Annotated in this window: 55 protein-coding genes and 1 pseudogene (1 of these 56 running past the window's edge); 30 read left to right on the top strand and 26 right to left on the bottom strand. The window is 69.7% G+C overall.

Going from position 1 to position 55,874, the window contains the following annotated elements:
* Positions 1-408, top strand: partial view of a type VI secretion system Vgr family protein gene (locus H7965_RS00280; RefSeq protein ID WP_186768520.1) — the 3' portion only. Its footprint begins 1,551 nt before the window's first position; only the last 408 of its 1,959 coding nucleotides appear in the window; its start codon lies off the left edge, out of view; its stop codon occupies positions 406-408.
* Between the two features lie 19 nt (positions 409-427).
* On the opposite strand, the gene H7965_RS00275 is transcribed toward H7965_RS00280, so the two are convergent.
* Positions 428-1,498, bottom strand: coding sequence for a hypothetical protein (locus tag H7965_RS00275; RefSeq protein ID WP_186768519.1), 1,071 nt, complete (start codon positions 1,496-1,498; stop codon positions 428-430).
* 221 nt (positions 1,499-1,719) lie between these two features.
* On the opposite strand from H7965_RS00275, the gene H7965_RS00270 reads away from it, so the two are divergent.
* The 6 genes from H7965_RS00270 (at position 1,720) to H7965_RS00245 (ending at position 8,743) form a co-directional block, all read left to right on the top strand.
* Complete coding sequence (locus H7965_RS00270) at positions 1,720-2,103, top strand: PAAR domain-containing protein (RefSeq protein ID WP_186768518.1); 384 nt, start codon at positions 1,720-1,722, stop codon at positions 2,101-2,103.
* A gap of 7 nt (positions 2,104-2,110) precedes the next feature.
* The gene (locus tag H7965_RS31650; RefSeq protein ID WP_186768517.1) at positions 2,111-3,193 is read left to right on the top strand and encodes a methyltransferase domain-containing protein; all 1,083 of its coding nucleotides are present in this window, start codon (positions 2,111-2,113) and stop codon (positions 3,191-3,193) included.
* A gap of 109 nt (positions 3,194-3,302) precedes the next feature.
* Entirely contained in the window at positions 3,303-4,358 is a 1,056-nt protein-coding gene (locus tag H7965_RS00260; protein ID WP_186768516.1) for an ABC transporter ATP-binding protein, read from the top strand.
* Positions 4,355-5,362 (top strand): ABC transporter ATP-binding protein, encoded by a 1,008-nt coding sequence (locus H7965_RS00255; RefSeq protein WP_229682421.1) that lies wholly within the window; start codon positions 4,355-4,357, stop codon positions 5,360-5,362. The genes H7965_RS00260 and H7965_RS00255 overlap by 4 nt, the downstream gene beginning before the upstream one ends.
* Positions 5,363-5,431: 69 nt before the next feature.
* Positions 5,432-7,003, top strand: a complete 1,572-nt coding sequence (locus H7965_RS00250; protein WP_186768515.1) for a fatty acyl-CoA synthetase — start codon at positions 5,432-5,434, stop codon at positions 7,001-7,003.
* Positions 7,004-7,060: 57 nt separating this feature from the next.
* Complete coding sequence (locus H7965_RS00245; protein WP_186768514.1) at positions 7,061-8,743, top strand: thiamine pyrophosphate-dependent enzyme; 1,683 nt, start codon at positions 7,061-7,063, stop codon at positions 8,741-8,743.
* Between the two features lie 303 nt (positions 8,744-9,046).
* On the opposite strand, the gene H7965_RS00240 is transcribed toward H7965_RS00245, so the two are convergent.
* Together H7965_RS00240 and H7965_RS00235 are read right to left on the bottom strand one after the other, a co-directional pair.
* A complete protein-coding gene (locus H7965_RS00240) occupies positions 9,047-9,415 on the bottom strand; it encodes a hypothetical protein (protein ID WP_186768513.1) in 369 nt (122 codons plus the stop codon).
* The gene (locus H7965_RS00235) at positions 9,412-11,193 is read right to left on the bottom strand and encodes a gamma-glutamyltransferase family protein (RefSeq protein ID WP_186768512.1); all 1,782 of its coding nucleotides are present in this window, start codon (positions 11,191-11,193) and stop codon (positions 9,412-9,414) included. The genes H7965_RS00240 and H7965_RS00235 overlap by 4 nt, the downstream gene beginning before the upstream one ends.
* A gap of 81 nt (positions 11,194-11,274) precedes the next feature.
* Here H7965_RS00235 and phnN point away from each other — a divergent pair, with 81 nt between their 5' ends.
* Positions 11,275-11,823, top strand: a complete 549-nt coding sequence (gene phnN, locus H7965_RS00230; protein WP_222440407.1) for a phosphonate metabolism protein/1,5-bisphosphokinase (PRPP-forming) PhnN — start codon at positions 11,275-11,277, stop codon at positions 11,821-11,823.
* Here phnN and H7965_RS00225 read toward each other — a convergent pair.
* The 9 genes from H7965_RS00225 to phnG are packed head-to-tail and all read right to left on the bottom strand — an operon-like array spanning position 11,808 to position 18,667.
* On the bottom strand, positions 11,808-12,230 hold the full coding sequence (locus H7965_RS00225) for a DUF3024 domain-containing protein (protein WP_229682419.1): 423 nt from the start codon (positions 12,228-12,230) through the stop codon (positions 11,808-11,810). The genes phnN and H7965_RS00225 overlap by 16 nt on opposite strands.
* Complete coding sequence (locus H7965_RS00220) at positions 12,230-12,925, bottom strand: DUF1045 domain-containing protein (RefSeq protein ID WP_186768511.1); 696 nt, start codon at positions 12,923-12,925, stop codon at positions 12,230-12,232. Before H7965_RS00220 ends, H7965_RS00225 begins: the two co-directional genes overlap by 1 nt.
* Positions 12,922-14,061, bottom strand: coding sequence for an alpha-D-ribose 1-methylphosphonate 5-triphosphate diphosphatase (locus H7965_RS00215; RefSeq protein ID WP_186768510.1), 1,140 nt, complete (start codon positions 14,059-14,061; stop codon positions 12,922-12,924). The genes H7965_RS00220 and H7965_RS00215 overlap by 4 nt, the downstream gene beginning before the upstream one ends.
* Entirely contained in the window at positions 14,058-14,843 is a 786-nt protein-coding gene (phnL, locus tag H7965_RS00210) for a phosphonate C-P lyase system protein PhnL (RefSeq protein ID WP_186768509.1), read from the bottom strand. Before phnL ends, H7965_RS00215 begins: the two co-directional genes overlap by 4 nt.
* Positions 14,843-15,619, bottom strand: a complete 777-nt coding sequence (phnK, locus tag H7965_RS00205; protein WP_186768508.1) for a phosphonate C-P lyase system protein PhnK — start codon at positions 15,617-15,619, stop codon at positions 14,843-14,845. The genes phnL and phnK overlap by 1 nt, the downstream gene beginning before the upstream one ends.
* Positions 15,616-16,473 (bottom strand): alpha-D-ribose 1-methylphosphonate 5-phosphate C-P-lyase PhnJ, encoded by an 858-nt coding sequence (locus H7965_RS00200; protein WP_186768507.1) that lies wholly within the window; start codon positions 16,471-16,473, stop codon positions 15,616-15,618. Before H7965_RS00200 ends, phnK begins: the two co-directional genes overlap by 4 nt.
* Entirely contained in the window at positions 16,470-17,597 is a 1,128-nt protein-coding gene (locus tag H7965_RS00195; protein ID WP_186768506.1) for a carbon-phosphorus lyase complex subunit PhnI, read from the bottom strand. The genes H7965_RS00200 and H7965_RS00195 overlap by 4 nt, the downstream gene beginning before the upstream one ends.
* Positions 17,598-18,191, bottom strand: a complete 594-nt coding sequence (phnH, locus tag H7965_RS00190; protein WP_186768505.1) for a phosphonate C-P lyase system protein PhnH — start codon at positions 18,189-18,191, stop codon at positions 17,598-17,600.
* Positions 18,192-18,193: 2 nt separating this feature from the next.
* The gene (gene phnG, locus H7965_RS00185) at positions 18,194-18,667 is read right to left on the bottom strand and encodes a phosphonate C-P lyase system protein PhnG (protein WP_186768504.1); all 474 of its coding nucleotides are present in this window, start codon (positions 18,665-18,667) and stop codon (positions 18,194-18,196) included.
* Positions 18,668-18,761: 94 nt separating this feature from the next.
* Between phnG and phnF the strand changes: the two genes are divergently transcribed.
* Both phnF and H7965_RS00175 read left to right on the top strand, forming a co-directional pair.
* A complete protein-coding gene (phnF, locus tag H7965_RS00180) occupies positions 18,762-19,505 on the top strand; it encodes a phosphonate metabolism transcriptional regulator PhnF (protein ID WP_186768503.1) in 744 nt (247 codons plus the stop codon).
* A gap of 1 nt (position 19,506) precedes the next feature.
* Complete coding sequence (locus tag H7965_RS00175; protein WP_186768502.1) at positions 19,507-20,637, top strand: alpha-D-ribose 1-methylphosphonate 5-triphosphate diphosphatase; 1,131 nt, start codon at positions 19,507-19,509, stop codon at positions 20,635-20,637.
* A gap of 158 nt (positions 20,638-20,795) precedes the next feature.
* Here H7965_RS00175 and H7965_RS00170 read toward each other — a convergent pair whose 3' ends face one another.
* On the bottom strand, positions 20,796-22,448 hold the full coding sequence (locus H7965_RS00170; protein WP_186768501.1) for a hypothetical protein: 1,653 nt from the start codon (positions 22,446-22,448) through the stop codon (positions 20,796-20,798).
* Between the two features lie 482 nt (positions 22,449-22,930).
* Here H7965_RS00170 and H7965_RS00165 point away from each other — a divergent pair, with 482 nt between their 5' ends.
* Positions 22,931-24,112: an acyltransferase family protein gene (locus tag H7965_RS00165; protein WP_186768500.1), complete on the top strand. Its 1,182-nt coding sequence runs from the start codon at positions 22,931-22,933 to the stop codon at positions 24,110-24,112.
* A gap of 194 nt (positions 24,113-24,306) precedes the next feature.
* Positions 24,307-28,485: an EAL domain-containing protein gene (locus H7965_RS00160; protein WP_186768499.1), complete on the top strand. Its 4,179-nt coding sequence runs from the start codon at positions 24,307-24,309 to the stop codon at positions 28,483-28,485.
* A gap of 81 nt (positions 28,486-28,566) precedes the next feature.
* Here H7965_RS00160 and H7965_RS00155 read toward each other — a convergent pair whose 3' ends face one another.
* Entirely contained in the window at positions 28,567-29,010 is a 444-nt protein-coding gene (locus H7965_RS00155) for a hypothetical protein (RefSeq protein ID WP_186768498.1), read from the bottom strand.
* A 343-nt stretch (positions 29,011-29,353) separates the two neighbouring features.
* Here H7965_RS00155 and H7965_RS00150 point away from each other — a divergent pair, with 343 nt between their 5' ends.
* Positions 29,354-30,193: an amidohydrolase family protein gene (locus H7965_RS00150; protein WP_186768497.1), complete on the top strand. Its 840-nt coding sequence runs from the start codon at positions 29,354-29,356 to the stop codon at positions 30,191-30,193.
* A gap of 302 nt (positions 30,194-30,495) precedes the next feature.
* Here the strand turns inward: H7965_RS00150 and H7965_RS00145 are convergent, their stop codons facing one another.
* Positions 30,496-30,831, bottom strand: coding sequence for a hypothetical protein (locus tag H7965_RS00145; RefSeq protein ID WP_186768496.1), 336 nt, complete (start codon positions 30,829-30,831; stop codon positions 30,496-30,498).
* Between the two features lie 188 nt (positions 30,832-31,019).
* Between H7965_RS00145 and H7965_RS00140 the strand changes: the two genes are divergently transcribed.
* Complete coding sequence (locus H7965_RS00140) at positions 31,020-31,244, top strand: hypothetical protein (RefSeq protein WP_186768495.1); 225 nt, start codon at positions 31,020-31,022, stop codon at positions 31,242-31,244.
* Between the two features lie 10 nt (positions 31,245-31,254).
* Here the strand turns inward: H7965_RS00140 and H7965_RS00135 are convergent, their stop codons facing one another.
* From H7965_RS00135 to H7965_RS00100, 8 genes are all read right to left on the bottom strand, one after another.
* Complete coding sequence (locus H7965_RS00135; RefSeq protein WP_186768494.1) at positions 31,255-32,181, bottom strand: LysR family transcriptional regulator; 927 nt, start codon at positions 32,179-32,181, stop codon at positions 31,255-31,257.
* A gap of 117 nt (positions 32,182-32,298) precedes the next feature.
* Positions 32,299-32,448 (bottom strand): hypothetical protein, encoded by a 150-nt coding sequence (locus H7965_RS00130; protein ID WP_186768493.1) that lies wholly within the window; start codon positions 32,446-32,448, stop codon positions 32,299-32,301.
* Entirely contained in the window at positions 32,432-32,770 is a 339-nt protein-coding gene (locus H7965_RS00125) for a cytochrome C oxidase subunit IV family protein (protein WP_186768492.1), read from the bottom strand. Before H7965_RS00125 ends, H7965_RS00130 begins: the two co-directional genes overlap by 17 nt.
* 9 nt (positions 32,771-32,779) lie before the next feature.
* A complete protein-coding gene (locus tag H7965_RS00120; RefSeq protein WP_186768491.1) occupies positions 32,780-33,502 on the bottom strand; it encodes a heme-copper oxidase subunit III family protein in 723 nt (240 codons plus the stop codon).
* A 10-nt stretch (positions 33,503-33,512) separates the two neighbouring features.
* Positions 33,513-34,223, bottom strand: coding sequence for a cytochrome c oxidase subunit 3 (locus H7965_RS00115; RefSeq protein ID WP_186768490.1), 711 nt, complete (start codon positions 34,221-34,223; stop codon positions 33,513-33,515).
* Entirely contained in the window at positions 34,220-35,995 is a 1,776-nt protein-coding gene (ctaD, locus tag H7965_RS00110) for a cytochrome c oxidase subunit I (RefSeq protein ID WP_186768489.1), read from the bottom strand. The genes H7965_RS00115 and ctaD overlap by 4 nt, the downstream gene beginning before the upstream one ends.
* Positions 35,996-36,105: 110 nt before the next feature.
* Positions 36,106-36,903, bottom strand: a complete 798-nt coding sequence (gene coxB / locus H7965_RS00105; protein WP_186768488.1) for a cytochrome c oxidase subunit II — start codon at positions 36,901-36,903, stop codon at positions 36,106-36,108.
* Between the two features lie 453 nt (positions 36,904-37,356).
* On the bottom strand, positions 37,357-39,060 hold the full coding sequence (locus H7965_RS00100; RefSeq protein WP_229682418.1) for a dihydroxy-acid dehydratase: 1,704 nt from the start codon (positions 39,058-39,060) through the stop codon (positions 37,357-37,359).
* Between the two features lie 266 nt (positions 39,061-39,326).
* Here H7965_RS00100 and rplM point away from each other — a divergent pair, with 266 nt between their 5' ends.
* From rplM to H7965_RS00050, 10 genes are all read left to right on the top strand, one after another.
* Positions 39,327-39,833 (top strand): 50S ribosomal protein L13, encoded by a 507-nt coding sequence (gene rplM / locus H7965_RS00095; RefSeq protein ID WP_186768486.1) that lies wholly within the window; start codon positions 39,327-39,329, stop codon positions 39,831-39,833.
* A 4-nt stretch (positions 39,834-39,837) separates the two neighbouring features.
* The gene (rpsI, locus tag H7965_RS00090; protein WP_186768485.1) at positions 39,838-40,347 is read left to right on the top strand and encodes a 30S ribosomal protein S9; all 510 of its coding nucleotides are present in this window, start codon (positions 39,838-39,840) and stop codon (positions 40,345-40,347) included.
* 180 nt (positions 40,348-40,527) lie between these two features.
* Complete coding sequence (gene argC / locus H7965_RS00085) at positions 40,528-41,481, top strand: N-acetyl-gamma-glutamyl-phosphate reductase (RefSeq protein ID WP_186768484.1); 954 nt, start codon at positions 40,528-40,530, stop codon at positions 41,479-41,481.
* 82 nt (positions 41,482-41,563) lie between these two features.
* Positions 41,564-42,112 (top strand): gamma carbonic anhydrase family protein, encoded by a 549-nt coding sequence (locus H7965_RS00080; protein ID WP_186768483.1) that lies wholly within the window; start codon positions 41,564-41,566, stop codon positions 42,110-42,112.
* 106 nt (positions 42,113-42,218) lie between these two features.
* On the top strand, positions 42,219-42,659 hold the full coding sequence (locus tag H7965_RS00075; RefSeq protein ID WP_186768482.1) for a nuclear transport factor 2 family protein: 441 nt from the start codon (positions 42,219-42,221) through the stop codon (positions 42,657-42,659).
* 124 nt (positions 42,660-42,783) lie between these two features.
* Positions 42,784-43,995, top strand: coding sequence for an ABC transporter substrate-binding protein (locus H7965_RS00070; RefSeq protein ID WP_222440406.1), 1,212 nt, complete (start codon positions 42,784-42,786; stop codon positions 43,993-43,995).
* Positions 43,996-44,023: 28 nt separating this feature from the next.
* On the top strand, positions 44,024-44,890 hold the full coding sequence (locus tag H7965_RS00065; RefSeq protein WP_186768481.1) for a branched-chain amino acid ABC transporter permease: 867 nt from the start codon (positions 44,024-44,026) through the stop codon (positions 44,888-44,890).
* Positions 44,880-45,872 carry a branched-chain amino acid ABC transporter permease gene (locus H7965_RS00060; protein WP_222440405.1) on the top strand — a complete coding sequence of 331 codons (993 nt, stop codon included), beginning with the start codon at positions 44,880-44,882 and terminating at the stop codon, positions 45,870-45,872. The genes H7965_RS00065 and H7965_RS00060 overlap by 11 nt, the downstream gene beginning before the upstream one ends.
* Positions 45,869-46,606 (top strand): ABC transporter ATP-binding protein, encoded by a 738-nt coding sequence (locus H7965_RS00055; RefSeq protein ID WP_186768480.1) that lies wholly within the window; start codon positions 45,869-45,871, stop codon positions 46,604-46,606. The genes H7965_RS00060 and H7965_RS00055 overlap by 4 nt, the downstream gene beginning before the upstream one ends.
* Positions 46,606-47,298 (top strand): ABC transporter ATP-binding protein, encoded by a 693-nt coding sequence (locus tag H7965_RS00050; RefSeq protein WP_186768479.1) that lies wholly within the window; start codon positions 46,606-46,608, stop codon positions 47,296-47,298. Before H7965_RS00055 ends, H7965_RS00050 begins: the two co-directional genes overlap by 1 nt.
* Before the next feature lie 118 nt (positions 47,299-47,416).
* Here H7965_RS00050 and H7965_RS00045 read toward each other — a convergent pair whose 3' ends face one another.
* A complete protein-coding gene (locus H7965_RS00045) occupies positions 47,417-48,625 on the bottom strand; it encodes an MFS transporter (protein WP_186768478.1) in 1,209 nt (402 codons plus the stop codon).
* 128 nt (positions 48,626-48,753) lie between these two features.
* On the opposite strand from H7965_RS00045, the gene H7965_RS00040 reads away from it, so the two are divergent.
* The 6 genes from H7965_RS00040 to H7965_RS00015 all read left to right on the top strand — a co-directional run bounded on the left by H7965_RS00040 (position 48,754) and on the right by H7965_RS00015 (position 53,462).
* The gene (locus tag H7965_RS00040) at positions 48,754-49,146 is read left to right on the top strand and encodes a carboxymuconolactone decarboxylase family protein (RefSeq protein ID WP_186768477.1); all 393 of its coding nucleotides are present in this window, start codon (positions 48,754-48,756) and stop codon (positions 49,144-49,146) included.
* A 211-nt stretch (positions 49,147-49,357) separates the two neighbouring features.
* Entirely contained in the window at positions 49,358-49,789 is a 432-nt protein-coding gene (locus H7965_RS00035; protein WP_186768476.1) for a GtrA family protein, read from the top strand.
* Positions 49,790-49,937: 148 nt separating this feature from the next.
* Positions 49,938-51,029: a TRAP transporter substrate-binding protein gene (locus H7965_RS00030; protein WP_186768475.1), complete on the top strand. Its 1,092-nt coding sequence runs from the start codon at positions 49,938-49,940 to the stop codon at positions 51,027-51,029.
* Between the two features lie 99 nt (positions 51,030-51,128).
* Entirely contained in the window at positions 51,129-51,869 is a 741-nt protein-coding gene (locus tag H7965_RS00025; protein WP_229682417.1) for a methanogen output domain 1-containing protein, read from the top strand.
* Between the two features lie 67 nt (positions 51,870-51,936).
* Positions 51,937-52,944: a sensor histidine kinase gene (locus H7965_RS31645; protein WP_186768474.1), complete on the top strand. Its 1,008-nt coding sequence runs from the start codon at positions 51,937-51,939 to the stop codon at positions 52,942-52,944.
* On the top strand, positions 52,941-53,462 hold the full coding sequence (locus H7965_RS00015; protein WP_186768473.1) for a response regulator: 522 nt from the start codon (positions 52,941-52,943) through the stop codon (positions 53,460-53,462). The genes H7965_RS31645 and H7965_RS00015 overlap by 4 nt, the downstream gene beginning before the upstream one ends.
* A 173-nt stretch (positions 53,463-53,635) precedes the next feature.
* On the opposite strand, the pseudogene H7965_RS31875 reads toward H7965_RS00015, so the two are convergent.
* Positions 53,636-53,869: pseudogene (locus tag H7965_RS31875) on the bottom strand (transposase); the annotation flags it as partial.
* Positions 53,870-53,987: 118 nt separating this feature from the next.
* On the bottom strand, positions 53,988-55,394 hold the full coding sequence (locus tag H7965_RS00005) for a hypothetical protein (protein WP_186768471.1): 1,407 nt from the start codon (positions 55,392-55,394) through the stop codon (positions 53,988-53,990).
* Between the last annotated feature and the right edge of the window lie 480 nt (positions 55,395-55,874).

Raw genomic sequence — 55,874 nt, 5'->3', positions numbered from 1 at the left:
ACCACCACCATCAAGAAGAACCGCACCACCACTATCGAGGAGGTCGACGACACGCTGACGGTCAAGGCGGGCAAGCAGACGATCAAGGTGAAGGGCGACCAGGCCACCACCATCGAGAGCGGCAACCAGACGATCAGCGTCGATACCGGCAACCAAACCACCACGGTGAAGACCGGCAACCACGAGCTGAAGGTCTCGGCCGGCACCTCGAAGATCGATGCGGCGCAGAGCATCACCCTCGTGGTCGGCGGCAGCAAGATCGAGGTCAGCACCAGCGCCATCAAGCTGTCGCTCGGCCCGAGCTCGATCGAGCTGACGCCGGCCGGGGTGAAGATCGCGGGGGTCCAGGCGGAACTCGCCGGCTCGGCCATGACCACCATCTCGGGCGGGATCGTGAAGATCAACTGAAGCGGGCGGCCGCCTCTGGCTACGGCTTCGGCACCAGCACCGGCCCCATCTCCTGCAGCAGCGCCAGCGCGTTGAGACCGGGGATGGCCTCGGCCACCGGCACGGTGTCGGGGATCTTCCAGTTCACCTTGGCAAGCTCGGTCAGGTCGGTGCCGAGCATCGCCTCCACCGTCTCCGCGGTCGGCAGCGGCGGCGGCATCTTCGCCGGGTCTAGCGGCACCATGGGGCCGAGGCAGCTTGGCATCGGCGGCACGCCAAGCTTCAGGATCGCCGCGATATGCGCGCGGAATTGCGGGATGCTCAGCGTCGCCAGCGGCCAGACCGCGTTGATCCGGGCCAGCAGGTAGAGGTTGGGCAGCAGCGAGGGCATCACCCGCAGCACCGGCAGCCGCACCGCCATTAGCATCCGCAGCTGCGCTGCCAGATGCGGGATGCCGCCCGGGCCGCCGAGCCGCACGCCCATCATCTCGCAGAGCGAGAACAGCATCCGCAGTTGCAGCAGGTAGCGCAGGGTCACGGTGAGCTGCGGCGAAGGCGGCAGCGCCGGCAGCGGCGCGCCGAAGGCCGGGACCCGCAGCGGCAGCGTCTCCTGAATGCGCAGGCTCGCATCCAGCTGGGCGGGGTTGATGCCGAGCCGCAGCCTGAGCAGCGCGCCGATGTTCACCAGCATCGCCAGCCCGTTGAGCGGCCCCCAGGGCATCTGGGCTATGACCGAGAGCGACCGCAGGTCGAGGGTCTGCATCAGATTGGCCAGCAGTTGCAGCGAATTCGGCAGAGGGAAGCCGAGCCGGACCGCCACCAGGACGTGCAGGTTCGCCAGCGTCCCGAGGGTCGGCAGGCCGGCGACCAGCGCCACCCGCGGCACCACTGTGCCGAGCAGCCGCTTCAGCAGATCGGGTGGCAGGGTGGTGTGGCAGCCCGCCGGCACGCCCAGCGCCTCCGCCGCCGCTGGCAGCGACAGCCGCTGCTCCAACGCCGCCAGCGCCGGCGGGATAGGGGCGTGCAGGGTCGGCAGCTTGCTGGCCATGTCGGCGATGGTGCCGATAGCCTGCTGGTCGATGCGGTAATCCATCGCGCCTGGTTCGCCCAATCCGTGCCGCCGTTGCGGCAGCATACCGGCAACAACCATCGGTGTCAGCGAATCGCGGCCAGTTCCCTTCAACAGGATATCGGCGGTAGGATGGCGCATGGCAGCGGAGCGGCGTTCAGACCTGAACACCGCTCCGCTGTCGCCTGTTGTTTTCAGAGCCGGGTCACGCTCCGGGGCGGCCGTGCCCCTTGGCGAACCGCTCTGGCTTCAAGGAGCCGAGGATGCCGCCAGCGGCCCGGTTGGGCGACATGGTCCTGCAGGATGCGCCGCATTGCCATGCGCCGATCCACCCTCCGGCGCCGGTGCCAACGCCGGTGCCGCATCCGCCGATGCCGCTGGCGATCATCGTCGGGGTGCCGACGGTGCTGATCGGCGGCCAGCCCGCGGCTACCGTCACCAGCACCACCGCGCCCTGCACTCTGGCGGCCTGCGTACCGGGTGGGCCGGGGATGGTCTTGCTGGGATCGATGACGGTGCTGATCGGCGGCATGCCGGCGGCGCGAGTCGGCGACATGACCATGCATGCCACCTGCGTCGCGCCGATCCCGTCGCCGACCGGCAAGATCATCCCGCCCGGCTGCCCGACCGTCATGATCGGCGGCTGACCCCCCGGTGCGCCGCCGCCATTTCGAGGCTTTCCGCCCGCTCTGCCCGCACTGCCTGCGGACCGGCGCCGGGCCGCAGCCGCTGGTCATCGCCCGCGTCGCGGCGGAACGCGACGGCGATATCCTCACCGGCGTGCTGCATTGCCCCAACCAGGCCTGCCAGCACGAATACCCGATCCTCGACGGGCTGCCGCTGATCGTCCCGGAGCTGCGCCGGCTGCTCTCTGAGCGCGGCATCGAGCTGCTGCTGCGGGACGACCTCGACCCTGGCCTCGAAAGCCTGTTCGGCGACGGCATCGGCCCGGACAGCTGGTTCGACAGCCTGCGCCAGACGGTGTCCACCTACGGCTGGGACGGCTATGCCGACCTCGACCCGGAGGAGGCCCCCGACCCCGGTGGGCCGCAGCCCGGCGCGGCGCGGCGCTGCCTGGAACGGCTGCTGGAGCTGGGCGGCGCACCGCCGGCCGGGCCGATGCCCCCCAGGATGATCGACGCCGGCTGCGGCGCCGGGCGGTCGAGCTTCGCGCTGGCCGCGCGCCACCCAGATGCGCTGGTGCTCGGCTGCGACCTGAACCTGGCGCTGCTGCGTCTGGCACGGCGGGTCGCGGCGGAGGGCTGGGTGCGCTACGCCCGCCGGCGGATCGGCCTCGCCTATGACCGGCGCGACTTCGCCGCGGCGCTGCCGGGCGCCGAGCGGGTGGATTACTGGGCCTGCGACGCCACCTGCCTGCCCTTCGCGCCAGGCGGGGCGGCGGTGGTCTCGGCGCTGAACCTGTTCGACTGCGTGCCCGACCCGCCCGCCCTGCTGGCCGCCCTGGCGGCGCAGCTGGCGCCGGGCGGGCGGCTGCTGCTCGCCACCCCCTATGACTGGTCGACCCGGGCGACGGCGGTGCAGGGCTGGGTCGGCGGCCATTCCCAGCGCGGGCTGCATGGCGGGGCGGCGGAGCCGCAGATGCGGACGCTGCTCGCCGCCGTGCCGGGGCTGCGGCTGGTGGCGGAGCAGGCGGAGTTCCCCTGGCACACCCGCCTGCATAACCGATCCTGCGTCAGCTACCGGGGACATCTGATCGCGGCGGCGCGCGACGGCTGACCGGTGCCGCGTGGCGGGGCAGCCTGCTGCCCAAGGATGCGGCATCCCGCGCTGCACCGCAGCGCCAGCGCCCGTGGTTGCGTGGCACGGGGTTTGCCTCTCCCACGGCATGAACACGCCCCTGACCACTCCCAAGGATCGCGGCGGCCCGGCCCAGCCGCTGCTGCTGCTCAACGGCCTGAAGAAGCATTTCCCCATCCGCGGCGGCATGTTCGGCGGCACGGTGGCGACGGTGCGCGCGGTGGACGGCGTCTCCTTCGCCGTCCGCAAGGGCGAGACGCTCGGCATCGTCGGCGAGAGCGGCTGCGGCAAATCCACCACCGCCCGGTTGCTGATGCGGCTGATGGACCCCGATGCCGGGGACATGGTGTTCGACGGCGAGGCGGTCGGCGTCAATGTCCAGGCCGGCGGCATCACGCTGAAGGAATACCGTCGCCAGGTGCAGATGGTGTTCCAGGACAGCTATGCCTCGCTCAACCCGCGGCTGCCGATCGAGGACAGCATCGCCTTCGCCCCCAAGGTGCATGGCGTGTCCGGCGCGGAGGCGCGGGAGCGGGCGCGCGAGCTGCTGGCGGCCGTCGGCCTAGCGCCCACGCAATTCGCCCGGCGCTACCCGCATGAGCTCTCCGGCGGCCAGCGCCAGCGGGTGAATATCGCGAGGGCCCTGGCGCTGCATCCGCGCCTCGTGCTGCTGGATGAGCCGGTCTCGGCGCTCGACAAGAGCGTGGAGGCGCAGGTGCTGAACCTGCTGATGGACCTCAAGGAGAAATTCGGTCTCACCTATGTCTTCATCAGCCATGACCTGAACGTGGTGCAGTACATCTCGGACCGGGTGCTGGTGATGTACCTGGGCCAGGTGGCGGAGCAGGGGCCGGTGGAGGCGATCTACAACCGTCCGGCGCATCCCTACACCCAGGCGCTGCTGGCCAGCCGCCCCTCGATGGACCCGGCGCGGCGGCGGACCGAGCCGCCGCTGACCGGCGACCCGCCGAACCCGATCAACCCGCCCTCCGGCTGCCGCTTCCGCACCCGCTGCCCCCATGCCGAGGCGGTCTGCGCCGATCGCGCACCGGTGGCGGCCGAGCTCGGCGGCGGGCATGAGGCGGCCTGCCACATGGCGGCGCCGGGCAGTGGACACAGCAAGGCGGGGAGGCTGGCGGCATGAGCGAGGTTATGGAGCGACCGGCGGTGGGCACGACCCAGGCGGCCCCGCTGGTGCGGATGCGCGACGTGCATGTGCGCTTCGTCACCCGTGATCGCACCGTGCATGCGGTGAACGGCGTCGATATCGACCTCGCCGCCGGCGAGGTGCTCTGCATCCTCGGTGAAAGCGGCTCCGGCAAATCCGTCACCATGCGGGCGCTGATGAAGCTGCTGCCGCGCTTTGCCCAGGTATCCGGCAGCATCGCGGTCGGCGGCCGCGACGTGACCGCGATGAGCGAGGGCGAGCTGCAGGATTTTCGCGGCAGCGAGGTGGCGATGATCTTCCAGGAGCCGATGACGGCGCTGGACCCGGTCTTCACCATCGGCCGGCAGATCGCCGAGACGGTGCAGCGGCATGAGGGCGTCTCCCGCTCCGCCGCCATGGCGCGGGCGCTGGAGCTGTTCGAGCTGGTGCAGATCCCTTCCGCCAAGCGGCGGCTCGAAGCCTATCCGCATGAGCTGTCCGGCGGCCTCCGGCAGCGGGCGATGATCGCGGTCGCCCTGGCCTGCCGGCCGAAGCTGCTGCTGGCCGATGAGCCGACCACCGCGCTCGACGCCACGGTGCAGATCCAAGTGTTGCTACTGCTGCGGCAGTTGCAGGAACAGCTCGGCATGGGGGTGATCTTCGTCACCCATGACCTGGGCGTGGCCGGCGAGATCGCCGATCGTGTGGCGGTCATGTACGCCGGGAAGGTGGTGGAGGAAGGCCCGGTCGGCGCGCTGATGGCCGGGCCGCTGCACCCCTACCCGCGCGGGCTGCTGGGCGCCACGGTGCAGGCGGGGATGCGCGGCAAGCGCCTCACCACCATCCCCGGTGCGCCGCCCTCGCTTGAGACCGTGCCGACCGGCTGCGCCTTCGCCCCGCGCTGTGCCGAGGCGGAGCCGGCCTGCTCGGACGCCGTGCCGGCGCCGCGCGCCCCGGTGGCGGGGCGGATGGCGCGCTGCATCCACGTGGCGGGCGGCTGAACCGCTGCTGATTCCCTGCCCGCCCGGCCGCCGCTACACTGGCGGCAAAGCAAGGGCGGGGAGGGCCGAATGGCCGAGATCGGCGGGCGCGCCAGGCGCAACACCATCGGCGATGCGTTGCGCCGCGCCGGGGCGCGGTTCCGCGACCGTCCGGCACTGCGCTTCGGCGAAAGCCTCTGGAGCTTCGCCGCGCTCGACCGCGCCGCCGACCGCGTCGCCCGGATGCTGCTGGTGGAAGGGCTGCGGCCGGGCGACCGGGTATGCGCCTTCGGCCGCAATTCGGATGGCTATTTGCTGCTCTGGCTCGGCTGCGCCCGGGCCGGGCTGGTGCATGTCCCGGCCAATTACGCGCTGACCGGCGCGGAACTGGACTACATCCTGCGCCAATCCGGCGCCGCCGCGGTCTTCACCCAGCCGGCGCTGCGCGCGACGGCCGATGCCGCCGGCGGAGCGCTGCTGCGCGGCACGCTGGATGTGGGGGAGGGGGCGCTGGACGTGCTCGCCGTTGCTGGCGATGCGCGCTGGGATGCCGGGGAGCCGCCTGGCGAGGCGGTGGCCGAGACCGATCTGGTGCAGCTGCAATACACCTCCGGCACCACCGGCCAGCCGAAGGGCGCGATGATGACGCATCGCGCCATGCTCGCCCAATACGCCAGCGCCACCGTCGAGCTGGAGATGCGCCGCGACGACCGTGCCCTGGCGGCGCTGCCGCTGTACCACACCGCGCAGATGCACGCCTTCACCATGCCGCAGATGCTGAACGGCGCCTTCACCCTGTTGATCGAGGCGCCGCAGCCGGCGCGGGTGCTCGAGCTGATCGAGCGCGAGCGCATCACCAGCTTCTTCGCCCCGCCGACGGTCTGGATCACCCTGCTGCAGCACCCGGATTTCGCCCGGCGGGATCTCTCCAGCCTCGTCAACATCTACTACGGCGCCAGCATCATGCCGGTACCGGTGCTGCAGGAGCTGCGCGCCCGGCTGCCCGGCGCGCGGCCCTTCAACTGCTACGGCCAGAGCGAGATCGCCCCGCTCGCCACCGTGCTGCGGCCGGAGGAGCATGACGCCCGCCCCGGCTCGGTCGGCCGTGCCGTGCTGAATGTCGAGACACGGGTGGTGGACGCCGAGATGCGCGACGTCGGGCCTGGCGAGCGCGGCGAGGTGGTGCATCGCTCGCCCCAGCTCCTGCTCGGCTACTGGAACATGCCAGAGGAGACGGCGCGGGCCTTCGAGGGTGGCTGGTTCCACAGCGGCGACGTGGCGACCATCGACGAGGAGGGCTACCTGGCGATCGTCGACCGCACCAAGGACCTGATCAACACCGGCGGCGTGCTGGTCGCCAGCCGGGAGGTGGAGGAGGCGCTGTTCACCCATCCCGCCGTCGCCGAGGTGGCGGTGATCGCCGTGCCGGACCCCAAATGGATCGAGGCGGTGGCCGCGGTGGTGGTGCTGCGCGACCCGGCCGCGCCGGATGTGGAGGCTGCCTTGCTGGCGCATGCCCGCGCTCATCTGGCGCCCTACAAGGTGCCGAAGCGGATCATCATCGCCGAGGCGCTGCCGAAGAACACCGCTGGCAAGCTGCTGAAGCGGGAGCTGCGGGCCATCCATGCCGGGACGGCGAGCGCCGCCCTCGGCGCAGGGTGACGGCCGCCGGGCGCGCCGCTATGGTCCGCGCCACTCTGATCGACGGGAGCGAACGGCATGACGGCGGCGGTAACGCGCGAGGCGCGGCTTGGCGGGCATATCCTCGCGGATGCGCTGGTGGCGCAGGGCGTGACCCATGCCTTCTGCGTGCCGGGGGAAAGCTACCTCGACCTGCTGGACGGGCTCTATGCCCAGCGCAATCGGATCCAGCTCACCACCTGCCGGTTCGAGGCGGGGGCGGTCCATATGGCCGAGGCCTATGGCAAGCTGACCGGCCGGCCCGGCGTCGCCATCGTCACCCGCGGCCCGGGCGCCTGCCATGCCGCCATCGGCGTGCATGTGGCCTTCCAGGACAGCACCCCACTGGTGCTGCTGATCGGCCAGATCCCCTTCGAGGAGACCGACCGCGAATCCTTCCAAGAGGTTGACTACCGGAAGATGTTCGCGCCGCTGGCGAAATGGGTCACCCAGATCGATGACGCCGCGCGCATCCCGGAGCTGATGGCGCATGCCTTCGACGTCGCCACCAGCGGCCGGCCCGGGCCGGTGGTGGTGGCGATCTCCGAGGAGATGCAGCGCAAGATGGCGGCGGTGCCCGATCTGGCGCCCGCCGCCGTGCTGCCGCCGCATCCGGCGCCGGATGCCATCCCCCGGCTGATGGAGATGCTCGGCCGCGCGCAGCGGCCGCTGGCCGTCATCGGCGGCAGCCGCTGGACCGCCGAGGGCCGCGCGGCCATCCGCGACTTCCTGGTCGCCAACGACATCCCCGTCGCCGTCGGCTTCCGGCGCCAGGGGCTGTTCGACGGCACCCATCCGAATTTCGTCGGCGACCTCGGCGTCGGCGCCGATGCGACGCTGGTCGCCAAGGCGAAGCAGTGCGATTTGTTCCTCGCCATCGGCACCCGGATCGGCGAGACGGTGTCGCAGGGCTACACCCTGTTCGATATGGCCGGCGCGACGCCGATCGTGCATGTCTACCCGGACCAGGCGGAGATCGGCCGGGTCTACCGCCCGGCGCTTGGCATCACCGCCGACCTCAACGCCTTCGCCCTGGCGGCCAAGGCGGCGCAGCCCATTGCCAAGCCGGTCTGGAGCGGCTGGCGGGCCGAGCTGCGCGCGGCGCGTGAGGCCCAGGCCAAGGCGCCGCAGTACGACGGTTCGCTGAACCTGGCGGTGGCTTTGCAGGAGTTGGAGAAGGCGCTGCCGGCTGACACCATTTTCACCACGGATGCCGGCAATTTCGCCACCTGGCCGACCCGCTTCATGCATGTCAGCGAGGGCCAGGATTTCCTCGGCCCGACCAACGGCGCCATGGGCTACAGCGTGCCGGCGGCGATCGGCGCCAAGATCACCCATCCGGACCGCACCGTCATCGGCTTCGTCGGTGACGGCGGCTTCCTGATGACCGGGCAGGAGATCGCGACGGCCTTCCACCACAAGGTCGCGCCTATCATCCTGGTCTTCAACAACCAGATGTACGGCACCATCCGCATGCATCAGGAGCGGCACTACCCCGGCCGCGTCTCCGCGACCCAGCTCACCAACCCGGATTTCGCCCGCTTCATCGAAAGCTTCGGCGGACATGGCGAGATCGTCGAGGCGACGGACCAGCTGGTGCCGGCGGTGAAGCGGGCGATGGCCAGCGGCAAGCCGGCGATCGTCGAGGTGCGCACCAATCCGGAGCAGGTGACCAACCGCTCGACCATCGAGCAGTTGCGGGCGCAGGCGGCGAAGGCCTGAAGCAAGCAGTGGGTCGGCGTGGATGCACGGGCATCCACGCCGGCCTGCGCTTCAGCCTGCTGCGGATTGCGTGCACGACCGAACGCTGCTCCGCCTGCGGAAGCGCCCAGTTTTGCTCGTGACCACCATCCCCTGCCGGATTTGACCCAGCCATCCCTGAGCGGCTGATTTGCCGAGGATCCGGATGCGCGGGCAACGCCCGCGCATGGTGGGAATGGGCGCGCGTCGCTTTTTCCCGCAGCCTGCTTGCTTCAAGCTGGAGCAAGCAGGCTTCAGCCTCGTTGGTTGGTCGCGTGCTTCACGCTACTGGCCGCCCGCCACCGTGGCGCCGGTGTCCGGACGGGGCAGCGGGCCGCCGAAGATCAGCGCCTCGCGCGTCGGCAACCCCATCACATCCCAGCTCGCCGGCGCCTCCGCGGGGCTGGAGGGGAAGGGGCTACGGCGCAGCCGGGCGAGGACGCGGCGGCGCTGGGACGGCGTCAGCTCATCCCAGAAGCGGGTCAGCCAAGGGGCTTGCCGCAGCCGCGCCTGGGGTGTGGGCACCGCGCTGACGGCGGGCGGGTTCGGCCGCGGCTCCATCGCCCGGATCGGGCCGGGGCGCGGGTTCAGCGCGTCACAGCCGGTCAGCAGCAGCAGGGCCCAGGCGGCCCCGCACCATCCCGGAAGCTTCACCGCCCCACCGCATACCCCTGCATTCCCCGCGGATTGGCACCCGCGAAAATCTGCCCATCCGTTTCCAGCCGTGCTCCGGTCAGCCGCCCCTCCGACCACTCGCCGCCCATCTCGACAGCGTGGCCGCGCGCCTTCAACTCGGCAAGCACCGCCGGATCGTAGCGGCCCTCGATCACCACTTTCCCCGGCTTGGCGCCGCGCGGCCAGAAGCTGCTGATCCAGTGCTCGGAATGGAAGCTCGGCAGGTCGATCGCCTGCTGGATGTTGAAGCGGTGGTCGATCATCCGGGCCAGCATGATGGACTGCCACTGGTCCTGCTGCTCGCCGCCGGGTGTGCCGAAGCTCATCCAGGGCTTGCCGTCGCGCAGCACCATGCTGGGCGAGAGGGTGGTGCGCGGCCGCTTGCCGGGCTTCAGCCCGTTCGGCAGCGACTCGTCCAGCCAGAACATCTGGCACCGGGAGCCGAGGCAGAAGCCGAGGCCGGGGATCGCCGGCGAACTCTGCAGCCAGCCCGCCGAGGGCGTCGCCGAGACGAAATTGCCGTGCCGGTCGATGACATCGACATGACAGGTGTCGCCACCCGAGGCGCCGAGGCGGGAGACGGTCGGCTCGCCGGTACCGGCGGCCATGGCCATTTCCTGGCCACGGGCGATAGCGGCGGCATAATCGGTGCGCGGTGCGCGGCCGCCCGGGCTGCCGGGGCGGAACTCGTTGTTCGCCTCGCGCCCGATCAGTGCCCGGCGCGCCGCGGTGTATTCGGCCGAAAGCAATGTCGCCATCGGCACGTCAGTGAAATTCGGATCGCCGATGAAAGCCTCACGATCCGCGAAGGCCAGCTTCATGCATTCGACCACGGTGTGGATGAACTCCGCGCCGACCGGGTCCATGGCGCCGACGTCGAACCCCTCCAGCAGCGCCAGGGTCTGCAGCATCGCCGGCCCCTGGCTCCAGGGGCCGCATTTCAGCACGGTGCGGTCGCGGTAGCCGTGCGTCAGCGGCGCCTCGACCGAGGCCCGCCAGCCGGCCATGTCATCCGCGGTCAGCAGCGCGTGGTGGCGCCGGCCGCTGGTGTCGAGGGCGGCGAATTCACGGCCGAAGCGGTCGATCGCCTCGGCGACGAAGCCGCCGTACCAGGCGCGCCGGGCGGCCTCGATCTGCTCCTCCCGGTCGTCGCTGGCCGCCTCGGCCTCGCGCACCACCCGGCTGTAGGTCTCGGCCAGCTCGGGGTTGGTATAGAGCCCGCCCGGCGTCAGCCCGCGCAGCCAGAGCGCGGCGGAACTCGGCCAGGCGGTTTCGAACAATGGCCGGACGGTCTCGATGGTGGCGCAGACCCGGGGCACCACATGGGCGCCACGCGTGGCGTAGCCGATGGCGTATTCCAGCACCTCGCGCAGCCGCCAGCTGCCGTGGTCGCGCAGCATCAGTGCCCAGGCGTCGAAGGCGCCGGGGATGGGGGCGCAGAGGAAGCCGGTGCCGGGCACCATCGAAAGGCCGAGTTCGTCCCTCAGCTTCGTCACCGTCATCGCGGCCGGGGCTGGGCCCTGGCCGCAGATCACCTGCTGGCTGCCGAGCTTCGCGCTGTGCAGGATGATCGGGCAGTCGCCGCCCGGGCCGTTGAGGTGAGGCTCGACGATTTGCAGGGTGAAGCCGGCGGCGGCGGCGGCGTCGAAGGCATTGCCGCCCCGCTCCAGCACCGCCATCCCGACCTGCGACGCGATCCAGTGGGTGGAGGCGACCGCGCCGAAGCTGCCGGCGATCTCGGGGCGGGTGGTGAACATCAGTGCCTGGTCTCCGCAGGAATTTGCCGGCGACGATTGGCGCAGGCAGACAGGGCGCGGTCAATCGGGAAGCTGCCGGGCATGCTGATAGGAGTGGTGGGGCCTTCGGGCGCGGGCAAGGATACGCTGATGGCGGGCGCCCGCGCCGCGCTGGATGGTGATGCGCGCTTCCGCTTCGTGCGGCGCAGCATCACCCGCCCCGCCGAGGCCGGAGGGGAGGACCACCTGCCGCTCTCGCCCGAGGAGTTCGAGGCCCGCCGGGTCACCGGCGGCTTCGCCCTGTGGTGGGAGGCGCATGGGCTGCGCTACGGCATCCCGGCCGATATCGGCGCGGATCTCGCCGCCGGGCGGGTGGTGGTGGCCAATCTCTCCCGCACCGTGCTGGCCGGGGCGGCGGCGCGGCTGCCGCTGCTGGTGCTGGAGATCAGCGCGCCGATCGAGGTCCTGGCCGCCCGCCTCGCCGCCCGGGGCCGCGAGGCGGCGGCCGATATCGCCGCGCGGCTGGCGCGGGAGGCGCCGCTGCCGGCGGGGCTGCGGGTGGCGCGGGTGATGAATGACGGGCCGGCCGAGGCCGGCGTCGCCGCGGTGCTGGCGGTGCTGCGGGGAGCTGCGGCTCAGGAAAGCGGGTGAAGCAGGCCGTTCGATTCGACCTCGGCAAGGCACTCGGCCAGGGTGAGGCCCTGCCGCAGCGGCCACCACTGCCCGGTATGGCGATGCCAGTCGAGATCGAAGCGGTTCGGCCCGCGGTAGGTCAGCCGGGCGAAGGGGCTGTCGAATTCCTCGACCGGGCCATGCTGGCCGCTGGTCCGCCAGCGCTGGATGAGGCGATAGGCGCTGCCGTGCCAGGCGCCGCGCAGCCCGACAGGATAATTGAATCCATGCGGGCTGGGCTTAATCTCCGGCAGGAAGCGCGGGATCAACACCACGGCAATGAAGGCCTCGCACGCCCGGGTGATGGCCTGCTTCTCGGCCTCCGGCGGTCTGACCGGGGCCGGCTTCTCCGGCATCCGCATCCAGACCCGCGGCCGCCGGGTCATCAGCCGCGCAACGGCAGCCGCTGCGCGACCAGGAAGGGCGCGCCGGGGCCAGATTGGGTGAAGAGGCACAGCTCCCGCACCTGCCGCGGCCGTCCCGGCGCCTCACCGAGAAAATCCGTCACCGCCGGCAGCACCACCGCCTTCTCCTCCGGGCTCAGCCGCCGGGTGAGGGTGACATGGAAGTGCCATTCGCTGAACACGTATGGGTAGCCCCAACGCTCCAGCAGCGCCGCCTGGGCGGGGTTCAGCCCCGATCTGCGGCGGCGGGCCAGCTCCGCCTCGCCGGGCGGGGCGCGGCAGGGGTCGAGCGCCTCGACGCACTCTGCGGCGAAGGCGTGCAGGGCGGGGCAGGGCGCGGTCTCGCGCAGCGCCAGGAAGCCGCCAAGGTCCTGCACCGCCAGCGGCGGCAGGTCGAAGGGCGCGGTGCGGGCGGCCAGCGCCTCGGCCACGCCGATCGCCTCGCCCCAGCTCCTGGCCAGGCGGAAGGGTGGCTTCAAGGTGGCGTGCAGCCCGTAGCCGCGCGGATCGGCGGTCAGCGCCGCCAGGTCGAGCCCCGGCAGCGCCGGCTGCGGCAGGGCGCTGCCGGTCTCGGCATCCCGCCCCAGCCAGGTGGAGCCGAGGCGGTGCAGTGGGTCGTCCAGCTCCGGCGCCCAGTAGAGCGCCAGCCGTGCCGCGGGTGAGGGGGCGCCGATCACGCCACCCGCTCGCCGGCCCGCCAGACCCGCCGGACCGACACCATGCCGTCCTGCGCCCGGACCTGCGCCAGATCGGCCCGCAGCCCGGCGGCGATTCGGCCGCGGTCGGCGAGCCGTGCCATCCGCGCCGGCGCCGCGGTGACCATGGCGACGGCGGCCGGCAGGGAGATGCCGGTCTCGGCGGCGCAGCGCCATGCGGCCTCGACCAGGGCGGCGGGGACATAGTCGCTGGCCAGCGCATCGACCACGCCCTCGCGCACCATCTCGGCGGCGTTGACATTGCCGGAATGGCTGCCGCCGCGGACGATGTTCGGCGCCCCGGCGATCACCTCGACGCCGATCCGCCGGGCGGCGACGGCGGCTTCCATCGTCACCGGGAACTCGCTGATGCGGATGCCGTCGGCGGCGTTGCGGGCCACCTCCTCGACATCGTCGTCGTCATGCGAGGCGAGCGGCAGGTCGCGATGCGCCAGCCGGTCCAGCAGCCAGCGACGCTGGGTCTCGCGCAGCCGGGCGCGCTGGGCGAGCAGCGCCTCGATCCGCGCCTCCACCGCCTCGGCCGAAAGCTGCATCTGGCGTTGGCGCATCGCCCGGTAGCGGTCGAGGTCGCGGTACTGGCCGACGCCGGGCGAGTGGTCCATCAGGCTGGCCATCACCACCCGCGGATGGTCGGCCACGCGCTCCAGCGCCTCCGGCATGTCGGCTGCCGGCAGTTCGCAGCGCAGGTGCAGGAAATGCTCGGATTTCAGCAGCCCGGTGTCGGCCAGCGCGTCGAGGTCGCGGACCCCGTCGATGAAGGTCTGGCCGCGGCCGACATCGAAGCCGAGGTCGCCGAGGCAGAGCGCGTCCAGCACCGTGGTGACGCCGGCCGAGGCGCATTGCGCGTCATGTGCCAGCATCGCCGAGCGGCTGGGCCAGCGGGCATTGCTGCGCGGCAGCACCTGGCGTTCGAGATTGTCGGTATGGACGTCGACGATGCCGGGGATCAGGTGGTCGCCGCCGAGGTCGATGGCGCCGGCGGCATGGCTGCGGCCCGGCTGCACCTCGGCGATCACGCCGCCGCGCAGTACCAGGGTGCCGGGCAGCATCGCATCGGGCAGGACGAGCTGGGCGTTGGTCAGGATCGTCTCGGTCATGCTGCGTCCTTGGCCGGGTTCATCGGTGCGTCGTCTGGCAAGGGGAGTACCTCGAACAGCCGGTCAGCGACGCGGTCGCGGACCTCGGTGTCATGGAAGATGCCGATGATGGCGGCGCCGGCGCGCTTCGCCTCCTCGATCAGGGCGACGACCACCTCGCGGTTGCCAGCGTCGAGGCTGGCGGTGGGTTCGTCCAGCAACAGCACCGGGTAATGCGGCGCGAAGCCGCGCGCCAGGTTCACCCGCTGCTGCTCGCCGCCGGAGAAGGTGGCGGGCGGCAGCGCATGCAGCGCCGTCGGCAGGTTGAGCCGCGCAAGCAGCGTGGAGGCGCGGGCCCGGGCCTCCTCGCGCGGGGTGCCGCGGGCGAGCAGCGGCTCGGCGACGATGTCGAGGGTCGGGACGCGCGGGATCACCCGGAGGAACTGGCTGACATACCCCAGCGTGTCGCGCCGCACCGCCCGCACCAGCCTTGGGTCGGCGGTGGCGAGGTCGATCTCGGCACCCTGGTGGCGCAGCAGGATGCGGCCCTCGCCGGCGGCGTAGTTGCCGTAGAGGCAGCGCATCAGCGTCGATTTCCCGGCGCCGGAGGGGCCGGCGAGGGCCACGCATTCGCCCGGATGGACGCTGAGCTCGACGCCGCGCAGCACCGGAATGCGGGCGGCGTTCTGCAAATGCAGGGTGAAGGTCTTGCCGAGGCCTTCCGTGCGGATGGCCGGCGATCCGATGACCGGAGCGCCGCATGGCACGGAGGTCTGGATCGGATCGTTCGTCGCTTCAGCCATCATGCTGCCAGAACCGAGGCGACAAGAAGCTGGGTGTATTCATGCTGCGGATCATCCAATACCCGATCGGTCAGCCCCTGTTCCACCACCTTGCCATGCCGCATCACCAGCAGGCGATGCGCCAGCAGCCGCGCCGCGGCGATGTCATGCGTCACCAGCAGCACCGCCAGGCCAAGCTCGGCCACCAGGGTCCGCAGCAGGTCGAGCAGCCTTGCCTGCACCGAGACGTCCAGGCCGCCGGTCGGCTCGTCCATGAAGACCAGCCTGGGGTGGGTCACCAGGGTGCGGGCGATCTGCAGCCGCTGCTGCATGCCGCCGGAGAACTTGCCCGGCAGCGTGTCGATCCGCGAAGGGTCGATCTCCACCCGCTGCAGCCATTCGGTGGCGGCGGCGCGGAGCCCGCCATAGTGGCGCGCGCCAGTGGCCATCAGCCGCTCGCCGATGTTGCCGCCGGCGGAGACGCCCATGCGCAGCCCGTCGCGCGGGTTCTGGTGGACAAAGCCCCAGTCGCTGCGATGCAGCCGGCGCAGCGCCGCCTCGCCCATGCTGTGCACGGCGTGGGGGGTGCCCTCGGGGTCGCGGTAGGTCACGCTGCCGGCCTCCGGCCGCAGCAGGCCGGAGAGCACGCGCAGCAGCGTGGTCTTGCCGGAGCCGCTCTCGCCGACGATGGCGACGACCTCGCCGGGATGGATCTCGATGCCGACCTCGTCGAGGGCGGCGATCGGGCCGTAGCGCAGGGAGAGGCCCCTTGCTTCAAGCAATGGCGCGTCGCTCATTCCGCGGCCTCCTGCGTGGCGGCGGCCTGCCGGGTGTTGCAGTAATCCGTGTCGGAGCAGACGAACATCCGCCCGCCCCGGTCATCGGTGACCACCTCATCGAGGTAGCTCTCACGCGAGCCGCAGAGGGCGCAGGGCGCATCGGCGCGCACCGGCCTGAAGGGGTGATCCTCGAAATCGAGGGAGCGCACATCGGTGTAGGGCGGCACGGCATAGATCCGCTTCTCCCGCCCGGCGCCGAAGAGCTGCAGCGCCGGCATGCGGTGCAGCTTCGGGTTGTCGAAGGCCGGGATGGGCGAGGGCGACATCAGGTAGCGATCCGCCACCATCACCGGGTAATTGTAGCTGATCGCGACATGGCCGTGCCGGGCGATATCTTCATAGAGCTTCACATGCATCAGCCCGTAATCGGCCAGCGCGTGCATGCGTTTCGTCTCGGCGACGCGCGGCTCCAGCCGGAACAGCGGCTCCGGCATCGGCACCTGGTAGACGAGGATCTGGCCCTCGCGCAGCGGGGTCTCCGGGATGCGGTGGCGGGTCTGGATGACGGTTGCCTCCCCGGTGCGCTCGGTGGTGGCGACGCCGGCGACGCGGGCGAAGAAGCGGCGGATGGAGACGGCGTTGGTGGTGTCGTCGGCGCCCTGGTCGATCACCTTCAGCGTGTCGTCCGGGCCGATGACGCTGGCCGTCACCTGGATGCCGCCGGTGCCCCAGCCATAGGGCAGCGGCATCTCGCGGCTGCCGAAGGGCACCTGATGCCCCGGCACGGCGACCGCCTTCAGCAGTGCCCGGCGGATCATCCGCTTGGTGTTCTCGTCCAGGTAGCCGAAATTATAGCCGGCCTCGGCGCTCATTCCGCCGCCTCCCGCAGGACGGTCGCGCGCATCTCCCGCACCTTCTCCAACTCGCTCTGGAAATCGACGTAATGCGGCAGCTTGAGGTGCTCGACGAAGCCCGTCGCCTCGACGTTGTCGCAGTGGTAGAGCACGAACTCCTGGCATTGCGCCGGCGCCGTCGCCTCCTCGCCCAGCTCATCCGCCCGCAGCGCGCGGTCGACCAGCGACATCGCCATCGCCTTCCGCTCGCCATGGCCGAAGACGAGGCCGTAGCCGCGGGTGAACTGCGGCGGCTCGGTCTTCGAGCCGGCGAATTGGTTCACCATCTGGCATTCCGTGACGGTGATCTCGCCGATCTCGACGGCGAAGCCGAGCTCCGGCGGCAGGATCTCCACCGCCACTTCGCCCATGCGGATCTCCCCGACGAAGGGGTGGGCGTTGCCGTAGCCGCGCTGCGTGGAATAGCCCATCGCCAGCAGGAAGCCCTCGTCGCCGCGCGCCAGCGCCTGCAGCCGCAATGGCCGGCCGGCGGGGAAGGCGAGGGGCTCGCGGGTCAGGTCGGGCGGTTCCGCCTCGCCCGGCGCCTCGGGCGCCATCAGTCCTTCCTGCGCCAATATTCCGGTGACGCGGGGCAGGCCGGCCGCGATCCCGGCCGGGGCGGGCGCCGGCTGGCTTCCGGCGAGGCTGGCAGGGCGCGGCGATTCACGCCCCGGTTCCTGCGAAACGGGACGATCTCCGGCCAGCGCAAAATCCAGCAGCCGATGGGTGTAGTCGAAGGTGGGGCCCAGCACCTGCCCGCCTGGCAGATCCTTGTAGGTAGCGCTGATCCGGCGGCGGATGCGCATGGCGCCGCTATCGATCGGCAGGCTGGCGCCGAAGCGGGGCAGGGTGGTGCGATAGGCGCGCAGCAGGAAGGCCGCCTCGATCAGGTCGCCGCGCGCCTGCTTGATGGCCAGCGCCGCCAGCCCTCGGTCATAGCAGGCGCCCTCCGCCATCACCCGATCGACCGCGAGGCCCATCTGCTGCTCGATCTGCGCCAGGCTCAGCTCCGGTACCGCGGCGTCGCCGCGACGGGTTTCGGCCAGCCAGGCATGGGCGGCGTCGATCGCCCGCTCGCCGCCCTTCACTGCAACATAGGCCATTCAGCCCTCCTCGATGCGGGTGGTGCGCGGCAGCGCCGCCAGCCATTCGCCGGCGCAGAGCACGACATCCACGCCGCGCGGGAAGCCGGCGCGGTTGGCCGCCCATTGGGTGGTGAAGTCGGCCTGCAGGCCCTCGACCCGCAGCCGGTGCGCATGCTCGATCCCGGGTCCGGTCAGGTGCCAGCCGAACCCCTCCTGCAGGCCGGCGACCTGCACCAGCAGCGTGGCGGAGCGGTGCGGCTCCTCCTCGCTGCCCTGGGCCAGGGTGGCGAGACGCGGAGGCGTGCCGGTGACGAGAAGGAAGACGGCCTCGGCCGGGTCCGCCACCAGCGGGCAGCCGGCATGGAAGCGCAGCCAGGCCTCAGCCACGGCGCCGGCATCGGTCCAGACCGGGGTATCGGCATCGGCCAGGGTCAGCAGCGCGGCGGCCGAGGCGGCGCTGAGCGGCGGCGGCGGCAGGGCCAGGCCGGCGATGCGCTGCGGCCGGCCGGGGCCGGCCATGGCGTCCAGCAGGGCGCGGAAGCAGCCCTGGGCGCCAAGGACCGGGTCGGCGAAGCCGGGGGTGAGGCCCAGGGGGGTATCGGTTGTCGGCATGGTCACCGCATCGTCTGCATGGTGAAGAACTGAACCCGGGTCGCCGCCGCCCGGGCCGCCACCGCCGCGGCCTCGGCCGCCTGGGCCGCGGCCAGCGGCTCGATCACCGCTTCCAGCAGCGCCGGCCGCGCGGCCGGGTCCTGCAGGGCGGCATCCAGCACCGCCGCCAGCTCGGCCTGCCGCAGGTCGCGGCCGGCGACATAGGCATGGCCGATCCGGCCATCCGGCAGGCTGACGCTGCAGCGGGTGACGGTGACCTCGCCGAGGTTGAAGGGGGCGCCATCGCCGCCCTGGCGGCCGCGCGCCATCACCAGCCCGATCTCCGGGCCGCGCAGCCTTGTGGCCGGCGGCAGCGGCGGGGCGTGTTCCAGCCGGGTGGCGATGGCGGCGGCGTCGGCGCGCGCCAATACGGCCATCCAGCGGCGACGGGCGGCGAGAGCCTCGGGCGGTTCGTCTGCGGCAGCGGTCTGGGGCATGGTGGCCATCTTATAGAGGTCTAGACATCTGCATGTCCAGCAGGGTATCCCCAGCCTATTGCCACGCCAGAGCAGGGCCGAGGTTGACATCTCCATGACAATGCCGCCGGCCAACTCCGCCCTTGCCCGCGGCCAGGGCGTCGCGCTGTGGCGCCAGATCGCCGGCAGCCTCGAAGCCGAGATCGCCGCCGGCGGCCTCGCCCCCGGCGCCCGGCTGCCGACCGAGGCCGAGCTGACGGCTCGCTTCAGGGTCAACCGCCACACCGTCCGCCGCGCCATGGAGGAGCTGGAGAACCGCGGGCTGGTGCGGGTGGAGCAGGGGCGTGGCAGCTTCGTCGCCGAGGATGTGCTGGACTATCCCCTCGGCCCCCGCACCCGCTTCTCCGAGACCATCCGCCGGCAGAACCGCGAGCCGCAGGGCCGCATCATCCGGCTGGAGGAGATGCCCGCCGAGAGCCACATCGCCGAGCTGCTGAAGCTGCGCCGCGGCCAGCCGGTGGTGCTGGCGGAGCGCCTCGGGCTGGTGGATGGCCGCCCGATGGTGCTCGGCGGGCATTACTTCCCCGCCGCCCGCTTCCCCGGCATCGTCGCGCTGCTCGCCGCGGATGCCTCCATCACCCGGGCGCTGGGGCAGCTCGGCGTGCCGGATTATCGCCGCCTGGTCACCCGCATCACCGCTCGCATGCCGACACCGGAGGAGGCCGCGCTGCTGGAGCAGGCGCGCACGCGGCCGGTGCTGGTGACCGAGGCCGTCAATGTCGATGCCGCCGGGACGCCGGTGGAGGCGAGCATCGGCCGCTACGCCGCCGGACGGACGCAGTTTGTGGTGGAGAGCTGAGATGGATTGGGCAATCACCGGCGGACAGGTGTTGCGGGACGGCAGGCTGGAGGTGGGGGCGCTGCGCCTGGCCGAGGGCCGGGTCGCCCCGGATGGCGTCGGCGGCCGGGGCTTCGACGCGCGCGGCCTGCTGGTATTGCCAGGCCTCGTCGACATCCATGGCGATGCGCATGAGCGCTGCCTGCAGCCGCGCCCCGGAATCGGCTTCGCGCCCCGGCTGGCGCTGCGCGATGCGGCGACGCAGCTGCTCGGCCTCGGCATCACCACCGCCTATCTCGGCATCACCCTGTCCTGGGAGCCGGGGCTGCGCAGCCTGGAATCCTGGCGCGGGCTGATGGCGGCACTGGAGGCGGCGCGCCCGGCGATCGATCTGCGGGTGCATCTGCGCTTCGAGGCCGACAATCTGGCGGCGTTGCCGGATGCGCTGGCCGATATCGCCGCCGGGCGGGTGCATCTGGTGGGCTTCAACGACCACACCCCGGCGATCCTGAAGAAGCTCGGCAATCCGAAGGAGGTGGCGAAATACGCCGGCCGCGCCGGGCTTGCCCCCGAGGCTTTCATCGCGCTGGCCGAGGATGTCGCGGCGCGGCGGCCAGAGGTGCCGGAAGCCCGCGCCCGGCTGGCCGCCGCCGCTGCCGCGCGTGACCTGCCGATGCTGAGCCATGACGATGCGTCCCCGGCGGACCGGGCGCTGTTCCGCGGGTTGGGCGCGCGGATCTGCGAATTCCCGATGGCCGAGGCGGTGGCCGAGGCGGCGCGCGCCGCCGGGGATGCGGTGGTGATGGGCGCGCCGAACGTGGTGCGGGGCGGCAGCCACCTCGGCTGGGCCAGCGCCGCGCCGCTGGCGGAGCGGGGGTTGGTCACCGTGCTGGCCTCCGACTACCACTGGCCGGCGCTGCTGGAGGCGCCCTTCGCCATGGCCAGGCGCGGCCGGATGTCGCTGGCCGAGGCCTGGGCACTGGTCTCAGCCAATCCGGCCGCCGCGGCGGGGCTGGAGGATCGCGGCAGCCTGACGCCGGGGCAGCGCGGCGATGTGGTGGTGGTGGACCCTGCGGGGCCGGCGGTGGTCGCGGTGTTCTGCGGCGGAGCGCTGGCGCATCTCGGCGCCGGGGGCGCGGCGCGGCTGGTCTGAGGGCGGATGACGGCGCGGCGTGAACGCCTCCGCAAGCCGTCGTGGCCGGGCCTGGCCCGGCCATCCAAGGCCTTGCTTTCGCGGTGGGATTGGAGGCGCGGGTCAGGCCCGCGCATGACGAGAGGAAAGAGCTATCTCCGCGTCTTCAGCGCTCCGGCTCAGCGCAGCGGCCCCTCCCAGGTGAAGCGGCGGAGGTCCAGCGCGCAGAGGCCGGTCAGCCCCCAATGCTCCGCCCAGGCGCGGACTTCCGCCAGATAGGCCGGGTCCTCCGGGATGGCGGCGGGCCAGAGCGGCGGGTTGAAGGTGGAGATGCCGTTGATCGTCGGGATGTGGCGGACGGCAGCCACCAGCATCGCCTCGGTGTTGTGGTTGTAGGGGTTGGCGACCTCCTCGCCGAACCGGCTCTCGGTGCGCGCCGCCGAGACGTAGAAGGACCGGCAGTCCGCAGGCGCCGGCGGCACCGCCTCCAGCCGGGCATTTTCCAGCGGCCGGTCGAGGAAGAGCGGGGCGTAGCGGTTGAGTTGCTCCGCCACCAGCAGCAGCGCCAGCAAAGCCAGCACCGGGCGGCCCAGGCGATGCGCCTGGGCGGCAAGGAAGGCCATGGCCAGCGCCACCACCGGCACCGCCAGGAAGATCTGATAGCGCGCCACCACCCGCGCCGCCCGGGCGCCGGGGACATAGGCATAGACCAGCGACCAGCCGGTGGTGTCGCCCCAGCGCAGGGTCAGCGCCCAGGTGACAAGCGTGGCCAGCGCCACCGCCCGCAGCAGCGGCAGCCGCGCCGGGTCCAGCCCGCGCCCGCCGCGCGCCAGCCAAACCAGGGATGCGGCGAAGAGCCCGAGCAGCAGCGGCGGGAAGCCGGTCATCAGCTCTGACCAGGCCGGGAAGCCGGGGCGGATGGCGTCGTTCAACCCGCTGACCAGCCAGCCCCAGAGCAGGCTGCGCTCGCCGACGTTCAGCACATCGAGCAGTGTCGGCGCATGGCGCAGCACATCCGGCCAGGGGTGCATGCCGGTCTCCGCCGCCTTCGGCAGGTAGAGCGTCAGGAAGGGGATGTTGAGCATCACGGCCAGCGCGGCGAGGCCGAGCAGCGGCACCGCCTGGGCCCTGAGCGCCCGCAGCACCGGCCGCCGACCCGCCCCGGCCACCGCCAGCCAGGCCAGCAGCACCGCGCCGCCGAGCCAGGCGAAGTACCAGGCCATGTAGAAGCCGGTCATCAGGCAGGCGGCGAACATCAGGCAGAAGCCGCCGCCCCAGCCGAGCAGGGCACCGCGCCGCCCTTCCAGCAGCGCAACGCCGGTGCGGTACAGCAGCCAGCCCAGCAGCGGTACGAAGCCGACGCTGAACAGCTGCGCATGGTTGCCGCGGATGAACAGGTTGTTGCTCAGGGTGAAGAGCACCGCGCCAAGCAGCGCCACCGGCCAGCCGAGCCCCACCGCCCGCCGCAGCAGACCGAACATCGCCAGGAAGCCCAGCGCCCGCAGGCTGGCATTCACCAGCTCGCCGGAGAGGAAGGGATCGGCGCCGAGCGACCGCCAGGCGGCATGCAGCAGGCCGAACAGCAGGTAGCCGTCATTGTAGCCGAGGGTGGCCGGGACCGGGTGGAAGTAGCTGGTGCGCGACCAGCTCTCCAGCCCGCGCAGCACATTCCACCAATGCTCGAGGATTGAAAGCTCGATCACCGCATCATGGCGGTCGCCATAAAGCAGGGTGAAGCCGTCGCCGAGCTGGTGCCGGAAGAAGACGGCGAGCGTCAGCAGGCCGGCGAGGCCGACCGCGGCGGCCTGAGGCAGGCGCAGGGGCGGGGTCATCGGCCGGCCCGGTGGCGGGGCAGGCGGGCGGGGGTGGTTGCGGGCTTGCCCATCGGGACCTGTGTGCTGGGAAAAGGGATCGCCAGGGTGTGGCGCCTCCGCTGTGCCGGATCCACGGGATCCCGGCGGCGGTGGAGATGGAGGAATACCACGGCGGGGCGGCCTGCTGATCCCCCGCGGCCGCGGGCGGCGATCCTCGCGCCTGCCGGGAGGCCTGAGGCAGTCTCGGAATTGGGGGATTTCCCGCAATGGTGGGTCGAATCTCCCGGCGCCGGCCGGTGTTCCGGCGCCCGGTGCTCAGCAATATCAATGTTATAGGCGGCTGGCCGCTGACCGGTGGCGGCTGGCATGGCCCGTGCAGGCCGACCTGGCGTTGCCGTCAGGCAAACCGCGGGAAGGGAGTTGGCAGCCATGTCCGGCCAGGGTGACGAGGGGCGGCTTTCCCAGCGTTGCGACGCCGGTCTTCAGTCGCGCTCCGCCTGATGCGGGATGCGGTGGCCCTGCGGGGCGGAAATGGCACGGGGCGCTTCGCCTCCCTGGATGCGCTGCGCGGCATCGCCGCCTTCCTGATCGTCACCTTCCACTGCTGGAAGATCGGCCTTTTCCCCGAGCCGGCCGGATGGGCATGGAAGCTCTGGTATTGGACGCCGCTGAACCTGCTGATCAGCGGCCGGCCGTGGGTCATCCTGTTCTTCGTGCTGAGCGGCTTCGTCCTCGCCTGCTCGCTCGAACGGGCGTCCGGCACCGACTACCGCGGCTTCGTGCTGCGGCGGTTCTGCCGCATCTACCTGCCTTTCGCCGGCTCCATCCTGTTCTCGCTGCTGGCCTATGCGCTGGTGCAGCCGGAGCGGATCCCCGCCCTGTCGCGCTGGTTCAACGAGCTGGCCTGGAGCGAGCCGCCTGATCTGCGCAGTGTGGTGCGGCATCTGCTGATGACCGGCCTCGACGGCGACGACGGGCTGAACCCGGTGATGTGGAGCCTGGTCTACGAGCTGCGCGTCTCCTTGTTCTTCCCGGCGCTGTTCCTGGCGGCCTACCGCTGGCCGCGGGCGGTGCTGGCGCTCGGGCTGCTGGCCCATGCCGGTACGGCGCTGCTCTACGGCTGCCGCACGGTGCAATGCCAGCCGTTCCGTGGCCAGGACGGGGTCAGCTCGGTGCTGCTCACGGTGTACTTCACCCTGTTCTTCATCATCGGCATCCTGTTGGCGCGATACCGCGATGCCGTCGCCCGCAGGGTGCGGAAGCTGTCCGTGCCGGGTGCGGCGCTGCTCGGCCTCGCCGCCGTGCAGGCGATGATCCTGCCGAACATCCCGCAGCTGAGGCTCATCATGCCGGCCGACCTGCTGTTTGGCCTGGGCTCCGCCACGCTGATCGTGCTGGCGGTCGGCCGACCGGGCTGGGCGGCGGCGCTGGAGGCCCGCCTGTTCGCCTGGCTTGGGCTGGTGTCGTACAGCCTCTACCTCACCCACAACATCGTGCTGTTGACCATCGTCCATTGGTTCCACGCGATGGCGAGCACGCCGCTGCTGCTGCTGGGCGTGGTGGGAGCCTCGCTGCTGGCCGCCGCGGTGAGCTACCGCGTGCTGGAGGCGCCGGCCATGCGGCTCGGCCGCTGGGCCGCGGTGCGGCGGAGTGCCGGTGTCCAGATGGTGCAAAAGGCTTGAGACCCGGGCGCATGGCATTGGCGCACCGCCTGGCCGGTGCGTGGTAGCAAGCGCAGTATAAAATTACGAAACTAGTATTGTTACCACCATCTCTGGGCGGATCTGGCGAATGCTTTCCATCCGAATTGGTTAACTCCGTAGTCGCAGGACGCCTGCTGTGATAACTTTTTTTTGGCTTCCGCAACGGGGATGAAGTGGCCTCAGCCGGCATATCTGAAGGGCAGCATGAACGCCCGGCTGGGGTTCATGCGATTGCTGCCCTCGACACGCAGCCGGACTCACGCCTGAACACGTTCACGCGCCTTGCGGCGCGGCTGTACAATGTTCCGATTGCCCTGATCTCCTTCGTCGACGACCATCGCCACTGGTTCAAATCGGCCTTCGGCCTCTCGGCCGGGGAGGCGCCGCGGCACAGCGCGTTCGGTGCGCATGCCGTCGTGACCGCCGGCCGCGCCCTCATCGTCGAGGATGCGAGCGTCGACAGCCGCTACGCCGACGACCCGCTGGTGACGGGCAGCCCGAATATCCGCTTCTACGCCGGCGTGCCGCTGCTCGATCCGGATGGCCGCATGCTCGGCACGCTCTGCGTCCTGGACACCAAGCCCCGCCGCCTGTCCCCGGCCGAGCTCGAGCCGCTGGTCGATCTGGCGCGCGGCATCACCGCGGTGCTCGCGCTGCACCGCGGCCTTGAAGCGGCACAGGATGCGGCGCTGCGCGATCCGCTGACCGGGCTGGCCAACCGCGCCCTGTTCGAGCGGCGGCTTGCCGAAGCGGTCGCCCGCGCCAGGCACCGGGGAACGGAAGGCCCGCGTGCTGGCGACGGCAGCTTCGCCATGCTGTGCCTCGATCTGGACCGCTTCAAGGCGGTGAACGACCTGTTCGGCCATGCCGGCGGGGATGCCCTGCTGTGCGAGGTCGCGCGCCGACTCTCCGCCAGCGCGCGCGCCACCGACACAGTTGCCCGGCTTGGCGGCGATGAATTCGCCCTGCTCATGGCGGCCCCGGTGTTGCCGTCCGATGCCGCCAGCCTGGCGGCGCGGCTGATCGAGAAGCTCGCCGAACCCTTCGAGATCGAAGGCCAGCCGGTGCCGATCCGCAGCTCGATCGGCTTCGCCCTCTATCCGGGCGACGCCGCCGATGCGGGCGAATTGCTGCGCCGCGCCGATGCGGCGCTCTACGCCGGCAAGCGCGCCGGACGCGGCCGCGTCCGGCGCTTCGAGCCCGGCATGGACGGCGCGCTCGCCGGCCGCCAGGCGCTGGAGCGCGACCTGAAGCTCGCCCTGACGAACAATGAGTTCACCCTGGCCTGGCAGCCGATCGCCAATGCGCAGACCGGGGCCATCACCGGCTACGAGGCGCTGCTGCGCTGGCAGCGCCAGGGCCATGGGCCGATCTCGCCGGCGGATTTCGTGCCCGTCGCGGGGGCCTGCGGCATCGGCGGGGCGCTGGACGACTGGGTGCTGCGCGCCGCCTGCCGCGAGGCCGCAACCTGGCCGGACACCGGACAGGGCGCGCCCCGCATCGCGGTGAATGTGTCGCCGGCGCGGTTCCGGCTCGGTGGCCTGCCCGAATTCGTCGAGACGACTCTGGCCGAAACCGGGCTGGCCCCGGCCCGGCTGGAGCTGGAGGTGTCCGAGGGCACCCTGATCCAGGATGACGCCGCGGCCGCCACCACCCTTGATCGGCTCAGGGCGCTCGGCGCGCATGTCTCGCTGGATGATTTCGGCACCGGCTATTCGTCGCTGGGCTATCTGCATGCGTTGCCCTTCGACAAGGTGAAGCTCGACCGTGCCTTCATCCGCGACCTGGAGGTGGCGGGCCGGTCGCAGACCGTGGTGCGGGCGGTGCTGCAGCTCGGCCGCGCCCTGGGCATCACCGTCTGCGCCGAGGGAGTCGAGACCCAGGCGCAGCTCGCCCTGTTGCGGTCCGCTGGCTGCGAGGAGGTCCAGGGCTATCTGATCGGCCGGCCGGGCCCGCCGCCCGGATCCGCCGGTGCCACGCAATCCGACGCGGCGGCACCCCAGGATGCCGGCAGTGCCGGCCCCGGCCCGGCGACGACGCAACCCGACCCGGCACTGGCTGCGGAGCCAGGCCGTAAACTTGGCAGGTCGCGGCTGATCGGCTGGCTCGGTGGGATTCGTACCCGGACCATTGCCTTCACCGCGCTGGCCCTGGTACCGCTGGCAGCCATGGCCAGCTGGCATTTCGAGCAGCAGGTCGATGCCCAGATCGCCGCCGCCGAGGATCGGGTCGTCAGTGACGCCCGTATCGGCGCGCGTGAGCTCGATAGCCTGGTGATGCAGGCGCGCACCTTGCTGACCGCGCTTTCCGCGGTGCCTGAGGTGATGTCCGGCGTGGCCGGGCAGGGCGGCGAGGCCTGTGCCGCGACGCTCCGCCGCGTCGGTGCCACCGCGCTTTGGCAGGCCGCGCTCTCAGTGCTGCGTCCCGACGGGGTCATCGTGTGCAGCACGACGTCCGCGGTGATCGGCCAGGATCTGTCCGGCCGCAACCATATCCAACGCGCGCTGCAGACGCGCGGCGTCGTGCTGTCGGGGCTGGTGGCCTCGCGCGGCCGTGCCCGGGCATCGGTTTACGCCGTGCAGCCGGTGCGCGATGACGCCGGTGCGGTGGCCGCCCTGCTGACCTCCGCGCTTGACCCGGATTGGCTGATCCGCGCGCTGGTCGACCGGATCGGCAGCGACCGCCGCATCGGGCTGCTCGATGGCGATGGGGTGCTGGTGGCGCGCCACCCCCCGGCACCACCGGGCACGATCGGCCGCGCTTATGGCGGCGATGGCTTCATCGCCACGATCCTGGCGAAGGGCGAAGGCCACTTCCGGGCAAAGGGCATCGACGGCAGCGCCTCGCTCTTCGGCTTTGCCCGGATCGCCGACGCCGACGCGCTGGTCATCGTCGGCCTGGACGAGAACAAGATCACCGCCCCGATCCAGGCGGCACGGCGGCTGTCCTATGCGGCGCTCTTCGCTGCCGGCGCGCTGCTGCTGCTGGTCGGGCTTGCCGGCGGCGAGATCCTTCTGGTGCGGCCGCTCCGGGCGCTCAGCCAGACAGTCGATCGCTTCGCCCGGGGCGAGTTGAAGGCCCGGGTGACGCTCGGTCGCTGGGCCGCGCCCGAGCTGGCGTCGCTGGCGCAGCGCGTCGATGCGATGGCCGACCGCCTCGCCACCGCGCAGGAGCATGAACGTACCGCGAGCGCGGCGAAGTCATGGTTCCTGGGCGCGGTGAGCCATGAGCTGCGGACGCCGCTCAATGGCATTCTCGGCTGGGCGCAGCTGCTGCGCCGCGACCCTCGCCTGCCGCGCGACCTGAGAGGGCAGATCGACACGATCGTGGCGGCAAGCGAGCACATGGCGACCATCGTTGACCGGCTGTCCGAGATCAACCGGATCGAACGCGGCGGGCTGACGCCACCCCTTCTGGCGCCGACCGATCCCCGCGGGATTGCCGAGGCTTGCGCCACGCTCATGCGGCCCCGCGCCGAGGCCAAAGATCTGGCCGTACGGGTCGTGGCAGGCGATGGCCTGCCGGCTGCGGTGATGCTGGACGCCACGCGTACCCGGCAGATCCTGCTGAACTTCCTGACCAACGCCATCACCTTCACCGACACCGGCCATGTGGCGATCCGCATTGTCCGGCCGCAGCCGGACATGATCCGCTTCGAGGTCACCGACACCGGGCCCGGCGTGCCGGCCGGCGAGCAGAGCCTGCTGTTCCGCGACTTCACTCGGCTCGATGCGGCCCGCCGCCACAACAGCCCCGGCGCGGGGCTGGGGCTGGCCGTCTCGGCACGCATCGCCGTGCATCTGGGCGGCAAGGTCGGCTACGAGCCGGGTGAGTACGGCCAGGGAAGCAATTTCTGGGTGCTGCTGCCGGCGCCGGATGCGACACCGGATCCCATGGCGCATTCCGCCGCTGCGACCGCGGACGGGCACGGCCGCTCGCTCCGGATTCTGGTGGCCGAGGATGTCACCGCCAATCGCCTGCTGGCGCGGGCGGTGCTCGAAGGCGCAGGCCATCAGGTCGACCTGGCGACCGACGGCGACGAAGCCGTCGCCCTGGCGCTGCAGCACGACTACGACATCGTCCTGATGGACATCCTCATGCCGGCGCTGAGCGGCATCGAGGCAACCCGGAAGATCCGCCATTCCGGCAGCGCATGCGCGGATGTGCCGATACTGGCGGTGACCGCATCCGTCCTGCCGGAGCAGATGGACGCCTGCTTCGCCGCGGGCATGGATGGCTTCATCGAGAAGCCCATCCGTGTCGATGCGCTGAAGACGGCGCTCGAACGCGTTTCGCGGCGGGAAGGCTCCCGCCGACCGATGCGGAATGTCGCCACGCTCAGCCAGGGCTGATCGCCGCGGCAACGGCCGGAGGCGCGGATCTGCTCCTGGCGGGCGGCTCGGAACGGCGCGCAGCGCGCGTGCCTGCCGCGTTCAGACCGCCTCCGGCTGATGCGCCTCCCTGGTGGTGGTCCCGGTGCGGTGCGACGGAGTGTCATCGTCCTGCATCCCTGCGCGATCTGCCGGGGACGTCATCTTGTGCTGCTGCGCATTGTCGCGCAGAAAGTATACAGATGAAGCCGCCGCATCATCCAGGCCATGCACGGCCCTGACATCGACCATCACCGAGCCGTTCACCGCGGTCGTGGCCTCGCCGAGTTCAACAACGGTCACGAGTTCCGGTTGTGACCATGGGAGCGTGAACTCCGTGTGCAACAGGCCGGCAGGGGCGACGGCGATGATGAACGCACAATTGGCGTATTGGCGGGCAGCTTCGGCGGTGTCGGCGATGACGATGCACGGCCCCCGGTGACGACTCGTCAACCAGGCCGGATCACTCAGCTTTCCGCGATCCGGGGATAGCTGGAACACTGGCATTGGCGGGAACCTTGGCGGGGGGCGACAGGGTTGAAAGTTCCACGGCGGCAAACTGCGGTCGCGTAACAGCCGCTTGAGGCAAACAATTGTGCGTCGGGCTCACCGGCCAGGACGCATTGTCCGCACTCCACAATGCGGTCGGCTACATTATGCAATACGAAGCGAGGCCGGCCGGGCGTGGCTTCGCGTCGCGTGTCATCCTCGGCTCCGCGCCGGTGCGGCCCTTGAACACTGAAACGCGGTTGCGTAGCGTCCCGCAACGGCATTGCCGGCCCGGCCGCGCTCACGCGGTGCTGGACATGCCCTGCCTCAGTGACATCGGCCGGGCGGGAGGATGAATCTCATGTTGACGATAGATGCCCAGGTTCACGCCTATGAACGCGATCACCCGGGCCGTCCCTGGGCCGGTGTGCTGCATGGCCCGCCGGAAGTCACCGGCGACGACATGGTGGCGGCGATGGACGCGGTCGGCGTGGATGGCGCGCTGCTGGTTTCGGCCTTCACTATGTACCGCTTCGACGCCAGCTACGCGCTCGATGTCCATGCGAAGCACCCGACGCGGTTCCGGCTGATCAAGCCGGTCGATCCGACCGATCCCGGCGTGGCGGATGTCATCGCCGACTGGGCTGCCACCAAGGGCACTGTCGCGATCCGGATCATGCTGAACCGCGGCGCGTCGGAAGACCCGGCCGACCCGGGCCTCAACCGGGTGCTGGCCGCCGCCGCGCGGCATTCCCTCCCGGTCAACCTGCTGTGTTGGGGGCGGCTTGCCCAGGCACAGGCGCTGGCGGCGCGGAACCCCGATACGCGGCTGGTGATCGACCACCTCGGGCTGCAGCAGCCCTTCGAGCCGCCGGTTCCCGCCGAACCCTTCGCGGAGTTGCCGAAACTGCTGGAGCTGGCGGCCTACCGCAATGTCGTGGTGAAGATCACCGGCGCCTGCACGCTGTCGCACCAGCCCTTCCCCTACAACGACATCTGGGATCCGCTGGGCCGCATCTTCGATGCCTTCGGCCTCAATCGCTGCATGTGGGGCACCGACTGGACCCGGGCAGTGGCCTTCCTGACCTATGCGCAGGGGGTGGAGGCGTTCCGCCTCACCGACCGGCTTTCCGACAGCGACCGGGCGGTGCTGATGGGAGGGACACTGCAACGGGTCTATGATTGGGCGGGCAAGGCCTGAGTCATCACATCGGCGCCGGAACGAGGTCGGGTCGGGGGAGGGGAGGAGCTACGGCGGTCCGTCTCCCATGCCAGCGCCCTCGCCGGTGAGGTGAACATCGCCGCAACCCCGGGCCGGTGAGCGACGGCGCGCTTTTGTGGGCGCGGCGAGGACATCCGGGGCTGCGCCAGCCAATGATCGGCCATGTGCAGCCAGAGGCTGCCTGGCCTGTCGCCTGCCTTCGACGTCCCATGCCGCGGGATGACCTGCGGCATGGGGCTGCGGAAGGGGCCGATGTGGCCGGCGGCCGTCATCACTCAGCCTCAGCTACGCGGCCGGGCTGCCTGACCAACCAGAAATGAGTCGGACGGCAGCTCCTGGCGGTAGACGAGCTGCGCATTCTCGCCACCGCCAACCAGCTCGGCGGCCAAGCCGCTGGCGACCTCAGTGGTCGCGTCCCGGCCATAGGTGATCCGCAGATCGTCGCCGCCGCCGATGATGCTGGCGCCGCCGCCGCCGACCAGGTTGCTGCTCGTCCGGCCGTAGACCAGCTGGGTATTGTCGCCGCCGCCGATCAGGCGAGGGCCGGCATCCTGCGCCTGGGCCACGCCGGCAGCGCCAAGGGCGATCAGGGAGGCAAATAGCGCATTGCGGAACATGGTCTATCTCCTGCGGTATGGGACCGGGCTCGTCGGGCTGGAAGCGCCGTCCGGCCTCGCCGCTGCAGGAAGAATGGCCGCCCCGCCGACGGAAATCGAATGCGTATGCCAAATGGTGCGTATCCACGTCATGGATGGGAAGGTCTTCGGCGCGGGGCGCAGATAAGGCGGCGGGACAGGAGGTCACCATGCCGCAAGCGAAATCCCCGAAAGAGGCGCTGGAGGAGGCGATCGAGCGCTACCGCTCGGCCTTCGGCGCCGAGGCGCTGCCCTGCCTCTGCTGCGTCACTGATGCCGCGAAGGCGGTGGCCGCGGCCATGCTGGAGCACGCCGTCTGCACGCGCCGGGCGCTGCGCTACGGCCAGGTCTCGGCCGCGCTGGGCCAGACGACGCCGCTCGGCGGCAGCCTCTGACGGCGCCGGATCAGCCGCGCCGCGTCAGCCAATGGATGAGCTGGGCGCGCAACCAGACCTCCCCGGGATCGTGGTCCAGCGCAGTTCGCCAAGCCATGCGGATGACCGAATCCGGGCAAGGGAAGGGGGGCGGGTCGGCGGCAAGCATCGCGCCGTATTTGGTCGCCATCAGCGCCTCGACCAGCGCCTCGGAGACGACGCAGAGCAGGTCGGAGCCGAGCAGCGTCTGCGGCAGCAGCCCGAATTCCGGCATACCCAGCACCACCTGCCGGCGGCGGCCCATCTGCTTCAGCAGCTCATCGACGAAACCGGTCAGGTCGCCGCGTGGCGTCACCAGCAGATGCGGCCGGGCGCAATAGCTCTCGAGGTCGATCGGCCCGGGCGAGGTGGCGTCGCGCAGCACGCGGAACCCGTCCCGCCGTAGCACCCGCTGCTTGGCGGCGGCCGGCAGATCCTCGAAATAGCCGATTGCGGTGCCGATCTCGCCGGCGTCCAGCAATCCGGGGATGGTAAGGTAATTCGCCGCGCGGATGACGACGCGGCAATGGGGCGCGGCGGCGCGCAGCCGCGGCAGCAGCGGGATGATGGCGAGGCCGACATCCTCGCTCATGCCGATGCGGAAGGTGCGCGTATCGGTTGCCGGGTCAAAGGGGGTGGCGCCGCTGATGGCGCCGGCCACGGATTGCAGAGCGGGCTCCAGCTCCGCCATCAGCGCCTCCGCCCGCGGTGTCGGCTCCAGTGCATTGCCGTTGCGGATGAAGAGCTCGTCGCGAAAGAAGGCCCGCAGGCGGGCCAGGGCGGCGGAGGTCGCCGGCTGCGACAGGAACAGCGCCTGGCCGGCGCGGGTCACGCTGCGTTCCCGCATCAGCGCGGCGAAGACCGGCAGAAGGTTCAGATCCAGCTGGCGCAGGCCAGAGTCCCCGGGACGCAGCGCCATGCTCGGTCTCGCTCCTTGCCACCGCAACGAGCAAACCGCGGAAGCCGGGCGGCGTAAAGCGGCGCGATCCGAGCGCGGGCATGCGCCCGGCGGTCGCGCCGGCCGGTCGTGGGCGAATCAGGACAGCAGGCCGACCTTGTCCAGCAGGCCCAGCAGCCAAGCGGCGACGATGGCCGCGACGATGCAGAACAGCACGCCGAACACCAAGATGCGGCGATTGCTGCGCGGGGCCGCCTGCGCCTCCGGCTTGTCAGCCAGGTTCCGCATGGAAGAAATGCTCCCGGGTGAACAGCGTGTAGTCGGCCTCGAAGACCATGATGCCGGCGAAAATCAGCACAAGGACCGGCGGGATCAGGATGGCATAGGACAGCGCCACCCTCTCCCAGGCCATGTGCATGAAGACGGCGACGATCAGCCCGGCCTTCAGCATCATGAACAGCAGGATCAGCGACCACCTGAGGATGCCCTGCAGCTGGAAGTAGTCGACCATGTAGGAGAAGGCGCTGAGGACGAAGAGCCATCCCCAGACCACCAGGTAGAGCTTTACGGGGTGCTGCTGCCCCTCATGTGCTGCGGTCGCCAGAGCCATGATTGCCTCCTACCAGAGATAGAAGAGCGCGAAGATGAACACCCAGACCAGATCCACGAAGTGCCAGTAGAGACCCATGATCTCGACCACCTCGTAGCGGCCCTTGCGGCTGGTGAAGAAGCCGCGCCGCTCCTGGTCGAAATCGCCGCGCCAGACCTTCCGCGCGATGATCAGCAGGAAGATCACGCCGATGGTCACATGGGTGCCGTGGAAGCCGGTGATCATGAAGAAGGCCGCGCCGAATTGCGGTGCGCCCAGGGGATTCTCCCAGGGCCGCACGCCCTCGTGAATCAGCTTGGACCATTCGAAGGCCTGCATGCCGACGAAGGTGGCGCCGAAGGCGGCGGTCACCAGCATCAGCACCGCGGTCTTCACCCGGTCCCTGCGGTAGCCGTAGTTGACCGCCATGGCCATGGTGCCGCTGCTGCTGATCAGGACGAAGGTCATGATGGCGATGAGGATGAGGGGCAGGTTCGTCCCGGCGATCTCCAGCGCGAAAACCTCGCTCGGGTTCGGCCAGGGCACGGTCGTCGACATCCGCACCGTCATGTAGGCCAACAGGAAGCAGCCGAAGATGAAGGTGTCACTGAGGAGGAAGATCCACATCATGGCCTTCCCCCAGGAGGCGCTCTTGAACGCGCGCTGGTCGGAGGACCAGTCGGCGACAAGGGATTGCCAGCCTGCCTGCGGCGCCATGGCTGCCTGCGCATGCGTCGGCGTGCTGTCCGGCATGGGTCGGATCCTATCTCAACGGGGCGGTGCAGATCTCGTAGAGCCAGAGGAAGGAAGGCGAGAAAGCAAGAAGCGCGAACAGGACGAGCCAGGCGAGCAGCAGGAAGTGCCAATAGGTCGCGCAGAGCTCGACGCTCAGCCGCAGCCGCTGCGTCACCCGCCCGTCCGGCAGCCGGGCGACAGTCCGGCCGAGGGCGACCAGGCCACCCAGCACATGCAGCCCGTGCACCGCGGTGACGAGGTAGAAGAAGGCGTCGGCCGGATTGGTCGAGAGGCGGTAGCCCGCGGCGGAGAGCTGCCGCCAGGCGAGGAGCTGCCCGACCAGGAATACGGCGGCGCCCGCGCCTCCGGCCAGCAGCCCGCGGCGCAGGCCGGCCATCTCCTCCCGCCGGGCCGCGGCCACCGCGCCATGGAGCGCGACGCTGCTCAGCACCAGCACGCCGGTGTTGAACCAGAGCAGTCGCGGCCAGGGCAGCGGCCGCCAATCCTCCATGTCCATGCGCATGAGGTAGCTGCTGACCAGCATCGCCAGCAGCGCGGCCGCGACGGTGAGGAAGACGCCGAGGCCAAGCTTCGCCTCGGGCAGCAGCGACGGCTCCGGGCCGGGCAGGGGGCCGGCCGGGTCGGTCTCCAGCCAGGGCCTGCTGCCCAGCCCATGCTTCAACAGCCACCACCCGGCCACGGCCGCCAGCACCAGCATGAACAGCAGGGTGACGATCATGCCGCCGTACCCGCCGTGCCGCGCGCCGGTCCGGGATGGTTCTGCGGCAGGTAGTCCTGCTCCGCGCCGGGCACGCTGTAGTCATAGGCCCAGCGATAGACCACCGGCAGCTCCTTGCCCCAATTGCCGTGCCCCGGGGGCGTCTCCGGGGTCTGCCATTCCAGCGTGGTGGCGTTCCACGGATTGCCGCCGGCCAGCCGGCCGTGGCGCAGGCTCCAGGCCAGGTTGAACAGGAAGACCAGCTGGGCGAAGCCGACCACCAGCGCGACGATGCTGATGAAGGCGTTCAGATCATGCGCCGAGGCCGGGACGAAGCTCATCTCCCCAAGCTCATGGTAGCGGCGCGGGATGCCCAGCAGGCCGAGGTAGTGCATGGGGAAGAAGATGGCGTAGGCGCCGAGGAAGGTGACCCAGAAGTGGAACTGGCCCATCGCCTCGTTCATCATCCGGCCGGTGATCTTGGGATACCAATGGTAGATGCCACCGAAGATCACCAGGATCGGCGCGACGCCCATGACCATGTGGAAATGGGCGACGACGAACATGGTGTCCGACAGCGGCACATCCACCACCACATTGCCGAGGAAGAGGCCGGTCAGCCCGCCGTTCACGAAGGTGACGATGAAGGCGAGGGCGAAGAGCATCGGCAACGTCAAGTGGATGTTGCCGCGCCACAGGGTCAGCACCCAGTTGTAGACCTTGATGGCGGTCGGGATGGCGATGATCAGCGTGGTGGTGGCGAAGAAGAAGCCGAAATAGGGGTGCATTCCGCTGACGTACATGTGGTGCGCCCAGACCACGAAGCTCAGCGCGCCGATTATGACAATCGCCCAGACCATCATCCGGTAGCCGAAGATGTTCCGCCGCGCATGGGTGCTGATCAGGTCGGAGACGATGCCGAAGGCCGGCAGGGCGACGATGTAGACCTCCGGGTGCCCGAAGAACCAGAACAGGTGCTGGAACAGGATCGGGCTGCCGCCGCCGTAGCGCAGCTGCTGGCCCATCTCCACCAGGGTCGGCATGAAGAAGCTGGTGCCGAGCAGCCGGTCGAACAGCATCATCACCGCGCCGACGAAGAGGGCAGGGAAGGCGAGCAGCGCCATGACGGTGGCGGTGAAGATGCCCCAGACGGTCAGCGGCATGCGCATCAGGGTCATGCCGCGGGCGCGGGCCTGCAGCACCGTCACCGCGTAGTTCAGCCCGCCCATGGTGAAGCCGATGATGAAGAGGGCGAGGGAGAGGAGCATCAGGATGATGCCCCATTCCTGTCCTGGCGTGCCGGAGAGGATGGCCTGCGGCGGATAGAGGGTCCAGCCGGCGCCGGTGGGTCCGCCGGGCACGAAGAAGCTCGCCACCAGCACCAGCACCGCGAGCAGGTAGATCCAGTAGCTGAGCATGTTGACGTAGGGGAAGACCATGTCCCGCGCGCCGACCATCAGCGGGATCAGGTAGTTGCCGAAGCCCCCGAGGAACAGCGCGGTGAGCAGGTACACCACCATGATCATCCCGTGCATGGTGATGAACTGGTAGTAGGTGTTCGCGTCGATGAAGGAGAAGGTGCCGGGGAAGCCGAGCTGCAGCCGCATCAGCCAGGACAGGACCAGCGCGACCATCCCGATCGCGATCGCGGTCAACGAGTACTGGATGCCGATGACCTTGGCGTCCTGGCTGAAGACATACTTCGTCAGCCAGCTATGCGGATGATAGAGTTCGACCTCGGCGGTCTCGGCGGGTGGGATGGCCTGGTCTGCGCCGGGTGCCATACCGCTCATCGGAATTCCCTCCTGGTCCTGCGCCGTACCGCGACGGGATCGCGGCACGGCGTGACGTTTCTTCGTTCCTCTCGCTCAGCCGGTCGCGGGAAGGCTGCGCGCCCTCCGCCTCATCGCGCCGGCTCCAGCTGTGCGAAGCTCCGCTGGCCGCTGAGCCATGCCTGGTATTCCGCCTGGGTCTGGATGACGACCCGGCCGCGCATCGCCGAATGGCCGACGCCGCAGAGCTCGGCGCAGAGCACCTCGAAGGTGCCGGTGCGGGTGGGGGTGAACCAGAAATAGGTGACCGAGCCCGGGATCATGTCCATCTTGGCGCGGAACTCCGGCACGTAGAAATCGTGCAGTACGTCGACGGCGCGAAGCAGCACCTTGACCGGCCTGTCGACCGGCAGATGCAGGTCTTCGCCATCGACGACGACATCATCCTGCCCGTCCGGGTCATTGGGATTGAGGCCGAGCGGATTGTCGGGGCTGATGTTGCGGACGTCGGAGGTGCCCAGCCTGCCGTCAGGGCCCGGCAGGCGGTAGCTCCAGCGCCATTGCTGGCCGACGATCTCCACCTCCGTCGCCTCCGCCGGGACGGTGACGAACTGGCTCCAGACGAACAGCCCGGGCGCCAGCATCGCCACCACGCCGACCGCGGTGGCGATGGTCAGCCACCATTCCAGCCGCTTGTTCTCCGGCTCATAGGCCGCCTGGCGATCAGGCCGATGGCGGAAGCGATAGACGCAATAGGCCATGAACAGGATGATGGCGACGAAGACCACGCCGGTGATCCAGAAGGTGATCAGGATGGTCTCGTCGATGTAGCGCCAGTTGGAGGCGATGGGTGTCCACCACCATGGGCTCAGGAAGTGGAACACCACCGAGCCGACCGCCACCAGCACCAGTATGAGTGCTATCGCCATGTCGCGTTCATCCTCGCCTCTTGGGCTGCGGACCGGAACTGGACGAAGCCGATCTTACGGCTGCCGCAGGATCCTCATGCCGGCGCCGGCATTCAGCCCGTACGCCAGCGGCACCGCTGCCGGGGTATCCCCGGGGGGCGCAGGTCCGGATCGCATGCCTCGCGTGGTCGTCGCCATCAGATCAGCCATGGTCGCACTCCTGTTTCCGTCTCGCGAGCGGGCGCCAGTGAAGGCGACACAGGGCACGTCTTGCGACTTGCGGTCGCATGCCAAGCCAAGGAAAGCAGTGTATGCTGATACGTTATTGGTCAGGTCTGCAATCAGTTTCGCGTGAGTCGGCTCGCTCACGCTGATTGCCATCCCGCCAACCTCCGGCGGGGTCGGGGGCCGAGCCTCGGCCCCCGCAGGGCAGCGCAGACAGCGTCTCCGCCCACCGTTCCGGCGGTGTCGGGCTCAGACCCCTTCCGGCCGCAGGAAGGCCATGTCCACGCCTTCCGGCGCCTGCAGCACCTGCTCATGCATCAGCTTGTCCCAGCCGCGCTTCGGCGCCGCGGGCTTGCGCCAGGCGGCGCGGCGGCGGGCCAGCTCGCTCTCTTCCACCAGCAAATCCAGCCGGCGCTCCTTCACCGAGAGCCGCACCCGGTCGCCGCTCTCGACCAGCGCCAGCGGGCCGCCGGCGGCGGCTTCGGGCGAGATGTGCAGCACGATGGTGCCGAAGGCGGTGCCGGACATGCGGCAATCGCTCATCCGCACCATGTCCTTCACGCCGGCGCGGGCCAGCTTCTTCGGGATCGGCAGGTAACCGGCCTCCGGCATCCCCGCCGGGGTCAGCGGCCCGGCGTTCTTCAGGATGAGGATGTCGTCCTTGGTGACGTCCAGCGCATCATCGTCGATCCGGTTGGCAAGGTCGGCCAGGCCGTCGAAGACCACGCAGCGCGCCTCGGTCTCGAACAGTGATTCGGTCGCCGCGCTGCGCTTGAGGATGGCGCCATCCGGCGCCAGCGAGCCGAACAGCGAAACCAGGCCGCCCACCGGGCTGACCGGCGTGGCGCGGGCGCGGATGTAGGTGCGGTCGACGAAAGGCGGCGCGGCGTCGAGCTGCTCGCCGAGCGTCCGGCCGTAGAGATCCTTCGCCTCCAGATGCAGCAGGTCGCGCAGCTCGCGCAGCAGGGCGACGAGGCCGCCGGCGGCGTGGAAATCCTCCATGTAGCCCTCGCCGGTGGGCTTCAGGTCGACCAGCACCGGGGTTTCCTCGCTCAGGGCGTCCAGCCGCTTGAGGTCGATCTTCACCCCGGCGCGGCCGGCGATGGCGGTCAGGTGGATCAGCGCATTGGTGGAGCCGCCGAGCGAGAGCAGCACCCTGAGCGCGTTCTCGACGCTCGCCTCGGTGATGATCTCGCTCGGCTTCACCGGGTGGGTGATTAGCCGCACCGCAAGGGTGCCCGCTTCCTCCGCCATGCGCAGCCGGTCAGCGTGCACCGCCGGGGCGGAAGCCGCCATCAGTGGCATGAAGCCGAGGGTGGCGGCGAGGCAGGCCATGGTGGAGGCGGTGCCCATGACGCCGCAGGTGCCGGCGGTGGTCGCCAGCTTGCCCTCGATCTCGCCGATCCGCTGCTCGGAGACATCGCCGGCGCGGTAGCGGGCCCAGTAGCGGCGGCAATCGGTGCAGGCGGAGAGCCGCTCACCCTCGAAGCGCTGTGCCAGCATCGGGCCGGTGACCAGCATCACCGAGGGCACGTCGGCGCTCGCCGCGGCCATCAGCTGGGCCGGCACCGTCTTGTCGCAGCCGCCGACCAGCACTGCGGCATCCATGGGCTGGGCGCTCAGCATCGCCTCGGTGTCGAGCGCCATCAGGTTGCGGTAATGCATCGAGGTCGGGGTGAGGGAGGGCTCGCAGAGGCTGACGGTGGGGAAGGCCAGCGGCAGCCCGCCGGCCGCCAGCACGCCGCGCTTCACCGCCTCCACCAGCTCCGGCACGGTGCGGTGGCAGTTGTTGTAGTCGGAGGCGGTGTCGGCGATGCCGACCACCGGCTTCTCCATCATCGCCCGCGAATAGCCCATGGAACTGGCGAAGCTGCGGCGGAGGTAGAGGGCAAACTCCGGGTCGCCGTAATTCGCGGCGCCGCGGGCCAGGCCATGGGGCTTCTTCTCGGTCACGGGCATTCTCCGGGTCAGGCCGGCGCGCTGCAATGGGCGGCGGTGGGACGGCATTTCCCGCGCTGGGCGCGGGGCGGCCAAGGGTGGCAGCGGTGTTCGCCCTCGGCAAGCAGGGCGGAGGCGGCACCTTCGCCGGCCGCAACCGGAATTGTGGTAACATACTACCGCATCGATAAAACCCGTGGTTCGCCTTAGCTTTCACTTGACCTGCGGGCGCCGCACCGCCATAAGCCGCAGCCTATCTTCGGTTCGGACAACACTGATCCATGTTGCAGACGCAGACCCGCTCGCTGAAGCCGGCGGACGTGCAGAAGGCCTGGGTGGTGGTGGATGCAGAGGGCCTGGTCCTCGGCCGTCTCGCCACCATTATCGCCAACCGCCTCCGTGGCAAGCACAAGCCGCAATTCACCCCGCATGTCGATTGCGGCGACCATGTCGTCGTGGTCAACGCTCATAAGGTGAAGGTCACCGGCCAGAAGGCGGAGCAATCCGTGTTCTACTGGCACACCGGCTACGCCGGCGGCATCAAGGAGCGCACGGTACGCGAGCGGCTCGAGGGCAAGCACCCCGAGCGCGTGGTCGAGAAGGCCGTCGAGCGGATGATCACCCGTGGCCCGCTCGGCCGGGCGCAGATGAAGAACCTGCACGTCTATGCCAGTGCCGAGCATCCGCATGCCGGCCAGCAGCCGGTGGCGCTCGATGTCGCTGGCATGAACCGCAAGAATGTCGCCACGAGCGGCGCGGCCAAGACTACCACCGCGAAGGTTGCCTGAGCCCATGAGCGAGCAGACAAGCGTTCCGCAGACCACGGGCACGCTGGCCGACCTCAAGGCCCTGGTGCAGGGCACCCCGGCTGCCGGTGAAGCGGCGGCGCCGCTGCGCGAGGCCAAGCGCGATGCCCAGGGCCGCAGCTACGCCACCGGCCGCCGTAAGGACGCCGTGGCGCGGGTGTGGGTGAAGCCGGGCAAGGGCACCATCACCATCAACGACAAGCCGATCGGCCGCTACTTCGCCCGGCCGGTGCTGCGGATGCTGATCACCCAGCCCTTCCTGGTGGCCGACCGCTACCAGCAGTTCGATGTCAACGCGACCGTGGTCGGCGGCGGCCTCTCCGGCCAGGCCGGCGCGGTGCGCCACGGCATCAGCCGGGCGTTGACCAACTACGAGCCGGAGCTGCGGCCGATCCTGAAGAAGGCCGGCTTCCTGACCCGCGATCCGCGCGTGGTCGAGCGGAAGAAGTACGGCAAGGCGAAGGCGCGACGTTCCTTCCAGTTCAGCAAGCGCTGACCGGGGCGGGCGCCGGTCGGCGCCAGCCTTCTGGCTGTCATACGCGAGGGGCGGGTCCGCAAGGGTCCGCCCCTCTTGCTTTTTGCGCCGCCTTGCGCGGCAAATACCGGATCGGATGGCAATGGCGCGGCAGCGCCGGCGTGGGAATCCGCTCCGCTCAGGCGTGAGGAGAGTCGAGAGATGGCCAAGGGCAGCATCCCGACGGTGTTCATCGATGGCGAGGCCGGCACCACCGGCCTGCAGATCCGCGAGCGGCTGGCAATCCTGCCGCATGTCGCGGTGCGTTCCATCGATGCCGCTCGCCGCAAGGACCCCGAGGCCCGCCGAGCCCTGATGGCCGAGGTGGACCTGGTGGTGCTCTGCCTGCCGGACGACGCGGCGAAGGAAAGCGCCGCCCTGGCCGCCAGCCTCGGTGACGCCGCGCCGCGGTTGCTGGACGCCAGCAGCGCCCATCGGGTGAACCCGGACTGGGTCTATGGCCTGCCGGAACTGACCACGGAGCAGCCGGCGGCGATCGCCGCGGCGCCGCGCGTCTCCAACCCCGGCTGCTACCCGACCGGCGCCATCCTGCTGCTTCGGCCGCTGGTCGAGGCGGGGATCATCCCGGCCGATTACCCGGTCAGCGTGAACGCCGTCTCCGGCTATTCCGGCGGCGGCAATGCCATGATCGCCGCCTACGAAGGCGGCACCGCGCCGGATTTCGAGCTCTATGCGCTCACGCTTGAGCACAAGCATGCGTCGGAGCTGCACCGCTACTCCGGCCTGTCGCGGCGGCCGATCTTCGTTCCCAGCGTCGGTGACTTCCGCCAGGGCATGATCGACAGCATCCCGCTGCACCTGGAGACCCTGCCGGGCAAGCCCGCGCCGGCCGAGATCGAGGCCGTGCTGGCGGCGCGCTACGCCGGCAGCGAATACGTCCGGGTGGTGCCGCCGGGTGCCAAGCTGGAGCCGCAGGCGCTGAACAACACCAATTTGCTGGAGCTGCGGGTGCATGGCAATGCGGGGCATGGCCAGGCGGTCCTGACCGCGCGCTACGACAATCTCGGCAAGGGGGCGTCGGGGGCGGCGGTGCAGAACATCGGGCTTATGCTCGGCGTTCCGGTCGAGACCAGGCTGCCGGCCGCCGCTGAATAGGCCGGCGCTGCCGCGAGAGGTCACGGGACAGCGGCTGGCGTTCCGGAGTGAACGCCCGTCGTCACAGGGAAAGGAACCAAGAATGGACCACAACTCGCCGGCCGTGCACGGCCCGCTCTACCCCTTCGAGGGCAAGCTGCCGGTGGTGCACGCCACCGCCTTCATCGCCCCGACCGCCGCGGTGATCGGCGATGTCGAGGTCGGGGAGGGGGCCAATATCTGGTATCATTGCGTGCTGCGTGGCGACACGAACTTCATCCGCGTCGGCGCCCGCACCAATATCCAGGACGGCACCATCGTCCATGTGAACGCCGGCACTCAGGCGACCCGCATCGGCACCGACGTCACCATCGGCCATGCCGCCATCATCCATGCCTGCACGCTGGAGACCCGGGCCTTCGTCGGCATGGGTGCCACGGTGCTGGACGAGGCGGTGATCGAGGAGGGCGGCGTGCTGGCCGCCGGCAGCGTGCTGCCGCCGCGCAAGCGGATCGGCCGCTATGAGCTGTGGATGGGCAACCCCGCGGTGCTGGTGCGGGTATTGAGCGAGGAGCAGCGCGCCGGTTTCGACCGTACCGCGAACCATTACGTGGAGCTCTCCGGGCGGCACCGGGCCTCGCTCGGCCGGTAGGCGGAACGAACCAACTCCCGGGCGAATGCGGATTGCATGCAAATTCGCCGGCAATCCGCTGTAGCCTCTCCCCTGCCGGACAACCGGCCAGCGGGAGGAAATGGGAATGCTGAACAGAAGGCATGTCGCGGCAGCGGCGGCGGCGACGGGTTTGCTGACGGCGCTGCCGGCGGCCGCGCAATCCGGTGACCAGCAGGCGGTGGCGCGGGCGGTGGATGCGCTGACCGCGGCGATGCTGAAGCCGGACCGTGCGGCCCTGGAGTCGCTCTGCGCCGAGGCGCTGAGTTATGGCCACTCCGCCGGGCGCATCGAGAGCCGCAAGGAGTTCATCGATGCGCTGGTCAACCGCACCAGCGTGTTCCGCTCCATCAACCTCGGCGACCAGACCATTGGCTTGGCCGGCAACAACGCCATTGTCCGCCACCTGCTGACGGGCGAGACGGAGAGCAACGGGCAGGTCTCGCCGGTGCGGATCGGCGTGCTGCAGGTCTGGCAGAAGGATGGGTCCGCCTGGCGCCTGCTGGCGCGGCAGGCGTACCGGATCTAGCGCGGGTGCGCGGCGCGGCAGCCCCGTGGCTGCCGGCCGGCCACGCATGCCGGCGCGGGCTTGACGCTGCCGACGCCGGCTTCCATCGTTCGCGCAAACCTAACGAATACTTCGGGAGAACGTCATGCCGCGCCGCACCACGCGGGGCCAGGCTGCTGCGGCAGCTTCGGCCCGTCGTCCGTTGTTCGCCGCCACCATCGCCCTGGCCATGGCGCTTGGCGGCCAGGCCGGGGCGCAGCAGGCATGCGAGGTGAAGCTCGGCGCGCTGGGGCCGATGTCCGGCCCGGCGGCGCAATGGGGGCTGGCGATGCTCGGCGCGGCGGAGCTCGCCGCCGCCGAGGCGAATGCCCGGAACTTCACCGTGGCTGGCCGGCGCTGCACCGTCTCCGTCGTCAGCTACGACACGCGCTACACCGCCGAAGGGGCGGCAGCCGGCATCAACAACCTGGCCAGCCAGGGCGTGCGCTTCGTCATCGGCCCGGTCGGCTCGCCAGAGGTCACCGGCGCCAAGCCGGTGGCGACGCGGCACAACCTGCTGATGTTCGCCAACAGCTACGCCAAGAACGCCATCGGTCCGCAATGGCCGCTGGTGTTCCACCTCGGCCCCGGGCCCAGCGAATGGGCGGCGCCGATCGTCCTCATGGCGCAGCAGCAGTTCGGCATGCGCTCGGTCGTCGTGGTGGCACCGAACGACCAGGGCGGCACCGACATCGCCAGCGTCGATGCCGAGGTCTATCGCAGCCTCGGCATCACCGCGACCGAGGAATACTACCAGCGCGGCACCACCAATTTCGCCCCCATCGTCACCCGCATCCTGTCCAGCCGGCCGGATGCGGTGGACACCGCCTCCTCGCCGCCCGGCGATTCAGGGCTGATCGTGCGCCAGCTGCGCCAGGCCGGCTTCACCGGCCCGATCGGCCATCTCGGTGGTCCTGGCACGGAGGAGATCATCCGCGTTGCCGGCGGCATCGACGTGCTGAAGAATTTCTACTGGTACGAGGTGGTGCCGACCGAGGATCCGCAGGTCCGCGCCATCGCCGATGAGTACAAGCGCCTGCTCGGCCGGGACGCGCCGGAGAACACCAACATGTGGCTCTGGGTGGTCGGCGCGCGCATGACCTTGCGCGCCATGGAGACCGCCGGCACCACCACCGATACCCGCAAGGTGGCGGAGGCGCTGCGCGCCATGCCGGTGGATGATCCCAATGTCGGCCGCGGCAGCTGGGCCGGCCAGCGCTTCTTCGGCATCAACCAGGAGCTGTCGCTGCCCTTCGGCGCCGGGCTGATCGTGGACGGCCAGAACCGGGGTGTCCGCCGCATCGAGGTCGGCCAGTAGCCGCACCCGTTCCGCCGGAGACCGGTCGATGCATGAATTCTGGTCCGCCGCCATCATCGGCGTCAGCCTTGGCGCGCAATATGCGTTGCTCGCCCTGGGCTTCACGCTGATCTTCGGCATCCTCGGCGTGATCAACTTCGCCCATGGCGGCTTCTATGCCCTGGGCGGCTACGTCGCCTACAGCGCGGTCAGCGGGCTGGGGCTGCCCTATCCGCTGGCGGTGCTCGCGGCGGTGCTGGTCACCGCGGCGCTCGGCTATGTCTATGAGCTCTTCGTCATCGAGCGCTTCGTCGACGATCATCTGGCGACGATGATGCTGACGCTCGGCCTTTACCTGATGATCTCCACCGGGCTGCTGGCGGTCTTCGGGCCGCAGTCGCCGGAGTTCAGCTTCCCGGTGAAGGGCAGCTACAGCATCGGCGCGCTGCGCATCGCCAAGGAGAATCTGGTGGTGCTGGCGGTCTGCGGCTGCGCGATCGGGGCGATCTATTGGCTGATCTACCGCACCGATCTCGGCCGCGCGCTGCGCGCCCTGGCGGATGACCGGCAGGTGGCCACCACCCAGGGCATGCGGCCGCGGCTGCTGTTTCCGCTCGCCTTCGGCCTGGCCACCGGCCTCGCCGGGCTGACCGGGGCGCTGGTCACGCCGATCCTGGCGCTGTCGCCGAGCGCCGGCGACCCGGTGCTGGTGACCTCCTTCCTCACTGTCATCCTGGGCGGCCTCGGCAGCATCGCCGGGGCCACCATCGCGGCGCTGATCGTCGGCTTCATCGAGGCCTATGCCAGCGTCTATCTCGGCGGCTCAGCAGGGGCGCTGGTGCTCTTCATCATGGTGCTGGTGATCCTGCTGGCGCGGCCGACCGGGCTGTTCGGGCGACAGATCCGTGGCGCCTGAGTCTCCGGCCCCTCGGTCTTCGGCCCTGGCCCCGAGCGGCGCCTCCCGCCCCGGCGGCCAGGAATGGGCGGCGCTGGCAATCTTCACCGCCGCTCTGGCGCTGCCCTTCCTCACCGAGGACATGCTCGTCTCCTCCATCGCGAATCAGGTGCTGATCGGGGTGATGGCCTCGCTCAGCGTCTTCATCATGCTGCGCATGGATTTGTTGAGCTTCGCCACCCCGGCCTTCATGGCGATCGGCGGCTACACCGCGGTGCTGCTGGCGATGCAGGGTGCCACCAACGTGCTGCTGCTGGTGGCCGCCAGCTTCGTGGTACCGGCGCTGGTGGCGATGCCGCTGGGTGCGCTGGTGCTGCGGCTGCGCGGCACCTACTTCGTCCTGGTCACCTTCGTGCTGACTGAGATCCTGCACCTGCTGCTGTTCATGACCCCGGGACTGACCGGGGGCTCGGACGGGCTGGCGGGCTTCCCGGCGCCGACGCTCTTCACCATGGAACTCGCCGACAGCCGCTCGGTGCTGGTGCTGGCGGCGGCGATGGCGTTGCTCGGTGCCATCATCACTGTGGCGCTGATCTCGCTCTGCCGGCAGCATTTCGCCGCCATCGAGGAGAATGAGGCACTGGCCGAAAGCCTGGGCCTGGTGGTCTGGCGCTACAAGGCGCTGGGCTTCGTGATCTCCGCCGGCATCGCCGGCATGGCCGGCTTCTCCCTCGCCAACATGCTGCTGACTGTGCACCCGACCTCCTTTGGGGTGCAGCAGGCGGTGGATCACTTGGCCTTCACCGTCATCGGCGGCCGCGGCTCCATCCTCGGCCCGGTGATCGGCGCCTCGACCCTGGTCACCGCCTCGAATTTCCTCGGCAACCAGGGGCAGTATGCGCAGGGGTTGTTCGGGCTGCTGCTGGTGATCGTGGCGCTGGTGGCGCGCGGCGGCATCGTCGGCGCGGTGGCGGCGCTGTTCCGCCGGAGGAGGGGGCGATGAGCGGCATGGCGCGCGACCTCCGCGTCGAAGGCCTTGCCAAGCGCTTCGGCGGGCTGCGGGTGCTGGAGGATGTCGATTTCACCCTGCCGCCTGGCGCGGTGCTCGGCGTCATCGGCCCGAATGGCGCCGGCAAGACCACGCTCATCAACGTCATCACCGGCCGCACGCCGCCCACGGCCGGCCGCATCCTGCTGGGCAGCCAGGACGTCACCGGCTGGCCGACGCATGCGCTCAGCCGGCTCGGCGTGGTGCGCAGCTTCCAGCAGACCAACACTTTCAAGACCGCCGATGTGCGGGAGAATGTCGCCCGCGCCCTGCGCTTCAGCCGCGGCGGGCTGGATGGCTGGACGCGACTGGTGCCGCTGCTGCGCGACTTCGGCCTGGCCGACCGGCTGGAGGAGCAGAGCGACAAGCTGCCCTACGGCTTGCAGAAGATGCTCGGCCTGGTGCTGGCCTATGCGGCCGACCCGCAGGTGCTGCTGCTGGACGAGCCGGCGGCGGGGCTGGAGCGCAGCGAGCGCAGCCGGGTGGACGACTTCGTCCACCATGTCTCACGTCAGGGCTGCAGCGTGCTGATCGTGGAGCACGACATGGATCTGGTGCGTCGGCTCTGTCCGGAGATCCTGGTGCTGGACGCCGGCGCCGTGCTCGCCAGGGGGGCGGTCGCCGAGGTGCTGGCGCGGCCGGATGTGATCGCCGCCTATGTCGGCGCCGACGCGGGGGATGCCGTCTGATGCTGGAGATCCGCGACCTGCAGGTGCGCTACGGCGGGATCACGGCGCTCGCCGGCGTTTCCATCGATGTGCGGCAGAATGAGACGGTGTTGCTGGTCGGCGCCAACGGGGCCGGCAAGTCCAGCACCATCAACGCGGTCATCGGCCTGGTCCGGACCGCCGGCGGCAGCATCCGGCTGGATGGCAAGGAGCTGACCAGCATCCCCTGCGAGCGTCGCGCCCGTGAGGGCATCGGCTATTCGCCGGAAGGCCGCCGCGTCTTTCCCAGCATGACGGTGGCGGAGAATGTGCTCTCCGGCGCCTTCGGCATGGGCCGCCGGCATCAGCGGGAGAGCTTCGACTGGCTGGTCTCGCTGTTTCCCTTCCTGGCGGAGCGGGCCAGTCAGCCCGCCGGGCAGCTGTCCGGCGGGCAGCAGCAGCTGGTGGCGATCAGCCGGGCGATGTGCGCCATGCCACGGCTGCTGCTGCTGGACGAACCCTTCCTCGGCCTGGCGCCGATCTGGGTGCGGCAGATCAGCGACGCCATCCGGCAGATGCAGGCGCGCAACACCACCATATTGATGACCGAGCAGATGGCCCGGCCGGCGCTGAAGCTGGCGACGCGCGGCTATGTCATGCGCGGTGGCGAGGTGCGCCGCGCCGGCAGCGTGGCGGAGATCCAGGACAGCGCCCTCGCCGAGGAATATCTGTAGCGCGGATGGCAGCGACGGGCTGATCGCGCCCGGCGGCGATCAACCCCGGCCGCCTCGTCACCGGGAGCTTGGGCGCCGGGACGATCTTCCGCCACGCCGCGGTGGAGCCTGCCGCCCGCTACGCGCGCTGCTTCGGCAGGAAGGCGGTCAGCAGCCCGAGTGCCGGCAGGAAGGCGCAGATCTGGTAGACCGTGCCGATGCTGGTCAGGTCCGCCAGCTGCCCCAGCGCCGCGGCGCCCAGCCCGCCCAGGCCGAAGGAGAAGCCGAAGAACATCCCGGCCACCAGCCCGACCCGGCCCGGCATCAGCTCCTGCGCGTAGACCAGGATGGCCGAGAAGGCGGAGGCCATGATCACCCCGATCACCACCGAGAGCACGCCCGTCATTGCCAGCCCGACATGCGGCAGGGCCAGGGTGAAGGGCAGGGCGCCAAGGATCGAGAACCACATCACCGGCACCCGGCCGATCCGGTCCGCCAGCGCCCCGCCGATCAGCGTGCCGACCACCAGGGCGGCGAGGAAGGCGAAGAGGAAAAACTGCGCCACCTGCACCGAGACATCGAATCTGTCGATCAGGTAGAAGGTGAAGTAGCTGCTGAGACTGGCGGTGTAGACGTTCTTGGAGAACAGCAGCGCCACCAGCACCGTGATCGCCAGCGCCACCTTGCGGCGCGACAGCGGTGCCGCTGCGGTCGTGCCGGCCCGGGTCTTCGCCGCCGGCCGGCCCGCGGCGCGGTTGCAGGCGTACCAGCCGCCGACCTGGAACAGCACCACCATCCCGATCAGCGCCGCGGCGGAGAACCACACCAGGCTCCGCTGCCCCTGCGGCACCACGATGAAGGCCGCCAGCAGCGGCCCGGCGGCCGAGCCGGTATTGCCGCCAACCTGGAACAGCGATTGCGCCAGCCCGTAGCGCCCGCCGGAGGCCATGCGCGCCACCCGCGACGCCTCCGGATGGAAGACCGAGGATCCCATGCCGACCAGGGCCGCCGCCAGCAGGATCAGCGGATAGCTGGCGGCATGCGCCATCAGCACCAGCCCGATCAGGGTGAAGCCCATGCCGACGGCCAGGGAATAGGGCATCGGCCGGCGGTCGGTGACCATGCCGACCAGTGGCTGCAGCAGCGAGGCGGTGCATTGGAAGGCCAGGGTGATCAGTCCGACCTGGCCGAAGTCGAGGCTGTAGGACTCCTTCAGCACCGGGTAGATCGCCGGCACCAGCGACTGCATGAGATCATTGAGGAAGTGGCAGAAGCTGAGCGAGAGGATGACAGCGAAGGCGGTCCCACCCGGTGCCGCGACCCTGGCGCTGATGGTCTGCTCGCTCACGCCCGTATCCCCATGCTTCCGTCCGTCAGTGTAGCTCTGTTGGAGATTTGCACAAACGGACGACCGACCGGCTTCCCGTTGCCGCCGGATAGCGTAGGCTGGCGCGACCGCAACGGGAGGATCAGGCGATGGACAAGGGTGAATTGTACAAGAAGGGCTCGGAGATGCGCCGCGAGCTCATGGGTGGCGCCATGGCCGACCAGATGGCGACATCGGTCTACAACGACCCGCTGATGGAGAAATTCGGCGACTGGACCCGGGAGGCGGTGTTCGGCCTGCTCTGGACCCGGCCTGGGCTCGACCTCAAGACCCGGGCGCTGATCACCGTCATCACCGATACGGCAACGGCCGCATGGCCGGAGCTGCGCATCCACCTGCGCATGGCCCGCCGCCAGGGCTGGACCGAGGATGAGTTGGGCGAGGCCCTGCTGCATACCGCCGGCTACATCGGCGCCCCCTCAGTGCGCGAGGCGCTGCTGGTGGCGAAGGAAGTCTTCGCCGAACTCCGCGCCGAGGAATAGCGCCCGTCGGAACACCCTCGACACCCGGTTGCAGCCGCCCATGCCGGACCGGTGTGGCGCTGCGCCGGCAATCGCGCTAAGCAGCCGCGCCCCGTCGAGGCAATTGCCGCATGCCCTCAATCATTTCCGGCCCGTTGTGGCCGGCGCGTGGCACGGCCACCGCCGGGCAGGTCAGCAGGGCCGGCGCCACCGCGCCGGTGGGGCCTTGAGCATGGTCCGAGGGTTCACCGCGGCCCGGCCGCGCGGCGCCTCGCTGGTACTGCGCTATGCCGCCTTCGCCGTCTTCGCCAGCGGGGTCAACCTGCTGGTCCAGGTGGCGGCGATGGCGCTCTACCAGGGGCCCTACGCGCTGCTGCTGGCGATGGCAGCGGGCACGGTGGCCGGGCTGGTACCGAAATTCCTGCTCGACAAGTACTGGATCTTCGACGATCGCGTTCCCGGCCGCGCCCGTGGATTGCGGCAGTTCATCCTCTATGGCCTGCTGTCGGTGGCGACGACGCTGATCTTCTGGGTCTTCGAAATCGCCTTCCACTGGCTCGGCGACGGTGGGCCGCTGCGCTACCTGGGGGCGGCGCTCGGCCTCGGCCTCGGCTACTGGGTGAAGTACCACCTCGACCGGCGGCTGGTCTTCGGCGGGCGATGAAGCGCACCTGCCAGGGCGCTCTGCTGGCCTGAGACGGGCCGTGGCAAGCCGGATCGTGATCTGACCGCATTGACCGCGGGTGACCCCTGGTTCAGGTTCCGCGCAAGAAGGTCGGCCGAGCGCCCCACCGACGGAGGGAACAGCAACGATGAAGCGCGGCGATTTTCTGCGGGCCTCCACCGGCGGCCTGCTGGCCACCGGACTAACCGCACCCGCTCTGGCTCAGACCCCGCCGCAACTGACCTGGCGATTGCAGTCCAGCTACCCGAAGACGCTGGAGACGCTCTACGGCACCTGCGAATTCTTCTCCCGCGCCGTCGCCGATGCCAGCGATGGCCGCTTCCGCGTGCAGGTCTTCGCTGCCGGGGAGATCATCCCGCCGCTGCAGATCGTCGATGGCGTGCAGCAGGGCACGGTCGAGATGGGCCACAGCGGCGCTTACTTCTACATGGGCAAGGATCCGGCCTTCGCCTTCGGCACCGGCATCCCCTTCGGGCTGAATTCCCGGCAGGTGAATGCCTGGTTCTACCAGGGCGGCGGCATCGACCTGCTGAACGAGTTCTTCGCCGGCTTCAACATGTTCCACCTGCCGGCCGGCAACACCGGCACGCAGATGGGCGGCTGGTTCCGCAAGGAGGTGCGCAGCAAGGCCGACCTGCAGGGGCTGAAGATGCGGATCGGCGGCCTCGCCGGCACCGCCCTGCAGAAGCTGGGCCTGGTACCGCAGCAGCTTGCCGCCGGCGACACCTATACCGCGCTGGAGCGCGGCACCCTCGACGCGGTGGAATGGGTTGGCCCGGCGGATGACGAGAAGCTCGGTTTCTACCGCATTGCGCCGTATTACTATTACCCCTCCTTCTGGGAGGGCAATTCGGCGCTGAGCTTCTTCATCAACCTGGACAAGTGGCGCGCCCTGCCGGAGCGCTGGCAGAATGTGGTGAAGATCGCCGCCACGGCCGCCGCCGCCGACACCCAGGCGAAGTACGATGTGCTCAACCCCGCGGCGCTGCGCCGGCTGGTGGCGAATGGCACCCAACTGCGCAGCTTCCCGCAGGACGTGCTGCAGGAAAGCTACAAGGCGGCGCGGGAACTCTACGCCGAGCTTTCCGAGAAGTATCCGAACTTCAAGAAGCTGCACGATCACCAGATCGCCTTCCGCGGCCACAGCCAGCCCTGGTGGCAGATCTCGGATTTCAGCTACGATGCGCTGATGCTCCAGGCCGCGCGGCAGAACTGGTAGCCACCATGCGCCTCTGCACCTCGCCCTCGGGATGGCCGCGCCCAGGGATGCGGAGTTGACAAGGCGAAGGGGGACGAGGGTTTCAAACCTCCGCCCAAGATGAAGGCGGGGCAGGCGTACAAAACCGAACGAAATGCCATTTATTTCAAAGGCACGCCGCCTGCCGCCGCTGTCACCATGGCGCGAAGCTTCCCGACAATTCTGGCGAAGCAATCATCTCGTGCTTGTCTTGCCAGGTTGCCGGTCGTAAGCACGCTCAGCGATTTTGGCACCCTGTGTAGCATCCGCTGGAGGCCCGCCGTGAGTGCAGCATCAACCCCGACGGTCGAAGCTGGAGAGGTTGGCCTCGAGCGGGACATCTTCCTGCGTCGTCTTCTGCGCGAACTCGCAGGGACGCTCCAGGACGTGGTGGGCCTGGAGGAGGCGTCCGGCTACATCAGTGTTGTTGGCGCCGCCATGGGCGAACACATTGACGGCGAATACCGCCGCGCCCTCGCAGTCGACCGCCTTTCTCGCGAGCAGGTCTCGACAGTCCTGGTCGACCTCAAGCGCCGCATCCAGGGCGATTTCTTTGTCGTGGAAGAGACCGAGGATCGCATCGTGCTGGGCAACCGGGCCTGCCCCTTCGGAGAACTCGTCCTGGGCAGACCCTCGCTCTGCATGATGACTTCGAACGTCTTCGGCTCGATTGCCGCCCAGAACCTGGGCTATGCCGGAGTCGCCCTCAGCCAGACCATCGCACAGGGCCATCCCGAATGCCGGGTGGTTGTTCATCTGCGTCCTAGCGAAAACGCCGAGCCGGGCGTCCGCGAATACTTCCGCCGCGACGATGCTGGCTAACGGGAGCGCCGAGAGCGTCCTGCAGGCGCTTCCCGAACCGACCTTGGTGGTTGGGACCGACGGGCGCGTGGCCTTCGCCAATTACGCGGCGCTTGCTCGTCTGGGCCTCGGCCTCGATAGTGCCGGTGAGTTGGCCCGCTTCAGCGGCAGCCCGGAGTCTGCGGCTGAACTGCGGACCTATCTTCGCCGCTGCTCCGGTTCACGGAGCCCTCTGCTCGGCGCGATCGAATTGCGGGGGGCAGATGGCGGGATCACCCGCTTTCGGTGCCACGGGGGCCTGCTGCAACCTGCGCAAGGCGATACACCGGCCCGACTGTTGCTGCGCCTTTCGGAGGGTAGCGACGAGCGCTTCGCCGCACTGACGCAGAAGGTGCGCGACCTGGATGACGAGGTCCGCAGGCGGCGCCGCACACAGGCTTTGCTTGAGGAAGCGCTCCGGGACCGCGACGTCCTGATGCGGGAGCTGCACCACCGGGTGAAGAACAATATCCACATGCTGGCAGGCATGCTCTCCGCTGCGCGGCGCGAGACCGTTGCCCCCGAGGCGGCGATGGTGCTCGACGAGGCCACACGGCGGCTGGCTGCCGTCGGTGCAGTGCATCAAATGCTCTACCTCAAGGACAATCTCCGAGGGGTGCATGGCGATGAGTTTGTCACACGGATCGCCACGATGATCATGGAGGGGGCTGGGGCGCGTGAGCAGCTCTCTGTCGCGGCGGAGCCCATAGAGATACCGAACGATGCGGCCGTTCCGCTCGCGCTGGTCCTCAACGAGCTTCTGGCGAACGCGCTGAAGCATGCTGCGCGGGCGGACGGCACGTGCGGGCGGGTGTATCTTGGTTTTGCCGAGGTGGATGCCGCCATTGAGTTGTCGGTCGAGGACGAAGGCCCAGGCTTTGACCCGCTGATTCAAACAAGCAGGCGCGCTTCGGGTCTGGGCTTGGTGCGCGGCCTGACCCGCCAGATCGGTGGGTCATTCTCGGTTGGGCCTGGCCGAACTGGTGGTGCGCGTTGCGTTGTTCGATTCCACGATCGCCGTGAAACCGTAGCGGCGGCGGGAACGCTCCAGCAATGAGCAGCCCGCTTGAGTGGGCGGTGTCCGCGCCGGACCTGTTCCAGGCAAATCTTCTCCGTGTCGCCCAGGGGGCTGTGGTGCGCTCTCAGGAAGATGGGCGGGCGGATACGGGGGCATCGCCGTCGCGCGGTCGCGTCCTGATCGTGGAGGATGAGTACTTTGTCGCCCTCGACGCTGAAGACGCGCTGTCCGCTGCCGGTTTCACGGTCGTCGGGGTAGCGGCTACTGCGGAGGACGCTGTCAAAATGGCCGCAGCCGACCGGCCGGACATCGTGCTGATGGATATCCGGCTGGCTGGTTCGCGAGACGGGATCGACGCGGCTGCCGAAATCCGTAGCCAGCTTGGCATTCTCAGCCTCTTCGCGACCGCGCATTCGGACGCGGCCACCCGGTCGCGCGGCGACGCAGCAGCATCGCCCCTCGGTTGGCTATCGAAGCCGTACTCGCATAGCGAGATCGCAGCGGCTGTCTCGGAGGCGATCATCAAGGCCCGTCGGGGCAGCACCGGCGGCGTCTGATCTAGGCCGTACTTCTCACCGGCTCATGACGGAGTCGGATTGACGCCTGCGACAGTCGGTCGCAACCGGTCGAGCTGGGCTGGTGGACCTGCATGGCGTGCAAAGGTCGAGCGGGACCGTCGCGGCGGCTCGGGCCGCAGTGTGGCGGGTGATGTCGACTCTGCGCTGTCTGGTTCGCCAGGACGTAGCGAGGTAACGATGAGGCGCCGATTGGCCTCGCCGCGGGTCTGCTCGGCCTTGCCGATGACGCGCCGGCGGCGTGACCAGCTGTCCAGCGTCGACCAGTGGAAATCGCGGAAGCGTCGCGCCGGCTTGCCTGTCCTGGTGGCCTCCTCCTCGGCAAGCGCGAGGTCGTTGGCGAGTTCCTCGGCCAGGCGGGCGTTGCCGAAGACGAAGTCGGCGCGGTTCAACCCGCGTCGGCGTTCCTCTTGGGCCGCTGCCGGCAACCGACGCATGTCCACAAGCTTCATGCTGCCGGGCTGGGCCGATCCTCCTTGTCCCCAAGTGCACCCGGCCGGATCAATATCAGGCAAGAAGCAGGTCGAAGGCCGTAAGCGTCGGCGCGCCTCGCAGCACGAAGGACATGTCAGCGAGACCGTCGCCAGTGACGTCGGCACGAAGTGTGCCCGAGCCGTCACCCCATTGCCACACGCCATACGCCTGGTCGGAGCCGTCGGGATCGACGCCGGCCCAGTGCAAGGCCGAGGGGCGGTCTTCTCCGGTCAATGGCACATCGCTGAGATCGATCTTGTCGCCGGCTTGCCAGTCAAGCGTCTGCTGAGCCCATGTCGGGCTGTCTGCCACTGTATTGAAGTCGAACACGGTGCCGCTGCCGGTTTGGCCACCCCCCGCTTCTCCAACCGTACCGCCGGAACTCGGACTGCCAGTGCTCGTGCCGGTGGTGGAGAGGATCAGGTCAATGGCCGTAAGCGTCGGCGCGCCTCGCAGCACGAAGGACATGTCAGCGAGACCGTCGCCAGTGACGTCGGCACGAAGTGTGCCCGAGCCGTCACCCCATTGCCACACGCCATACGCCTGGTTGGAGCCGTCGGGATCGACGCCGGCCCAGTGCAAGGCCGAGGGGCGGTCTTCTCCGGTCAATGGCACATCGCTGAGATCGATCTTGTCGCCGGCTTGCCAGTCAAGCGTCTGCTGAGCCCATGTCGGGCTGTCTGCCACTGTATTGAAGTCGAACACTGTACCACCGCCGGTGGGTGACGGCGCAGCCCCGCCGACGGGCGCCCCGTCGGTGTTGCCATTGTCCACGTCACCGGCGCTTGTGCCGCTATCACCACGGACGAGGGCTGAGATGGTGTTCGCCATCGAATCCGCGAGCCGTTCACCGATGGTGATGGCGTCGGTGGGGCCCATATGGCTGCTATTGCGATAGCCATCGCCGTCCATGGCGATACCCTCCAGGGCTGTACTGGCATAGCTGGCATTGAAGCTACGGTCTGCCGACAACGTCTGCATGCCAGCCCGGATGGCCTCGGGGCTGTCGCCTTGCGTGTAGTTGTACGGCACATAGGTGAAGACGTAGGGCGTCGTGGCGGAGCCCTGCGCGAGCGCTGACCGCACCAGCACAGCGTCGTCTGTCACTTCCGAAACCCAGTGATCGGTCGTCACGCCATAAGTGTTACTATCGTACTCGTTGTGCATCCATAGCGTGACCGTTGGATTGTCTTTGATGTCTGCCGATTGCGCTTCGAGGAAGTTGATCAGGCCCTGCTGCTCACCGTCGGTGTCCCAGTTGAGAAAGGCCGTTCCAGAGTAAATGGTGCTATCGTCCTCGTAGTACTGGGCGAGGATATGGACGTTCACATCCCCCAGCCTGGCCCCGAGCTGATGCTCCAGGGTTGAGGCGCCGCCGCTGGCGACAAAGAGAAGGGCATTGCTCTGACCGCGAACGAGCACATTCACATCAGTGGTCATGCTGGATTCCGTGTCTGGCGCGCGGCGACCTGAGATCGACCGCAAGGGATGTCGTGCACGCGCGTTGGTTGAAATTCGCGACGCAGTGACGTTCTTACCCTATTTCGGGAAAATAGGATATAATATTCTATTATATGGCTCGTCGTTCTGGTGCTCTGACCCAGACAGAAGCCGCGCGACGGGCACTGCGCTGGGTTTCATCGGGCATGATCGAGACCGCCACCGTTCCAAATGCTGCGGAAGGTTCCGCTTGGAGCAGCGGCTAGGGTTCGGCGGGAACCGAGCGTCTGGTCCTCTCCACTATGCTGCTCCTGCTTGCCCGGCAGTGCCGAAGCGTGTCTCCCGTCTAGAGCGAAATCTGACCATTCAGAGTCGCTGAGGATTCCCGCCCGGCGCGAAATCTGATTCACCGTGCCTGCTGGGCACGGAGGCCAGCTTGCATGGCGAGAACCCTGTCCGAAGATCTACGCGCCCGGCTGA

This window comes from Siccirubricoccus deserti, assembly GCF_014283215.1.
In the GTDB taxonomy this organism is placed as follows: Bacteria; Pseudomonadota; Alphaproteobacteria; order Acetobacterales; family Acetobacteraceae; genus Siccirubricoccus; species Siccirubricoccus deserti.
This window is presented reverse-complemented; position numbering and strand designations above follow the sequence as displayed.

Coding starts and splice junctions, on each gene's coding strand:
- H7965_RS00170 (WP_186768501.1), bottom strand. CDS start 22,448: ATGACCCCGCCCCTGCGCCTGCCTCAGGCCGCCGCGGTCGGCCTCGCC.
- phnG (WP_186768504.1), bottom strand. CDS start 18,667: ATGCCCCAGACCGCTGCCGCAGACGAACCGCCCGAGGCTCTCGCCGCC.
- H7965_RS00035 (WP_186768476.1), top strand. CDS start 49,358: ATGGTCCGAGGGTTCACCGCGGCCCGGCCGCGCGGCGCCTCGCTGGTA.
- rplM (WP_186768486.1), top strand. CDS start 39,327: ATGTTGCAGACGCAGACCCGCTCGCTGAAGCCGGCGGACGTGCAGAAG.
- H7965_RS00070 (WP_222440406.1), top strand. CDS start 42,784: ATGCCGCGCCGCACCACGCGGGGCCAGGCTGCTGCGGCAGCTTCGGCC.
- H7965_RS00255 (WP_229682421.1), top strand. CDS start 4,355: ATGAGCGAGGTTATGGAGCGACCGGCGGTGGGCACGACCCAGGCGGCC.
- phnK (WP_186768508.1), bottom strand. CDS start 15,619: ATGAGCGACGCGCCATTGCTTGAAGCAAGGGGCCTCTCCCTGCGCTAC.
- H7965_RS00125 (WP_186768492.1), bottom strand. CDS start 32,770: ATGGCTCTGGCGACCGCAGCACATGAGGGGCAGCAGCACCCCGTAAAG.
- H7965_RS00200 (WP_186768507.1), bottom strand. CDS start 16,473: ATGAGCGCCGAGGCCGGCTATAATTTCGGCTACCTGGACGAGAACACC.
- H7965_RS00195 (WP_186768506.1), bottom strand. CDS start 17,597: ATGGCCTATGTTGCAGTGAAGGGCGGCGAGCGGGCGATCGACGCCGCC.
- H7965_RS00130 (WP_186768493.1), bottom strand. CDS start 32,448: ATGCGGAACCTGGCTGACAAGCCGGAGGCGCAGGCGGCCCCGCGCAGC.
- H7965_RS00235 (WP_186768512.1), bottom strand. CDS start 11,193: ATGTTCACCACCCGCCCCGAGATCGCCGGCAGCTTCGGCGCGGTCGCC.
- H7965_RS00075 (WP_186768482.1), top strand. CDS start 42,219: ATGCTGAACAGAAGGCATGTCGCGGCAGCGGCGGCGGCGACGGGTTTG.
- H7965_RS00150 (WP_186768497.1), top strand. CDS start 29,354: ATGTTGACGATAGATGCCCAGGTTCACGCCTATGAACGCGATCACCCG.
- argC (WP_186768484.1), top strand. CDS start 40,528: ATGGCCAAGGGCAGCATCCCGACGGTGTTCATCGATGGCGAGGCCGGC.
- H7965_RS00030 (WP_186768475.1), top strand. CDS start 49,938: ATGAAGCGCGGCGATTTTCTGCGGGCCTCCACCGGCGGCCTGCTGGCC.
- phnL (WP_186768509.1), bottom strand. CDS start 14,843: ATGGCTGAAGCGACGAACGATCCGATCCAGACCTCCGTGCCATGCGGC.
- H7965_RS00065 (WP_186768481.1), top strand. CDS start 44,024: ATGCATGAATTCTGGTCCGCCGCCATCATCGGCGTCAGCCTTGGCGCG.
- H7965_RS00115 (WP_186768490.1), bottom strand. CDS start 34,223: ATGATCGTCACCCTGCTGTTCATGCTGGTGCTGGCGGCCGTGGCCGGG.
- H7965_RS00005 (WP_186768471.1), bottom strand. CDS start 55,394: ATGACCACTGATGTGAATGTGCTCGTTCGCGGTCAGAGCAATGCCCTT.
- H7965_RS00015 (WP_186768473.1), top strand. CDS start 52,941: ATGAGCAGCCCGCTTGAGTGGGCGGTGTCCGCGCCGGACCTGTTCCAG.
- H7965_RS00270 (WP_186768518.1), top strand. CDS start 1,720: ATGCCGCCAGCGGCCCGGTTGGGCGACATGGTCCTGCAGGATGCGCCG.
- H7965_RS00055 (WP_186768480.1), top strand. CDS start 45,869: ATGAGCGGCATGGCGCGCGACCTCCGCGTCGAAGGCCTTGCCAAGCGC.
- H7965_RS00260 (WP_186768516.1), top strand. CDS start 3,303: ATGAACACGCCCCTGACCACTCCCAAGGATCGCGGCGGCCCGGCCCAG.
- H7965_RS00250 (WP_186768515.1), top strand. CDS start 5,432: ATGGCCGAGATCGGCGGGCGCGCCAGGCGCAACACCATCGGCGATGCG.
- H7965_RS00120 (WP_186768491.1), bottom strand. CDS start 33,502: ATGCCGGACAGCACGCCGACGCATGCGCAGGCAGCCATGGCGCCGCAG.
- H7965_RS00215 (WP_186768510.1), bottom strand. CDS start 14,061: ATGACCGAGACGATCCTGACCAACGCCCAGCTCGTCCTGCCCGATGCG.
- H7965_RS00225 (WP_229682419.1), bottom strand. CDS start 12,230: ATGACCCGGCGGCCGCGGGTCTGGATGCGGATGCCGGAGAAGCCGGCC.
- H7965_RS00165 (WP_186768500.1), top strand. CDS start 22,931: ATGCGGGATGCGGTGGCCCTGCGGGGCGGAAATGGCACGGGGCGCTTC.
- phnH (WP_186768505.1), bottom strand. CDS start 18,191: ATGCCGACAACCGATACCCCCCTGGGCCTCACCCCCGGCTTCGCCGAC.
- ctaD (WP_186768489.1), bottom strand. CDS start 35,995: ATGAGCGGTATGGCACCCGGCGCAGACCAGGCCATCCCACCCGCCGAG.
- phnF (WP_186768503.1), top strand. CDS start 18,762: ATGACAATGCCGCCGGCCAACTCCGCCCTTGCCCGCGGCCAGGGCGTC.
- H7965_RS00155 (WP_186768498.1), bottom strand. CDS start 29,010: ATGCCAGTGTTCCAGCTATCCCCGGATCGCGGAAAGCTGAGTGATCCG.
- rpsI (WP_186768485.1), top strand. CDS start 39,838: ATGAGCGAGCAGACAAGCGTTCCGCAGACCACGGGCACGCTGGCCGAC.
- phnN (WP_222440407.1), top strand. CDS start 11,275: ATGCTGATAGGAGTGGTGGGGCCTTCGGGCGCGGGCAAGGATACGCTG.
- coxB (WP_186768488.1), bottom strand. CDS start 36,903: ATGGCGATAGCACTCATACTGGTGCTGGTGGCGGTCGGCTCGGTGGTG.
- H7965_RS00025 (WP_229682417.1), top strand. CDS start 51,129: ATGAAGGCGGGGCAGGCGTACAAAACCGAACGAAATGCCATTTATTTC.
- H7965_RS00040 (WP_186768477.1), top strand. CDS start 48,754: ATGGACAAGGGTGAATTGTACAAGAAGGGCTCGGAGATGCGCCGCGAG.
- H7965_RS00080 (WP_186768483.1), top strand. CDS start 41,564: ATGGACCACAACTCGCCGGCCGTGCACGGCCCGCTCTACCCCTTCGAG.
- H7965_RS00175 (WP_186768502.1), top strand. CDS start 19,507: ATGGATTGGGCAATCACCGGCGGACAGGTGTTGCGGGACGGCAGGCTG.
- H7965_RS00145 (WP_186768496.1), bottom strand. CDS start 30,831: ATGTTCCGCAATGCGCTATTTGCCTCCCTGATCGCCCTTGGCGCTGCC.
- H7965_RS00245 (WP_186768514.1), top strand. CDS start 7,061: ATGACGGCGGCGGTAACGCGCGAGGCGCGGCTTGGCGGGCATATCCTC.
- H7965_RS00050 (WP_186768479.1), top strand. CDS start 46,606: ATGCTGGAGATCCGCGACCTGCAGGTGCGCTACGGCGGGATCACGGCG.
- H7965_RS00140 (WP_186768495.1), top strand. CDS start 31,020: ATGCCGCAAGCGAAATCCCCGAAAGAGGCGCTGGAGGAGGCGATCGAG.
- H7965_RS00135 (WP_186768494.1), bottom strand. CDS start 32,181: ATGGCGCTGCGTCCCGGGGACTCTGGCCTGCGCCAGCTGGATCTGAAC.